This is a genomic window from Bradyrhizobium sp. B025, from assembly GCF_042257955.1.
Lineage (GTDB): Bacteria > Pseudomonadota > Alphaproteobacteria > Rhizobiales > Xanthobacteraceae > Bradyrhizobium > Bradyrhizobium diazoefficiens.
Map to the genome: position 1 here is coordinate 6902694 of NZ_CP170150.1, position 53750 is coordinate 6956443.

Sequence of the window (53750 nt, forward strand, 5' to 3'; positions counted from 1 at the left end):
GAGTTCGTCTCGCGCATGTCGGCCTCGGGCGCGCTGATGGGCAATTTCGACGCCACCGAACGGCTGCTCCAGCAATACCTGCCGCCGGAGCGCGTCAACGGCATCATGGACGAGATCCGCGGCCCCGCCGGGCGCAACATGTGGGAGAAGCTTTCCAACGTGCAGGAAGAGGTTCTCGCCAACTATCTCAAGAACGAATATCCGCAGACCATCGCGGTGGTGCTGTCGAAGCTGAAGCCGGAGCACGCCGCGCGCGTGCTCGGCATCTTCCCCGAGGACCTCGCGCTCGACGTCGTCAACCGCATGCTGAAGATGGAAGCGGTGCAGAAGGAGGTGATCGAGAGCGTGGAGAAGACGCTGCGCACCGAATTCATGTCCAACCTGTCGCAGACCCGCCGCCGCGACGCCCACGAGGTGATGGCCGAAATCTTCAACAATTTCGACCGCCAGACCGAAACCCGCTTCATCACCTCGCTGGAAGAGGACAACCGGGAATCGGCCGAGCGCATCAAGGCGCTGATGTTCACCTTCGACGACCTCGTGAAGCTGGATTCCGGCTCGGCCCAGACCCTGATGCGCAACGTCGACAAGGACAAGCTCGGCGTCGCGCTCAAGAGCGCCAACGAGGACGTCCGCAACTTCTTCTTCGGCAACATGTCCTCGCGCGCGGCCAAGATGCTCCAGGACGACATGGCGGCGATGGGCCCGGTCCGCCTGCGCGACGTCGACGAGGCGCAGGCGCTGCTGGTCAACCTCGCCAAGGATCTCGCCGCCAAGGGCGAGATCATGCTGACCAAGAACCGCGCCGACGACGAACTGGTGTATTGATGGCCGCTCCGGCAAAATTCCTGTTCGACACCGACTTCGCCGCGCCGGACCGGACGCGCGAGAAGGCCGCGACCGCGGCCGAGATCGCCCAGAAGGTCGCGGAAGCGGAGGCGCGGGCCTATCAGGACGGCTTTGCCGCCGGCCAGCGCGAGGCCAAGGCCGAGAGCGACCGCCGCGTCGCGCTCGCCATGGAAGAGATCAACATTGCGATCCGGGGCGTCGCCTCGGGCATGGGCAACATCGAGATCAAGATGGAGACCGAGGCGGTCGAGGTCGCGGTCGCGGTGGCGCGCAAGCTGTGCGCCGACCTGGTCGCCGCCGAGCCGCTCGGCGAGATCGTGGCGCTGGTCAAGGACTGCTTCTCGCATCTGGTCGCGACGCCGCATCTCGTCGTCCGCATCAACGACGCGCTCTACGACAGCGCCCGCGAGAAGATCGAGCGGCTCGCCAAGCAGAGCGGCTTCGAGGGCCGGCTGGTGATCCTGGCCGAGCCGGAGATTGCGACCGGCGACTGCCGGATCGAATGGGCCGATGGCGGCGTCGTGCTGGAGCGCGGCGCCATCGCGGCCAAGATCGACGAAATGGTCGGACGCTATATCGCGTCCCGCAGGGGGAGCTAAGCCATGAGCGACACCGACGGACAGGTCCCGCTGCCCGATCTCAACGGCCCGATGCCGCCAACCGGCACCGATGTCGGCTACAGCGAGGACGAATATGCGGCGCGCGCCGCCGCCGACCTCGAGGCCGTGTTCGACGTGCCGGTGCAGGTCTCGGCCGTGCTCGGCCGCTCCAAGATGGACGTTGGCGAGCTCCTGAAGCTCGGGCCCGGCACCGTGCTCGAGCTCGACCGGCGCGTCGGCGAGGCCATCGACATCTACGTCAACAACAAGCTGGTCGCCCGCGGCGAGGTCGTCCTGGTCGAGGACAAGCTCGGCGTGACCATGACCGAAATCATCAAGACCGAACGCACGTAATTATTGCGCGAACGCAGGGAATGACGCGCGGCAGCGCGACCAGACGGACAGGAGACTGACATGCGGCTTCTCATCGTTGGCACATTGAAGGGCCAGCTCACCACCGCCACCAAGATCGCGATGGAGAACGGCGCCACCGTGACCCACGCCGAGGATCACGAGCAGGCGATGCGCGTGCTGCGCGGCGGCAAGGGCGCCGACCTCCTGCTGGTCGACGTCGCCCTCGACATCCGCGACCTCGTGATGCGGCTGGAGGCCGAGCACATCCACGCCCCGATCGTCGCCTGCGGCATCACCAACGACGCCCGCGCCGCGGTCGCCGCGATCCGCGCCGGCGCCAAGGAATACATCCCGCTGCCGCCGGATCCGGAGCTGATCGCGGCGGTGCTGGCCGCCGTCGCCAACGATTCCCGCGAGCTGGTCTATCGCGACGAGGCGATGGCCAAGGTGATCAAGCTCGCGCAGCAGATCGCAGGCTCGGATGCCTCGGTGATGATCACCGGCGAATCCGGCACCGGCAAGGAAGTGCTGGCCCGCTACGTCCACACCCGCTCGTCGCGCGCCAAGCGCCCGTTCATCTCGATCAACTGCGCCGCGATCCCCGAGCATCTCTTGGAGTCCGAGCTGTTCGGCCACGAGAAGGGCGCCTTCACCGGCGCGATCGCCCGCCGCATCGGCAAGTTCGAGGAAGCGACCGGCGGCACGCTGCTGCTCGACGAAATCTCGGAGATGGACGTCCGCCTGCAATCGAAGCTGCTGCGCGCCATCCAGGAGCGCGTGATCGACCGCGTCGGCGGCACCAAGCCGGTGCCGGTGGACATCCGCATCATCGCGACCTCGAACCGCAATTTGGCCGAGGCCGTGCGCGAAGGCACGTTCCGCGAGGACCTGCTGTTCCGCCTCAACGTGGTCAACCTGAAGATCCCGCCGCTGCGCGAGCGTCCCCTCGACATCCTCGAGCTCGCCCAGCACTTCGTGAAGAAGTACGCCGAAGCCAACGGCGTGCCGATGCGCCCGATCTCGGCGGAAGCGCGCCGCGTGCTCTCGACCAACCGCTGGCAGGGCAACGTCCGCGAGCTCGAAAACACCATGCACCGCTCCGTGCTGATGGCGCAGGGCGACGAGATCGGACCCGACGCGATCCTCACCCCGGACGGCGACCGCCTCGACCTCGCCAAGACGGTACCGGCCGTGGCGCATGCCACGATGGCCGCCGAGCAGGTGACGCGCGCGCTCGTCGGCCGCACCGTGGCCGATGTCGAACGCGACCTGATCCTGGAGACGCTGAAGCACTGCCTCGGCAACCGCACCCACGCCGCCAACATCCTGGGGATTTCGATCCGGACGCTGCGCAACAAGCTCAACGAATACGCCGACGGCGGCATCCCGATCACCCCGGCGGGGACGCCGGGTGAATATCCGCGGATGCCGATGGTGGGGGCGTAGAGCTTCTTTCGAGAGTTGAGAGAATGCGAATGCCCGGGCTTGGCCCGGGCATTTTCTCTTTGAGGAGAACGCAACCAGTCACCACACAATAAGTGTCGTCCCGGCCTAGTGCGAATTGCGCACTAGGCTGGGACGACGTTAGGAGATCTAGCGCGCCCGCGCGAGTCTACTTGCCCGGCGGAACGTAGGTGCTCACGAGTTTGGAAGCCTTCTCCGCGATGCTCTTGAACTCGCTCATCTTCCAAGCGCGTACGGTTTCGATCTTGGAGACGGCGCCAGCCGCAGCGGCCACCATTCCAATCGCAATGGCATCGGAGCCGTCAGGAAACTCCGTGACGAGCACTGCATCGTGTTGACCAGTGGTCATGAAAGCTCCCTGAAGCTTCCCACCGGCCTTCTCGACCAGCGCGCCGATGGCCGATGTGCGATCGGCCGGCTTGTCGACCATTCCCTTGATACCGGCATTTGAGTATGAGACGTACGAGATGAACAACGGCATGTTTCTCTCCGTTGAGGTTACACCGTGACAATGTCGTCCTAGAAAAGACGCCCTCAAACGAGAGCAAGGCACGGCCTGCCGACGGCATGCGAGCTGCCTTGAAAATTGAGCTACGGACTTCGGCACGTCCAACTGGCAGCTTGCGCCGACTATAGCCGACTGCACAATGCGGCGCGAACGGTAAGCCAAGCCTACCCATTCGGGACGCAACTGTTCTGCCCGCCGAGAAAAATCTGCTTCTCGGTTGAACCGCGTGCGGCAAGTGAAGCAGTTCACAATCAAGCCACATCAAGATCGCTAGAGTCCGCGGGCAGCGCGACGCGACGTCGGCCAGAGCCGCCTCGCGAAACGTCCTTCAGATCGAAAGGGCACGCCATGAAATGCTCCTCGTGGACCATCTCCCGCTTATCGCTGATTGTAGCGCTGATCGCGGCCTCGGCGTCGCTGGCACGCGCCGACGTGATCATGGACTGGAATGCAAAGGCCGACGCGATCGCTGCCGAGAAGCAAATTCTTCCAGCGCCCCACAGCCGCGTCTTGTCCATGATGCACGTCGCGATGTTCGAGGCGGTCAACGCGATCGACCGCCGGTACGCGCCCTACAAGCTCTCCTTGCCCGCGGATCGTTCGACGTCGCGGGAAGCTGCGGCGGCAGTTGCCGCTCACGACGTGCTGCTTTCGGTCTATCCGGACCTCAAGCCGGACCTGGATGCGACGCTGACGAATTCTCTGGCGCCGATTGCCGACGGCGCGTCCAAGATCGCTGGCATCAGCCTCGGGAAAGAGGTCGCAATGCAGATCATCGAGCTTCGTGCGAACGATGGCAGCGCCGCTCCGGAGACTTACCGCCCCCTGACGACACCGGGCGCGTACGTTCCGACCACCGTTCCGCTGTTCTCAACCACGGGCGCGACGACGCCCTGGGTCATGGTTTCCGGATCGCAGTTTCGCCCCGGCCCGCCGCCGGCGCTTGGTTCAGAGGTGTGGACCCGGGATGTCAACGAAATCCGCGAGGTCGGCAGCCGAAGCAGTACAACCCGGACGCCGGAGCAAACGACGATCGGCCGATTCTGGTTCTTTGTCGGTGCCCGCACCTACAATCCGATCGTGAGGCAAGCTGCAATGGCCAAGGGCATGGATCTCGTCGACTGCGCCCGGCTGTTCGCGCTGACGTCAATTGCCGGCAACGACGCCCTCGTTGCGGTGTTCGATGCAAAATACCATTACAATCTCTGGCGACCGATCACCGCCATACGCAACGCCGACCTGACGTCGAATCCGGCGACGCCACGCGACCCGTCCTGGCTGCCACTCGGCGAAACGCCGATGCATCCGGAATATCCCTGTGCTCACTGCATCACGTCGGCGGCGATTTCGACCGTGCTCCAGAGCGTCGTTGGAGATTTCGGCGAGTTCTCGCTGACCAGCTCCACGGCACCAGGTGTCACGCGCAAATGGTCGCGGCTCCAGGACTACAGCGACGAAGTCTCCAACGCCCGCATCTGGGCCGGCTTTCACTACCGGTTCTCGACCGAGGTCGGCAAGGACATGGGTCGGAAGATCGGCGCACTGACCGTCGCGACCCAGCTTCGCGGTGTGGAAGCGATGGCGGAGCCGAAGCGTTAAGGCTGGTGCCCACATCCGCAGTGTCGTCCTGGCGAAGATTCGTCGTCCGGTACTCCTACCGCCCTCCATCGGTAGATTCCGCGGTATGGGTCCTGGCTTTCGCCAGGACGACGATGAGGAGACAGTGTGCGTCCAAACCCGCAGACGGCGGCATGGCCGCACCGCGTTCTCCGACTAGGTCGCGCCTGCGCAAGGCCGTATAACCCCCGCGTGAGAACCACACGAGGGTAAACATGTCTGAAGCTCAAATCACGGACTGGCTGGCGTCGCAGCGGCAGGCGATGATCGATCTGTTGCGCGACGTCGTGAACATCGATTCCGGGTCCTATGACAAGGAGGGCGTCGATGCGGTCGGGGCGCGGTTCGAGCGGCACTTCGCCGAGCACGGCATCCCGTTCCGGCGCGAGAGCAACTCCACCTTCGGCGATGCGATCCATGCCGAGGTGGCAAAGCCCGGCAGCAACGAGAAGCCGGTGCTGTTGATGGGCCATCGCGACACCGTGTTCGGCAAGGGCGAGGCCGGACGGCGTCCCTTCACGATCCGCGACAACCGCGCCTATGGCCCCGGCGTCGCCGACATGAAATCCGGCGTCGTGATGAACATCTTCGTGGCGACCGCCTTCCACAAGTTCGGCGGCAGCCCGCACCCGATCAAGGTGCTGATCACCTCCGACGAGGAGATCGGATCGCCCTCGTCGCGACCCGTGATCGAGCGCGAAGGTCGCGCCGCGCGTGCCGTGTTCAACTCCGAGCCGGGCCGCCCCACAGGCAACGTCGTCACCGGCCGCAAGGGCGGCATCTTCATGCATCTGGCCATCACCGGCAAAGCCGCGCATTCCGGCGCCAATTTCGCCGCCGGCGTCAGCGCGATCGGCGAGCTCGCGCACAAGATCGTCCAGGTCCACGCGTTGACCAATCTCGACAAGGGCATCACGCTCAATGTCGGCCTCGTCTCCGGCGGCCAGTCCGTCAATACGACGGCGCCCTATGCCGAGGGCCAGATCGATCTGCGCTATGTCGATCCCGCAGACCGCGCCACGGTGATGGCCGCGATCGAGACAATCGTCGCGACCTCCTATGTGCCGGGCACGAGCGCAACGCTGACGATCAAGGGCGAGTTCGTGCCGGTGGTGCAGAGCGAGGCCTCGAAGACGCTGTTCGAAGGTTATCAAGCTGCGGCAAGGCAGGTCGGCCTCACCACGCTCCAGGGCGAGTTCTCCGGCGGCTGCGCCGATTCCGGTTTCACCGCCGCGGTCGGCACGCCGACCATCTGCGGCCTCGGCCCGGTCGGCGGGCTCGCGCACACGCCGGAGGAATATCTCGAGATCGACAGCATCGTGCCGCGCGCACAGGCGCTGGCGCTGGCGATTCTGAGAGGGTGAATTCGTAACTTCCGTAGGGCGGGCAAAGCGAAGCGTGCCCACCATTTCGTTCGCAGCGAAGATGGTGGGCACGGCGCAAGTGCGCCTTTGCCCACCCTACGAGATCTCGGGCGTCACGAATAACTCGGTGCGTCGGGCTTGCGGAAAATGTGGATGGGGTCGCCGGGAATGATCGGCTGGCCGCTGAACATGGCATAGGCGTAGAGCGCGAGATAAGCGATCGCCAGCGCGCCGATGGCGTAGAAGGCCCAGGTCGCGACGCGTTTCATCGTTCCGCTCCGTTGCCGTCCCGGACGGGAGGCTCAGGGCGCTTCTAGAGCGATGACAGGGAAAAGGCCAGCCTGCGTGCTGCCTCTTTGCGGCGATCAAACGCCGCGCCGGGTGCGCGCGGGAAGGCTGACCTCGGCGAGCCTTGCCGCGTCTTCATCCTGGTCGACCGCGACGTACTGGCCGTGCCAATAGGCGAGCGCCGCGGTCCGCGTCGAACTCCTGACGTCCCTGACACGGCCGATGACGATGCCGTGCGAGTGCCGCTCGACGATCTCCTCGACCTCGCAATCGAAGGCCGACAATGCGCCGACCAGCAGCGGGACTCCCGAGACCGCCGTCACCCACCGGGCGCCGGCGAAGCGGTCTGCGCCCTTGAGCCCGCCCTTGCCGGCGAAGCGTTCGGCGACGTCGAGCTGGTCGGCGTTGAGGATGTTCACGCCGAAGGCGCCGTGACGCCGGATCAGCGGGAAGGACGAGGCATCGCGATTGATGCTGACCAGCAGCGTCGGCGGCTCGACCGACAGCGAGGTGACCGAGGTCACCGTCATGCCGCTGATGTCCTTGCCCCGCCCGGCGGTGATGACGCTGACGCCGCCGGTGAGGTGGCGCATGGCGCCGCGGAAATCGGCGGGCGAGACGGGGATTTCAGTCATGAGATCGCGAGGCACTACATTCATGGCGTGGTCCCCGAAGCGGGGTTCCCTCTATTTAGGTACGATCGTCCGCCGACAAAAGGTGGCTCAGGATCGAGCCTTCGAGGCCCGCAAGCTCGGCCGAGCCGCGCTCCCGCGGCCGGGCTGCGTTAACCACGACGTCATGGGCGATCCGGCCCTCCTCGATCACCAGCACCCGGTCCGCCAGCGCGACCGCCTCGGAAACGTCGTGGGTCACCAGGATCGCGGTAAAGCCCTGGTCGCGCCAGACCCGCTCCAGAAGCCGCTGCATCGAGATGCGGGTCAGCGCATCCAGCGCACCGAGCGGCTCGTCGAAGGCCAGCACGCGCGGACGGGAGACCAGCGCGCGGCCGAGCGCGACGCGCTGCTTCTGGCCGCCCGACAACACCGAGGGCCACTGGTCTCGCTTGTCGGCGAGGCCGACCTCGGTCAGCGCCTTCTCGGCGCGAGCATGCGCATCCTTCGATGCGCGATCGCGGCCGAGACCGACCTCGACATTGGCGAGCACGCGCGCCCAGGGTAATAGCCGCGGCTCCTGGAACATCACGCGGATATCCTCGGGCTGGACGTCACTGCCAAGGCTGATGGTGCCGGCATCGATCTTGTCCAGGCCGGCGATCAGGCGCAGCAGCGTGCTCTTGCCGCAGCCGCTCTTTCCGACGATGGCGACGAACTGGCCGGCCGGGATGTGCAGGTCGATGCCGCGCAGCACCTCATTGTCGCCGAAGGACTTTCGCAGCCCCCGGATGCTGAGCGGCAGGCCGCTGGCCTGCACCACCCGCTCCTCGCGCACCACGCGGGCGTGAGGCGCGAAATTGGCGCGGCTGGCGAACTCGGTTTCGGGAAGGGAGGTCCGAAGGGCTGTCTGCATGTGATTCCCAGTATTGCTGCTCAACGTTTCTGGAAGGCGGGGTGCCAGGAGAGCGTCGCCCGCTCCAGCACGCGGGAGGCGCTGTCGGCGAGCTTGCCGAGCAGGGCGTAGATCAGGATCGAGAGCACGACGACGTCGATCAGCATGAACTCGCGCGCCTGCATCGCCATGTAGCCGAGGCCCGAGGATGCCGCGATGGTCTCGGCCACGATCAGGGTCAGCCACATGATGCCGAGCGCAAAGCGGATGCCGACGAAGATCGAGGGCAGCGCGCCCGGAAAGATCACGCGGCGGAACAATTCGCCGTCGCTCATGCCGTAGATACGGCCCATCTCGATCAGCTGGGGATCGACGGTGCGGATGCCGTGCAGCGTGTTGAGGTAGATCGGAAAGAACACCCCGAGCGCCACCAGGAACAGCTTTGCGCTCTCGTCGATGCCGAACCACAGGATGACCAGCGGGATCAGCGCCAGGTGCGGCACGTTGCGGACCATCTGGAGCGTGGTGTCGGTGAGCTTTGCCGAGAGCTGCGACAGGCCGTTGGCAAGCCCGAAGGCGAAGCCGATGCTGCCGCCGATCAGGAAGCCGATCGAGGCGCGCCAGAACGAGACCCAGATGTTGCGCGCGAGCTCGCCGGAGAGCAGCAGCTTCCAGCCGGCGAACGCGACGTTGCTCGGCGCCGGCAGCACGCGCGTCGGCACGAAGCCGGTGACGCAGGCGAGCTGCCAGATCGCGACGATGGCGAGCGGCACGATCCACTGCACCAGGCCGCCCGCGCGCGGCAGGCGGACCCGGCGCGGAAGAGAAATACTGTCGATGAGGCTCATGATTGCGATGCCAGCCTGGAGGGACGGTAGTCGTTGCCGACGGTCTCGCCGAACGGACCGCTGTTGTGGTGCAGCCGCGTCACGTTGCTGCCGTGATCGAGCGAGAGCAGCGGGAACACCAGCTCGGCAAAGCGATAGGCTTCCTCCAGATGCGGATAGCCCGACATGATGAACGTATCGATGCCGATATCCTGATACTCCTTGATGCGCGCCGCGACGGTCTGGGCGTCGCCGACCAGCGCCGTGCCGGCGCCGCCGCGCACCAGGCCGACGCCGGCCCACAGGTTCGGGCTAATCTCGAGCTTGTCGCGCTTGCCGCCATGGAGCTGCGCCATGCGCTGCTGGCCGACGGAGTCCATCCGGGCAAAGTTCCTCTGCGCCCGCGCGATGGTGTCGTCGCTGACATGCTTGATCAGCTCGTTGGCCGCACTCCAGGCCTCTTCATTGGTCTCACGAACGATCACGTGCAGGCGAATGCCGAAGGACAGCTTTCGGCCCCGCGCGCTCGCGACCTCCCTCACCCTCGCGATCTTCTCGGCAACCTGGGCCGGCGGCTCACCCCAGGTGAGGTATTTGTCGACGGTATCGACCGCGACATCGATGCCGGCGTCCGACGAACCGCCAAAATAGAGCGGCGGCCGCGGCGACTGCACCGGGGGGAACAGCAGCTTGCCGTCCTCGATGCGGATGTGCTTGCCCTCGACATTGACGGCCTTGCCGCCCAGCAGGTCGCTATAGACGTTGAGGAACTCGCGCGTGACCTCGTAGCGCTCGTCATGGCCAAGGAAGATGCCGTCGCCCTTGTTCTCGACGGGATCGCCGCCGGTGACGACGTTGATCAGGAGCCTGCCGTTGGTGATGCGATCGAGCGTCGCGGTCATGCGCGCGGCCACGCTCGGCGATTGCAGGCCGGGCCGGACAGCCACGAGATAGCGCAGCCGCTCGGTGAACGGCGCGACCGAGGAGGCGACGATCCAGGAATCCTCGCAAGACCGCCCGGTCGGCAGCAGCACGCCGAAATAGCCGAGCTGGTCGGCCGCCTGCGCGATCTGGCGCAGATAGTTGAAGTTGACCTCGCGGCCGCCGGTCGCGGTGCCCAAATAGCGGCCGTCACCATGGGTCGGCAGGAACCAGAGGATGTTGCTTTTGGATTGGCTCATGGATGGGCTCCGATGACTAGCCGTAGGTCGTGCCGACGGCGGCCGCGACGATGCCGACCGACATGACGATGGCTGCGATCACGCGTTGAACGATGCGCCTCATGTCTAGACCTTTTGAAACGGGGAGATTGGTCGGCACGATCAGGCTGCCGGGTTGCGCCAGACGATGTCGCGGATCACGATCGGCTTGGGAATCAGGCCGAGCTTATGGAAGCGGTCGGCGACGCCCTGCTGGGTCGCGACGATGTCGTCGGTGACGGGACCGACCACGAAGGCCGAGCGGTTCGCCGCGATGGTCTGGATCTCCAGGGGAATGCCTGTCACCGCCGCCAGCGATTTGGCGACCTCGTCGCGGTGCTGCTCGGCCCATTTGGCCGTCGCGGTCGTCACGTCGACGATCTGTTGCAGGATGGCGCCGTGGTTCTTCGCGAAGTCGCGGTTGGCGATGTAGAAGGAATTGGTCTTGGTAACCTCGCGCGCGTTGATCAGGATGCGGCCGTTCTGCCTGGTCTCGCCGATCGCAAAGTACGGATCCCAGATCGCCCAGGCCTCGATGCTGCCGTTGGCGAAGGCGGGGCCGGCGTCAGGCGGCGTCAGATAGACCGGGGTGATGTCGGCATAGGTGAGGCCCGCCTTCTCCAGCGTCTGCACCACGATGTTGTGGGCGCTGGAGCCCTTGGTGAAACCGACGCGCTTGCCCTTCAGCTCGGCGATGGCGCGGATCGGCGAATCCTTCGGCACCAGAATGCCCTGGCCGTTGGTGATGGGCTGGCCGGCGGCATAGACGATCGCGGCGCCCGCGGCCTGGGCGAACACCGGCGGGGAATCGCCGACCGCGCCGTAATCGACACTGCCGACATTCATGGCCTCCATCATCGGCGGGCCGGAGGAGAACTCAACCCATTTCACCTCGATGCCTAAGGCTGCGAAATGTTTTTCCAGGGCGGCCTGCTGGCGCGTGATGACCAGCACGCCGTTCTTCTGATAGCCGATACGAATTTCCTTCACCGCGCCTTGCGCGCGGACGCGCGAGGCGACCGCAGCCGCGGCTGCCGTTCCAACGGAAAGTCTCAGAAAGTCACGACGCTGCATTCCACACTCCCGGCCGCATGCGGCCGTCATTCATTCACGCCAGGGAATGATGGTGCGGCTTGCCGGAGGTGTCGAGACACGCGGAAAAATAGCGATGCGAGCACTGCGCGCGTGGCAGGGCGCATGATTAATCTTTCAAGCGGCCGCGATGATGCAGGGAGAATTTTTCCGCACGCGAATGTGAGAGCCGCGGGGATTTGGTGCGACGATGCAGGGCCGGAACATAAAACGTCGAAAACAACCCCATGCACAGTAGCCGACCATAGTCGGATCAATAGCTTACGCGGCAGGCCGAGTCGTTTGACCCGTCGGGCAAGACAGGAGCATGATGGCATGATCGGCGAATGGGAGCTGTTGTGGCGCGAAGCTCCCTTCCAGCCGGCCTAGTGTAGCCATCTCACCGGCAAATTCTGCAAGCCGCGGAACGCCCAGCCGCCGATCCGCACCGGCTCGTCATCGGCAATCTCGATCCGGCCGGCACGCGCGAACAATGTCGGCAGCGCGACGTCGGCGATCATGGCGCGCGAGGCCCAGGCACCGGCGCAGAAGTGCGGGCCGGCGCCGAACGCCACGCTCTTGCTGGTGTCGCGCCGCACGTCGAACTGGTCGGCGCGCTCGAAATGCTTCTCGTCGCGGTTGGCGGAACCGAACATCAGGAACACGCGCTCATCGAGCTCGAACGCGACGTCGCGGATCGACCATGGCTTTGCGATGCGCCGCGGCGACATGCCGATCGGCGAGATCCAGCGGGCATATTCCTCGAAGGCCTGGAGCCAGGTGACTTCACCACGCCGGACGAGGTCGAGCTGCTCGGGATGGGTCAGCAGCGCCCACACCGTGCCGGCGATCGCCTTGCGCGGCTCGTTCTGGCCGCCCGATATCGCGAGCTTTACATTTGCGCGCACGCTTTCCATCGGCATGCCCGACGCGAGGAGCACACCGAGGATGCTTTGATCGGGATTTTTGCGCATGACCGGCAGCATGTCGTCGATCGCCGCATCGATGCCCGACGTCGCGGCATGGCAGCGCGCCTCGACGGCGGGATCGCCGACATAGTTGGCGATGCCCTCGATCATGCCTTGCGACCAGGCGTCCATCTCGGCAAAGCCGATATTGGTGAGGCCGGTGATCGACTTCAGGCATTCGCCGGAGAACGGCAGCGCGAAATCGCGCATGAAGTCGATCCGCCCCGGCTCGATCGCATCGATGATGCGGTCGGCATGGGCCTGGAACAGCGCGGTCCAATGCGCCTTGACCGTCTTCGGTGACACCGTCGGAAACATCGCACGGCGCTCGACCTGGTGCGCCTCGCCGTCCTTGCGCATCATGTTGTGGCCCATCAGCCGGTTCATCAGGCCGGCGGGCTGGTGCGAGGAGAACACGTCGATCTGCTTCTCGGAGATCGAGATGTCGTCGCGGCTCGTCAGCAGCGTCGAGCCGAGCTGCGGCACGAAGGCGATCGGCGCCTCCTTGCGCATGTTCGCGAGCATCGGATAGGGGTCGGCCCAGAACGCGGCCGGGTCGATGTCGATGCGCGGCGCGGTGCTCAAGGCGGTCTCCCTGCTGTGTCCCGCCAGACTAGCGCGTTCAGGAGCCGCCGTCTGTCCCCAGCGGTTGGGACAACGTTCGTCAAGGGCCATGAAGCGACAGAGGCGACATTCCAACCGAGCGCCAGACAGCGTGCCTGGTCGCCGCGCCGGTGAAGCGTCCGAGACCGGTCGCGAGCAGCGGCTCGCACAACCGCGGGCCACCGATCATTTCGATCGCCATGGGGTCATCCGCGGTATCCAGCGCGGGACGGCGGCGCGGAACGCCTCGTACTCACTCCCAAACGTCCGCTCGAGCGTAGGTTCTTCGTACGCCACGACGAAGACGTGGAAGAAGAGCCAGAGCAGCGCGCCGTAGACGATGAGGCGCCAATCGCCCATCAGCACCGCTTGACCCAGGATGATGGCAACGACCGCGACGTATATTGGATTACGCACATAACGGTAGAGACCGGTCACCACGAGATTCCGGGTCGGCGCGATGGGCGCGGGGGTGCCGAGCCCTTGCAGCGCGAAACGCGCAAATGCGTCAACGAGCCCAGGCACGCCTGCGAGAATCATTATCGCGCCGATGCCGCGCGTCAGCTCCAGACCAAGGAACGGCGGCCGGAATTGCCAACCCGTGATCGACCATGGAACGAGCCCCACCAGCGTACATGGGGCGACCACGAAGAAAACCGCCGAGCCCAGGACGGCAATGGTTCGTTGCACGGCGGTTCCCGACACTCGCTGCGAGCTCATTCCAAGCTCCCCGTCATGGTTTCCCATCGTCATCCGGGTGCCGACACGCTCGCCATGTTATCCCAAAAGCGGAAACCGCGCACGACTAAAGCCAGAATGCCACGGCGGCAACGAGGCACAGGGCTGAGAAGTAGTTCCGAGCGAGTTTGTCGTAGCGCGTTGCGATGCGCCTGAAGTCCTTGAGCCTGCAGTAGCAGCGCTCGATGACGTTGCGATCCTTATAGGCTTGCTTGTCGTGACGTATGCGTTTCTTCCGATTTGACCGGCCTGGGATTATCGGTTTGATGCCGTCCTTGCGCAGAGACTCGCGGAACGAGTTGCTGTCATAAGCCTTGTCACCGAGCAACTCGGCGATGCCGTCGAGCAGACTGACACATGCCGGCCCGACTGTGCAGTCGGCGGTATTGCCAGGCGTGAGGATCAAGACCCACGGGCGGCACAGCTTATCGACAAGGCCGTGAATCTTGCTGTTGCGCCCGCCCCTGGTGATGCCAATCGCCTGTTCCGACGCCCCCCTTTTCCGCCGCCAGCGCAGCGATGCGCTTTGACATGCGTGCCGTCGAGAGCCATTCGTTCCGGCGGTTCAGCAGGTTCGGCCCGCCACCTCGAAGATACTCTGCCAAATTCCCCGCGTACTGCCCGTCGCTAAACCAAACCAAGTTCGCCCGCATCTGTTGGCCCCCGATTCGGTTGACCAACCCGTTGAATCTCAACATGGATAATTGGGTCTTAACCCTAGGTCAGCCTGCGCATGCCAGTGGAAAGGGTCTCGTGTGAACCCACCGGGGTGCAAGTCGTAAATACGAGGGCAAACCGGCTGCACTGCCAGTCCGCGCCAAGCGCGGCGCTGGTGGGTGATGTCAGGTTGACCGACAGAAATGCCGCTACGCAGGCCAACATCACGTACGCCGCGATCAACATCGCTCTCTTGTGGGTCCTTGGTTGAGAAATCATGGCCTTGGCTCCTGTACGATGGCCGGACGATCAAGGGGCAGGCTCCGCAGTCCCTTGTCGGTCCTTGTGATCTAATCCACATCCTGACCCGCACTTTTCGCTGGTGGCCCGAAGGCGTGCGCGATTGCTGGCACTGGATCCGCGTCGCAGCCGGACTCGCGCACCGGAGCAAACAGCATCTTTAGTCGATCAACCTTGTCGGCACAGGCGAGTACCGCGGGCGGAATGTCAACGCCGAGTGCCCTGGCTGTCATGGGATTGATGACCAGCTCCTCGACGGCCTTCGCATGCGGCTGTTGCCTGGGTTTGATCATGACCAAATGCAGCAGCGCCGCCACCACGATCATCACCAGGACGCCGCCAACACTGAGCGCGATCTGCATCGTCAGCCCCTCCGAGATGTCGAGCAGCGCCAGGTGGCTGGCCAGCGTCAGCAGAACGCCAAGGCAGTAGATTGGCAGCGAATTCCGGCCACAGAGAATGGCGCCACGCATCACCGGCGTCGTCAGCCCTCGCCAATCGCGAGGCATGAGCCATACGGCCAAAACTGCAAGGGCCAGAAAATGCAGCAGTCGCAATGGAGCGAGATTCGATTTGTCCATCGGGTAAAACAGCGTCAGGAGTGCCCGAGGGACCAACGCTTCCAGCGGTTTGACGCTCCAGCTCAATGCGATGATGAGGCTGATCAGCAGATAAAGAACCGCAGGAACAAGCACGGTGCGTGAGGTCACCCACGGTCGAACTCTCTTGCCCTCGATGATCCACCACGCGCCAAGCACAAGCGGCAGCTGCCAGGCCAGCGGATTGAAGAACCAGTGGCCGTTCGGCCATGCCGGGATGGTCCAGCCGAAGACGTGCACCAGTGCGTAAAGCAGCAGCGACGCGCCCAGCGTTGCGTTCGGCGCTCGCAGCAGCAGCCACAGCAGCGGCGCAAACAAAAGGTGATAGAGCACGAAGAGCGGCAAGATGTCGGTATTCACCGGGCGGTATTGCAGGATCGCCGCGTGCGCGAGCGTCACGCCCGGCTGATCCAACAGAATGCGCGTATTGCTCTTATCGGCAAGAGGGCCGCCGCCTGCGAGGTGAACCACGATGGCGCAGGCGAGGGTAAGCAGTAGAAATGCGACATAAATATCCCAGCTTCGCCACAGCGTCCGGCCGATCACGCCGGTCCAGCCCCCGCTCTGCCGTGCCTTGCCGTAGGACAGCGCGCAGGTCAAACCCGAAAGAAACATGAATACTTCCGCCGCATCGCTGAAGCCGTAGTTGCGCAGCGTCAGCCAACTCCCGATGTTGTTGGGGACATGGTCAAGAAAGATCCACCAGAGCGCGATGCCGCGGCAGGCATCAATGCGCAGATCGCGGCCGTAGCCGTTCAGCTCCGGCACCGCGCCTGCGAATGGCTTCGGGGTGGCAGTTCGATCAAGCATCTGGTTCCCCGTCCGGCGTCCGAACACGTTTCAAGAGGGACCGAAACTGACGAAAAGCATCAGCCGCGCCGAACCCGGCCGCGAACTACGGCGACGCCTGGTAGAACCTCCTGGCGTGGGAGCTGTCGGGTAACGATTATCGTTCAACGGCACCGCGCGTAAATCAGCCGGAGGTCCTCACGGAGGGGTTCCTAGGTCCTATGATCAAGGTACTTACAGATATCCGCAGTCTGAATCCGCGACTCTGGCGATCCGCACTCGCTTTTTTGGGCGTCCCGTGAGCTGATTACAATTACAGCATACAACGGCATTCAACTTCTATCTTGAGTGCCTAACCGTGACCCGCTGGCTGGACCAGCGATGAAGAGTGGACGGTTTCGGGGCCGGTCTTCCCGCCAGCCTCTTCCTCGCCAAAGACCCAAGGGCGGGTGTATGATTTCTCAAATTGGATCTCCGTGCCATGGGATGACGGAGAGCTTTTCATGAAAGTCCTTATTGTTGACGATCATGCATTGATACGCGAGGCGTTGTGCGCGGTCCTGAGACAGCTGAAGCGAGAGGCCGTCATATTTGAAGCTTCGAGCAGCCGTCAGGCAATGGACATAGTCGAGGAACATCCCGACATCAGCCTCATCCTGCTTGATATCAATTTGCCTGACAGAGATGGCTTCTCTGTCCTCCGCGAACTGCGAGACAGCTATCCGACCATTGCTATCATCATTCTTTCGTCCTCGAATGATCAAGACACAGTCAAGCGCGCTTTCAAACTTGGCGCGCTGGGTTTCATCCCTAAGACGACCGAACGAGAGGTCATGCTCAACGCAATTGAGTTGGTGTTCTCTGGCGGTATTTACATTCCCTCTGAAATTCTGGAGGAAGCACCGTCTCGGCGGCTTGCAAATAAACCGACGACGCCCGACTTTCTCAGGGGCCTCGGATTGACCGATCGGCAGATCGAAGTGCTTGCGCTTCTGATGAAGGGAAAAAGCAACAAGATCATTGCCAAGACGCTCAACATGGCAGTGCCGACAGTGAAAAATCACATCACGGTCGTTCTCAAGGCGCTCAGCGTAACGAGCCGCACCGAGGCAGTCATCAAAGTGGGAAAAATGGGCTGGGAATCGTCGCCGAAATCCGAGTCATGAAGCCGCCCGGGTATCCCTCCCATCGCCGTGATCCATCAAGAGCTCGTGCATGACAGCGCGGAGCCGCATCGGGTCGACAGGCTTGTGCAGCAAAATGTATCCTCTATCCTTGACCTCACGTGCCGGTTCGGGTGCCGTATCGCCGCTGATGAGAATAGCTGGAATGGATGAACCGAACGCCGCATTGATTTTTTCAATGGCTCGGATCCCGGTCTTTCCATTCGCAAGATGATAATCCGAGATGATGAGATCGGGGCGTTGTTGGCGCTCCGCAAGTCGGATAAGTGCCGCTTCGTCGGATCCGGTGGTAAGGACGGTGTATCCCCATCTGCCAAGCAATCCGCCCGTTCCCTGCTGGACAATCGGAGCATCGGCAATAACAAGAACGAGCTTGCCTTCGACTGCAAAGGCCGCGGGGGGGGGAGAGTCGACGGGCTCGGCGGATGTATCGCATTCATCGGCCATCGGAACCAGGATCGCGAATCGCGAACCTCGGCCCACGGTCGAAGCTAAGTCGATTGGATGGTTGAGAAGCAGGCGAAGCCTGTCGACAATAGCCAAGCCAAGCCCCATGCTGCCGTACCGGTTCCGGTCTCGGGCGGCCAGTTGAAAGAACTCGCCAAAGATATTCTGCTTCTGATCCTCGGGAATGCCGGGACCACTATCCCATACTTCGATGCGCAACATTTGACCGCGCCGGCGACAGCCGACAATGATCCCACCCCGCAACGTATAGCGCACAGCGTTGGATACCAAATTGAGCAGTATGCGTTCGAGGAGCATGGCATCGCTCCGCACCCAGGCGTCACTTCGCCTGACGCGTAGACGCAAGCCTGTTTCTCGCGTTGCCTGATCAAACGTCGTCTCAATTTTTTGCAACAGGCGCGCGATCGGGAATTCAGTAATTGTGGGTATAAGGATTCCGGCATCCAGCTTGGACATATCCAGCAGCGAATTGAGCATTTCATCCATTTCCTTGCGCGTTGCATCGATCAGCTCGATCGTCCTTGTCCGTTCCCCCGATCTGAGCGGCATGCGCAGCTGGGCAATGAACAAGCCCAGTGCATGCAATGGCTGCCGCAAATCGTGGCTTGCCATGGCCAGGAAGCGCGATTTTGCTGCATTGGCGAGCTCAAGCTCCTGCGTACGCTCTGCGACCTTCCGTTCGAGTTCGACCTGCGCACGGCGCAGACGTTTCTCCCCCCTCTTGCGGACCTCGACGTCGGCGCTCAGTAACAAGCTCGGAACCGTAATGCTGATCAGGAACATCAACACCAGCAGGAATGAAACGTTGAGGTCCGTGGTCGTGAAGGGGCCGCCGCCCGTGAGCGTCCCCCAAACCGTGATGCCGGCAAGCACCAGCGCAACCGTTGCGGTGTCACGTGGACCGCGGCGCAGTGCCGCCCACAACATTGGCAGGATCGCGAGAAAACCCAGTGGATCTCTGCTCGGCGTTTGCTCGATCAGGGGACTGAAAGCAAGGAGTCCAACAGCCGCCGCTGTTGCGAGGACGCCGACCGTCTCCAGACAATCATTGCGGTTGAAAGCATGGTCGTAGCTTGATGCCCAAAGCACGACAACGGGGGCAATGACCAGCGCGCCGGTCACATCTCCCAGCCACCATGTAACCCAGGCGTTCGCGAAATTGGTCCGATCGATGTACCCGGCGGTCGCCAGGCTGGTCAGTCCAATGCTGGCGCTGATCGGCGTCGCGATCACGATGCAGATCAGAGCAAACTTCGCGACGGAGTTTGGTCTCGAAAACGTATGACGGCCGCGCGACCATCGATTGACCAGATAAGCGCCAACGACGGCCTCAAGAGTGTTGCCGGAAGCAATCGCAATTGCGGTGGCAACGGAACCGGCGGTGGTCGCATTGGCGATCACTGCTGCAATGAAAATTGCCGGCCAGGTCCGATATCCCCACAACAGCACCGCCGCCAGCGCGAGACCCGTCGGTGGCCAAATTGGCGTTGCACTGGGATGAACAGAGGCGAGAGCGAGGCCGCCTTTTGCCAGGACGAAATAGATCACTCCAATCGCGACCAGGACGCCGGCATATCTGGTGCCTTGGCGGAAATTCATCTCCGGCGTTAGCGATCGTGGATCGGACATCGTCGACGCCTGGACCAGGCAGTTGGATTGTCCATCATGGCTGACCTTTTGATCTCCCTGATAAAGATCGAAGATCGCTACTTTCCCGTTCACCAAGCGGTTGATCGACACCCCTACGTCCGATCGGTGCGACAATGCAGATGCGCTCAGACCGGATTGATCACTGCAGTGCCGACGGACGAAGAGATGGCGCGCGTTTGGTTCACGAGGGCAAACTCTCTGCCGATGCCGATCGGCATCGGCCTGGGGGCTGGAATGGGCGTGGCGGTGAATATAACGAAGACGGAGCCTTCCGGAAGAATGCTTTGGGCCTGGACATTGCCAGCCATGAGAACGGTAGCAACTAAGGACATTGACAGAACTGAATAGACATTTGCCATTGCGGCCTCCTAGAACTGCGAATTGGAGCTACAGCTCGAGGATCTAAAGTCGCACAAACCTATCGGAGCTAAGCGGCCCGTCGCTGACCCTGATAGAAACCAAGGCCGCCCCCCTACAACCGCGGCGGCCACCGCAATTGCCCTGCATCATCGCAAATCGGGTTCATTGAGGAAACTACCCATTTCGAGTTAGCGGACCTGAGAGTACCCCTTAGTTCAGGCCGCTCGGCCCCGCGAGCAGGCGCAGCACGATCGAAAACAATTCATTCTGCGAGGAGATACCCAGCCGCTCATAGGCGCGCTTGCGGTAGGTCAGCGTCGAATGCAGGCTGATGCCGAGCGCCTGCGAGATCGCCTCGGAGCTGAAGCCTTCGAGGATGCGCCGGCAAACCTCCCGCTCGCGCGGCGTGAGATCGGCGAGCGGCGCGTGCGTGGCGAACAGCGCGGCGAGAGACTGATCGGGCGTTGCGCTCCGCTGAAAATGGCGCGCGACGCTCGCCCCGATCGCAGGTGCGATCGCCTGGAGGCGTTCGCGCTGGGCGTCGCTGAAGCGGCCCTGCGTGGCGATGCGATAGAAATTGACGTAGAAGCAGGTGTCCTCGACCCAGATCGCGGTCGCGCATTTGTCGACGATGCCGGAATCGTTGAAGAAGATTTTCCGGTAGCGCGCGCCGTACATGCGCGGGGCGAAAGTCGGAAGCACGATCGACGCGCCGCCCTCGCCTTCGAACAGCGCATCGCGATTGGGATCGGACTCGTGGAACTGCCCGGCATAGGCCGCGCCGAGATCGCCGCCGATCGGGATGTTGCCGGCATCGAGCAGGCAGCGGGCAGCGCCGGCCCGGCTCAGCGCAAACACCATGCAATGGCCGACATCGGCCTGCCGGCGCAGCGTATCGATCAGCACGATCGGAAAATCCGGCCGTCCGATGGCGAGCACCGCGGGCGTGACATCGCCAGCCGCTATATTCGAGGCCATCCCGTGGGGCCGCATCGTTATCCTCCGCCAAACGTCTTCTGGCGGAGAATATCAGCAAGGGCGGCGTGCCGGAAGCTGGCCGTTACCATGCCGCCTCCGGGTCCCGGCCCGGCGCCGTAGCGCTACGCCCCGTCGGCGACGCGCTGCTGCGTCACTCTTCGGGAAGTCCCGACGCACATCCCGATCCAGCTGCTTGTACGTGACCGCACCGCTCGACCAGGTCCATCAGCGAAAGGGATCTTGAAGCCTGATCACCGATCATTGTTGGGGACCCATTCCTCCGCGGCTGTGTCCCAATGATGGGTATCGTCGAAGTATTTCCAGGGCGGCCGCCTCGGCTTGCTTTCGCCCTTCCGTCGATTTGCATTCAGTGCATGGAGTTGGACGGCGAGCGCCCCAACCATCATCCCCCATTCGCGCGCGTTGTATCGGGAGTTCCATTTGATTGCTGCGAGCATTGGATGCCTCCTTCAAAGCAAGAAGCTTCCGCCACGTTAGCCCGGGCCAAGAACACGGTATGTAAGCTACTTCACAGTCGGCCAACATCTTCGACATAGCCGCGGGCGATCTCTGTGTACGGCGACCGGAACCTACGTTCGCTCGATATTCGGGCGCCGGGCATAGGTCATGTTGCCGCGCGATCAAAGCGCGCGCGGCGAAACGTAGCATTGTCCCTGTGCGCGAAGGCACGTCCTTTCGACAGAGCGCATTTTATCGCTGGTGGACGCCCGCTCAGATAGAGGCCAGCTCATGCTTGAGCTTTGGAACAGCTGGTACGACACCCTAGCCTCGGTGGAGGCGCTTGCCACGGTCATCGTCATTGTCCTGGTGGCTAGCGGCGCCATTACGCTGGCGGAAACTCGGCGGCAAAAAACGCGTGCAACAAGGGATTGATCTAGGGGAGTACACGCCCTGCCCCGCCGCCGCCTTCGCCGGGGCGGCGTTGATGGCGAGCTCGCCGTAGCGGTCGGTGTGCGGTCTATTCGCACACCATCACGCGCCGGTAACGTCTGTAAACGTAGTAGCAGTCACTGTCAGAGGAATAGCGCGAGCCGCCATAGGCGTAGCCGGCAGCGGCTCCGGCGTAAGCGCTGGCCGCATACGCGGCGCGATAGCCGTACCGGGCTCCACCGTAGCGGCCGTAGCCTCCGAAGCGGTTGTAGGTGACGGATGTGGCGCGAGCGGCGTTCGCCACCGCCGGGCTGCCGCGCCCGCTTCCAGCGAGAGCCCCGCGCGGTGCAGCTCCAGCACCGAGGCGGGGCGCCGGGCCGCCGAGGCCGGCATGCGGCACACCGCCAGGTCCGATCGGCGGACGAGCCGCGAAGGCCGGAGGACCTCCGGCTGCTATCGGCGGAGGCCCCGCCATGGGCGGCGGCGGCGGGAATTGCGCGGACGCCGGATTTGACGTCAACGTCACCGTTACAAGTGCCGCACCGATGGACAGCATCAGACCTGTGTTGCGAAGCATTGTACTTTCCCTTGTTAAATCTGTGGTTCGAGAACCGGCACCGGCGTGGCCGCGGGGACCGGCTCCGGCGAAATGTCGTGCGCAGGCGCTGCGGGCTCGTGCATGGATGAGTTATCGTTGTGATCGGGGTGAATGCGGAACCAGGCCACATACAGCGCCGGCAGGAACAGCAGCGTCAGCAGCGTGCCGACGATGATGCCGCCCATCATCGCGTAGGCCATCGGCCCCCAGAAAATCTCGCGCGCGATCGGAATCAGCGCGAGGCTTGCCGCGGCCGCCGTCAGCAGAATTGGCCGCATACGATGCTCGGTCGCTTCCACCACCGCGTCCCAGGCCGGCCGCCCCTCCTTCCTGAGATCCTCGATCTGCACGATCAGGATCACCGAATTTCGGACGAGGATGCCGATCAGGGCGAGCACGCCGAGGATGGCGACGAAGCCGAGCGGAGCACCGCTCGGCAGCAGCGCCATGACGACACCGATGACGGCCAGCGGCGCGACCGCGAACACCAGAAACAGGCGATGGAAGCTCTGCAGCTGGATCATCAGCACCGTGGCCATGACGAACAGCATGAGCGGAACGACGGCAACGATCGGCGCCTGGCTCTTGGCGCTCTCCTCGACGGACCCGCCGATGTGCACCGAATAGCCGGCCGGCAGCGTCTTGGTGAACTCCGCGACTTTCGGCGCGAGCTGATCCACGACGGTCTTTGGCTGCGCGTTGCCCACGATGCCGGCCTTCAACGTGATGGTCGGGATCCGCGCGCGCCGCCAGATCGTCGGCTGCTCGAGCTCGTAACGCAAATTGGCCACCGCACCGAGCGGCACGGCCTGGCCGCCGAGCGCGGTCAATTGCAGGTCGCGCAGGGTGTCGATGGAGGCACGTTCAGCCGCCGTCGCACGTCCCGTGACACTGACGAGATAGATGCTGTCGCGCACCTGGGTAATCGGCGTGCCCTCGAGCACGGAGTTCAAGGTGGAGGCAATGTCCTCCGAGGTGACGCCGAGCTGCCGCGCCTTGTCCTGGAGAACGTCCACCTTGACGACGCGGGCCGGCTCCATCCAGTCGAACACGACATTGCCGAGATCGGGGCTGCTCCGCACGATGCCGGCGAGCTTCTGCGCGAGGTCTCGCACCTTCGCGATGTCGGGCCCGCTCAAGCGAAACTGCACGGGACGCCCCACCGGGGGGCCGACCTCGAGCAGCTTGACGTAGGTATCGGTGCCGGGGAACGTCTTCTTCAGGTAATCCTCGAACTGCGCCTTGACTTGGTCGCGCGCCTTGATGCCGCCCCTGGTCACGACCACCATCTGGCCGAACCAGGTGTTGGCGGTCTGCACGTCGAAGGACAGGACGAAGCGCGGCGAGCCGGTGCCGACATAGGACGACCAGTGGTCGACCGAATTGCTGCCCTGGAGCTGTTCGCGCTCGAAGCGGGCCATCTGCGAGTTGGTATCGGCAATGGACGCGTTCTGCGGCAGATTCCAGTCGATCACGAGCTCGGCGCGATCCGAAGACGGGAAGAACTGCTGCTGCACGAAATTCATGCCGAACAGCGCCAGCAGAAAGGCCGCAACCGTAACACCGATCGTCGTCCAGCGGCGATGCATGCAGACGAGCAGGAGACGCGTGAACAACTGCGCTACGCGCCCCTTCTGCTCGTGATGGCCCTTCATCCTGGCGGGCAGGATGGTGACGCCGAGCAACGGCGTGAACAGCACCGCCACGATCCACGAGACGATCAGGGAGACGGCGATGACCACGAACAGCGTGAAGGTGAACTCGCCCGCATTGCTGCTATTGAGCCCGATCGGAATGAAGCCGGCCACGGTCACCAGCGTTCCGGTCAGCATGGGAAAGGCGGTCGAGGTGTAGACATGCGTTGCCGCCTTTTCCAGGGGATCGCCGACCTCGAGCCGCGCGACCATCATCTCGACGGCAATCATGGCGTCATCGACCAGCAGGCCGAGCGCGATGATCAGGGCGCCAAGCGAAATTCGCTGCAACGAAATGCCGGCATAGGCCATCACGACGAAGGTGATGGCGAGAACCAGCGGAATCGCGATCGCGACGACAAGGCCGGCGCGCATGCCCAGGCTGAGAAAGCTGATGCCGAGAACGATGATCACGGCCTCGAACAGCGCCTCGGTGAAGCCGGACACGGCATGCTCGACAACGACGGGCTGATCGGCGACGAGGTGAACGCCGACGCCGACCGGCAAGTCGGCAGTAATTCTCGACATCTCCTCCTGCAGCGCCTCGCCGAAATGCAGCAGATTCGCGCCGGACTTCATGCCGATGGCAAGCGCGATCGCCGGCTCGCCGTTGTACCGGAACAAGGTCCTGGCCGGATCGGCATAACCGCGCGTGATGGTTGCGACGTCGGTCAGGGGAAAGAAGCGATCGTTGATGCGCAGATTGACCGCCTTCAGACTTGCCTCCGACGTGAACTGGCCGTTCACGCGTACGCTGATCCGCTCGGGCCCCTCCTGGAATACGCCGGATGGGGCAACCGCATTCTGGCCCTGCAAGGAGCTCATGATCGCGTGAACGTCGAGGCCAAGGGCCGCGATCTTGCGGGTGGAGAATTCGAGATAGATCACCTCGTCCTGCGCGCCCAGGATGTCCACCTTGCCGACATCGGGCACGGTCAGGACCTTGGCACGGATGCCCTCCACATGATCGCGCAGCTGACGTTGGCTCAGGCCGTCGCTGGTGAAGGCATAGATGTTGCCGAACACGTCGCCGAAGCGATCGTTGAAGCCGGGCCCGATCACCCCTTGCGGGAAGTCGCCCTTGATATCCGCGATCATGTTGCGAACACGAATCCAGGTCGGCTTCACGTCGGCAGCCTTGGTGCTGTCGCGCAGATAGACGAAGACGGTGGTCTGACCCGCAACCGTCACACTCTTGGTGTAATCGAGCGATTCCAGCTCCTCGAGCTTCTTCTCGATCCGGTCGGTGATCTGGCGCGTCATCTCCTCGGGTGACGCACCCGGCCACTGCGCCTGGACGACCATGGTCTTGATGGTGAAGTCGGGGTCTTCCTGCCGTCCCAGCTGAAGATAGGCAAAAAGTCCCGCCGCCATGAAGGCGATCATGAAATACCAGACGAGCGAGCGGTGACCGAGCGCCCAGTCGGAGAGGTTGAACGCCTTCATGGCTGCTGATCCTGTTCGATACGGACGTGCTGTCCTTGCTTGAGACTGTGGACCCCGGCGGTGACGACGCGTGCGCCAGGAGCAAGTCCACCGGTGACGCGCGCCCCGGTTTGGCCAGCCGCCACATCGATCTTTTGCAGCGACACCGTGCTGGCGGGCTGATTGACGATCCAGACGAAATTGGCGCCATCCTTGGCGAGCAGCGCCGACGCAGGCAGCCGGAGAACCGGGCCTTGCTGCCTGCCGAGCTTTGCCGTGACGGTCGCGCCGAGCCGGAAGCTGTCGGGCGGATTGCTGAGTGCGATGCGGACCCGCCGCAGGCGCGTTGCCGGATCGGCCTGCGGCGCAATCTCGCGAACGGTGCCTTCCACTTGAACCGCCGGCAAGAGCTGCAGGCCGACCGTGAACGGCAGACCGACCTCCAGCGGCAGCGGATAGTCCGGTCCGATATCGACGACCGCTTCGCGGATATCGGGCCTTGCGATCGTCACCACGCTTTGGCCGGGGGACACCACCTGGCCGACGTCCGCACCGACTGCGGTGACCACACCGGCGAAGTCGGCCTTGATCTGCGAATAGCCGAGCTGCTCGACCGCCTTGGTCAGATTGGCCTGTTCGCGCGCAACCGTCGCTTCGGCGCCGGCACGCGCCTGCTCGGCGTTATCGAGCATCTGCTTCGTGGTTGCATCGGTGGTGATGAGCGTTCGCTGCCGTTCCTCCGTCGCGCGAGCGGTCGCGAACTGCGCCTCGGCCTTGGCAAGCTGGCCTTTGGCCGCGCGAACGGCGAGCTCAAGGGCGGTCGAGTCGATCGTGCCAACCGTCTGTCCCTCAGTCACGAGGTCACCGACGTAGACGGGACGCGTGATCAGACGTCCCAGCACGCGGAAGCCGACATTGGTTTTGTAGCGCGGCTCGATAACGCCCACCGCAACGGCATCGTCCGCGTGGTCCGCTGCGAGAAGCAGCGACTGGACGGGCCGCACGGCCTCGGGCGCCTTCGTCTCCTGCTGGCATCCGGCAAGCGCGAGCGCGCATGCAAGCGTGCCCGCCACGATCGTTGTGCGGCCCGTCATGAGCGGTCTCCTTCATAGGTCACGGGCTGGCCCACGCTCAAAAGCTTGCCGCCATCGACGACGACGCGCTCGCCCGGATCCAGACCTGCCTTGATCAATACTTCTCCGGCCTCGTAGCCACCGACCGTCACCGGCTTCAGCGAGGCGGTCCGCGTTGCCGGATCGACGGTCCAGACCGCAGGGCTGGTGCCCGCCGCCATCAATGCGCGCCAGGGCAATGCGATCTGCGGCTCGGTCTTCACTCTCACAGTTCCCGCGACGGCGCTTCCAAGCGTCATTGCGGCAGGCGGGTCGTTGATCGCCACCTTGACCCGAATGGTCGCGCTCCTCGCGTCGACCGCCGGCGAGACCTCCCGAACCTGACCGCCTGCGGTCACGGTCGCATCGGAGATCAGCACCAACGAAACGCTGCTTCGGTCGGCAGCACCGAGGAAAATGGACTCATAGACGTCAAAGACGACGTCCCGGTCCCCGTCCTGCGCCAGTGAAAATACCGGTTGGGCAGCCTGTACGACCTGACCGGTCTCCACACTGCGTGCGGTGACGACGCCGTCGGCTTCGGCTCGCAGCGCGGTATAGCCGAGCACGTCCTTCGCGGTTCCGAGCTGCGCTCTTGCCGCTTCAAGCGCACCTTCCGTGGTTCGCAACCCTTCCTGCGCCTGGTCGTAGGCCGTGCGCGTGGTGAAGCCGCTCGCGATCAGCGCCGTCTGCCGATCGAAAGTCGCCTTTGCCACACGCAGCTGGGATTCTGCGGCGAGAACGGCGGCGGTGGCGGCATCGACATCGGCCTCCTGCTCGGCCGGGTCGAGAATGGCCAGCACTTCGCCGGCCTTCACGTGGGTCCCGACATCGACATAGCGCGCGAGGACGCGCCCGCTGACGCGGAACGACAGATCCGCCCGAAAGCGGGCCTGCACCTCACCGGTCAGGGTAAGCGAGGATTGCCGATCTCTCGGCTGCACGATTTCCGTGCGCACGACAGCGGCGCGCGCGGAAGGACTGGCAGCGTGATCGTCGCAGCCGCCAAGCGCGGCAGCAACAAGTGCGAGGGCCAGGCCACCGAGAGGCCTCAGCAAGCGCTCGGTTCGGCCGATTTTGGAGAGGTTCGAATAACGCGGGTTCATAGCGCGTCCGTACGGTGAGAGGGTGACAGTAGATTGCCCAGGACGTCCGGGCCCGTGGTCAGCGTGGCCCGTTCGTTCGGGCGCGCTCGCAGTGAATCTGGATCCGCGCGCATCGCGGCCGGACGCTCGATCTGATCCGGGAGGCCGGCGCCCGAGCCGGGCGTCACGGACGCGTTGGTCTTCAGCCGGCGCGGCCGCCTCATGCGGCGCGCCGCCATCGACCAGCTTGCCTGCCGCTCCCGCTCGCTCAGGTGAAACGCGACCACGACGGATGTGAACTCGGCAGCGAAGCCGTGCTCGATCCGTCCGCCGAGCCCTTTCGCAAGGTCATTGCTGATCTCGAACTCCCGGCCCAAGGCCCGCGCCGGCCGCGAGCCGTTGTCCAGCACCACGCAGTTCGCGACCGAGCCGATGCGCGACAGCTTGACCTTGATCTCGCCGGAGCGCGCGTCGAAGTACGCATGCTTCGCTGCGTTGACGATGAGGTCGTGGACGATCAGGCCAAGCCGTCCGCACCGCTCGGGCTGAAGCGGGAGAGACTCGGTGGTGAGCGTCAGCCGGATCCCCATTCGATCCAGAAAGGATTGGCGCATGGCGCAGCCCAGTCGGCGAATGTAAGTCGCGGCATCGTTGAGGACATCGCCGTCCGGCATGGCCAGCGCCCGATGCAGCTCCGCATGTCCGTGCAGCAGCTCCACGACGTCGCTCAGGGCGGCCTTTGCTTCCGCTCCGTCGGCGCGGATGACCGCCGCCGAGACCAGATCGATCGCCGAGGCGATTCCTTTATCGACCCTGTGATGCAACTCGCGCAGCAGGATGCCGTGTTGTGGGCGGTCCGGGTCGGGGCACGACATATTCGCTCTCTCCTGAGGTCGACCGGACGATCGCAAGGCCAATGCACACAGGTTTGCGGCTTCGACTGTCCGGGAGGTGCCGCCGCGGGTCCTGATGGACATCGCGGCGACTAAATAAACTATACCGTATATTTTCTTTTTGTTGCCTTTTCCGGCCCGCCATGTCAAGTGCGATCTGCGCGCGCACAGACTCGTGACTGGAGGATCGACGGATGACCAAGAAGAGCACCCCGAAACGGGGCAGACCGACCAAAGACCTTGCCGGCGACGTCCAGGTCCGGATCCTTGACGCAGCCCAGCAGCTTTTTCTCGAGAAGGGCTATCGTAGCGCCAGCATCGACGACATCTCCGAGCTGGCGCCGGCGAGCAAGCCGACCATCTACGCGCACTTCCCCGGCAAGGAGGCACTGTTCGCGGCGGTGGTGGCCCGCACCATCAGCAGGCTGACGGATTTCGAAGGCGTCGAGGCCGAGGGCCGCACCCTTCATGACAAGCTCTCGAACCTCGGCACCACCATCGTGGAAAAGCTCATCGAGGAATCGTTGGGCATGGTTCGCGCCACGATCGCTGAAGCGCAGCGTTTTCCCGAGTTGAGCCGCAACGTCCACGACGCCGCGCGCGATCGCTCCGTCAACGCCGTTTCCCAACTCTTGAATGAAGCGACGCAGAAGCTGGCGCGCGCTCCAAAGGGGCCCTTCGGCGGCAAGCGAAGCCTTGCCACCGCTCAGATCTTCCTGGATCTGATCCTGCTGCCGATGCTATTTCGCTCGCTGGTCGGGGAAACACCGAAGGAGCTGAGACGGGAGCTGCCGTCCTTCATGCGCGAACGCGTCGGCTTCTTCCTTGCGGCCTGTGAGGCAGACTGGACGCCGTGAGCCAATCGAGCGTCGGGTTTAACAGGCGGGTTTGTAGCGCATACTGGCCTGAACGTTGATGAGTTGATGGGGCGCCGGGCCAGCGAACGCGGCGCTGCAAAGCGCCCCCGCGCAAAAGCGCATCATCTCGTCGAACGTTGGCCGAAGGGCGGTCGCCTTGACACGGGAGGGGTTGAGGTAAGCATCCATCGCGTCCAGCAGGCAGCAGGCGAGCGCCATCGGGCTCCCGCCGCGGAACTCCCCGCTCACCTGCCCCGCCGCGATGATCGACCGCACGACACCACGAAGCCGATCCGCATGAGACAGGCTGGCCAGCCAGTTCGCCTGTCCTGCGGCCACCACCAGTTCGTGCAAGCGGACATCGTTTGCCAGCCGGTCTTCATGCAGCCGGGAGATCGCGCCAAACGTTGCATTCAGGCGCTCCAGGCCCGAGCGGCCGCTTCGCGCTGCACTTGCGGCCGCCGCCAACACCTCGTCGAGCAGCTCCGTCACGACGGCCTCCTCGAGCGCCCGGCGGGAGGGATAGAACCGGTAGAGATTTGCGGGGGACATTGAAGCGTCGCGAGCGACGTCGGCAACCGTGGTTTTCCGGTACCCGATCTCCCGGTACAAGCGGATTGCAGCCTGCACGATTCGTTCACGCGTGCAGGACAATCCAGTCTGGCGGGTCGTCTGCGCCTTCAGCATGCTCGGCCTCAACGCAACGGAATCGCGTGCATCTCACGCCGGCAGGCTTCGCCGAATTCACGCAACGGATCCATCTCCTCCAGGAAGCCCGGCAGGTCGACGAACGGGGTGTTCGGGGCAAGGTAGGTCTCGATGATCAGCCGGCCAGCCCGCTCTGCGGCATGGACCACCTCATCCTCGGACAGAATCCGCATGCGCCCGATAAGCGCATACAAGTTCACCAATGCCGGGATCTCGGATTTGTCGCTGGTGAGCGCGTCCGCGTAAAGTCGGGACGCCTCCTCAATGAAGCTGCGATAGAGCTTCTCGCGCTTCGACACCGCGTGCGCCTGATGGCGCTCGCGGAGTCTGCGGCGCCGGGACATCCATCCCGTCACGATCGTGGAAATCGCTCCGAAGGCCGAGCCTCCGAACGCGGCGAAAGCAGGCGCATATATCGTATTCATACGATCGTTCCTCATTCCTTGCGCCGCGCTATCGGTGCGACCCGACGGTCCTGACCGAAGCCGCAGCGGCTGCATGGTCGAACACGGCTCTGCAGGCTTCGCTCAGGTCCGACTTTCTTTGCCTGAGACAAGCTTCCACATTGGTGGGATCGGGGATGTAGCCGGCGCACAGGCGAAACGCGTCAGACGTGCACGCCGCTCTCTGCTCAGCCGTGCCGCGGTCCTCCTGCGCGAACGCAGCGGCGCCCGACGCAACGAGCACCAGGAGTGCGAGCACCAACCGGTTCTTGAACATATCGAATCCTTTCTCAAGTTGAGGCATCTGCTTTCAAAGGGAACCTTGGCCTCACTCCGAAGTCCCCTCGCCCGACCAGGACGAACACGGGCTTGTGAGTCTCGGCTCTTGACACATCCCGCGATCCGCGCTGTATATGAAATATACGGTGTAGTTTATTTAGGAGACCGAAGATGTCAAGCCTGTTCCTGGCGCTCGTGCGGGAAAATCCCTGGCCCGGGATTGCCGTCGCCTCGCTCAATCTGATGGTGGCCGTGTCGCTCGTGGGCGTGAGCCTGCTGCTGGGTCTCACCATTTCGGTGCTCGCCTGGGTGCACGCGCTCGCCGTCGGCGAACCCGCGCCGGTGCGGCATGCGGCCAGCCGGAGGGGCCGCGCATGACGTCAGGGCTGTTGCTTGCTCGCGATTGCATCATCTGCTGGGTCACGGTGTGGCTCGCGCCGGTCGAGTCCATCTTCGACGCGATCGAATCCGAACTCGTCCGCAGAGGCGTCGCGCTTGAAGGCGTCGAGCCCCCTTCCCCGCCCGCCGCGTGAGCATCCTGGACGTTCGACATGCTCAACTTCATCGAAGTGTTCGACGTCATGGACGTAGAGCCGGCCACCGGCTCTTCGGTCTGGAGCGGACGCACCGGCACGCGAGCGGCCCTCAAGCGCGACGGGCACGTGATCGACCCGAAGGCGATGGCCTATTGCCCGATCGAATGGCTCGACGAGCGCGGCTATCTCGACGCCGAACGCGCGTGCCGGCACCCGCGGCCCACGAGCTTCTGAAAACGAGACGGAATCATTTCATGTCTGGGAACAGGCCGTGAGCAGGAAGTCTGTCCTGTCGCGACGTGCGAGCGCCGTCGTCGAGCCCGAGATGCCCCTGCGGGCGTATTTTCTCTCCGCTGGAGGGGCGCTGCTCCTGCTGCTTCTGGCGGCCGACTGGGTGTTGCCCGCACCTTCGCCGAGCCGGCTCACGGAGCAGCATTCTGCGTTGCCGCCGATCCGGATCCACTCGGAGCGGAGGGGACCCGAAGCGGCCGTCATCGACACCAACGGGTTCGGACTGCGTCCCGCGCCCGCCGAGCACGATATCGCCCAGGCTCCACCGCAGTTGCCCGAAACTGAAGTCGGCGGCGCCGTTGTGCGCGACGATGACGGTAACGCGGCGGCGGCCGATCTACGCGTTCGCGAGAGCCTGGCCCAGTTACAGCCCGCCCTTCATGACCAAGCAGGGCGGGGGAGCCCGCATCGGATCGCGGCGCGACGGCACAAGCTCGCTCCGGCGCGGCCTCGAAAGTTGTGGCGATCGGCTCGGCATCCGGGCTTCCAGATCAGCCGGTACGCCTTCGTGCCGAACTAGACCACCGATCATGAAGAACACCACAGGATTATGCGCGATGCCAAAGAAGCAGCTGTTTGCCCTCATCGTTTGTTCCGCGGCCCTCGCCGGCACCGGTGCTCTGGCCGGCGTCACGCAGGTCCCTACCGACGCCGAACAGCAAAGCGCGACCGCGCAGGGCAACGTCGAGGAGGCGGCCATTCGCCGCGTGTTGGAGCAGTTCCACACCACGAAGGTCCCGATCGGACAGGCCATGGCGATTGCGGAGGGTCTGCACGATGGGTCGAGGACCGCAGACATCAGCTTCGAGATATCCGGTCCGCCGGTCTACCGCGTGCGCACGATCAAGAACGAGCGGGTCTTTGAGAATGTCATAGATGCGAACACCGGAAGGGTATCGCAAAGGGAGATCGCGTCATCGCTCAAGGAGCTCGATCGCGCGGATCTCGCCAACATCATAGCCCTGAAGTGGATCAAGCAGGAGTTGTCGGACGCGGTGCGGGTCGCGGAAAGCGCGGCGGACGGACAGGCGCTCGCTGGCGGGTTGATGAAACAGGATGGCAAGCTCAACTTCGTGGTCGTCATCGCGACCAGCGATCACCTGAAGGAAGTGATGCTCGAGCCACCCAAGGTCGGACAGCGGTCAACTCAGCGCTAGCCACGAACGTGACAGCGCGCCACTGAAGCACGATCTCGTGAGTTGCACATTAACGCGCAATATATACACTATACCGTATAGTTTGTTTTAGCGAACGGTCATCGCGGCTTCCGCAACGCCGGCTCGATCATCCCACACCCGAGAGCAAGACCAGTCATGAATTTCCAGCCCCGATCACACCTGCCGGCCACCCAACGGCGGCTGCCATTCGATTGCATAGCCCTGCTGTTGCAAGGCGGCGGCGCTCTCGGCGCCTACCAGGCAGGGGTGTACGAGGCGCTGGCGGAAGCTGGCATCCACCCCGATTGGGTTGCCGGCATTTCCATCGGCGCGATCAATGCCGCGATCATCGCGGGCAACCCGGCCGAGTCACGTGTTGATCGGCTGCGCGATTTCTGGACGCAGGTAACTTCGACTGCACCTTGGGACTGGACCGGAAACCCGTTTCTCGATGCGCGCAACGAGAATGCGCGCAATATCCTCAACCAGATGAGCGCGGGCCTTGCCGCGGCATGCGGCGCAAACGGGTTCTTCTCCGCGCGCCCCCTCCTGCCATGGCTCCACGCCGGCGGCACGACCGAAGCAACCAGCTTCTACGACACCGGCGCGTTGAAGAGCACGCTGGAGCGCCTGATTGACTTCGATCGCATCAACGCGGGGATGACGCGGTTCAGTGCAGGAGCAGTCAACGTGAGAACGGGCAATTTCGTCTATTTCGACAACAGCACCCACACGATTCGCCCAGAGCACATCATGGCAAGCGGCGCGCTGCCACCGGGCTTTCCCGCCGTGGAGATCGAGGGCGAGCATTACTGGGACGGCGGCCTTGTCTCCAATACGCCGCTGCAATGGGTGATCGATGGGGGTGTGCCGCAGGACATGTTGGCGTTTCAGGTCGATCTCTGGAGCGCGAAGGGGCAGCTTCCGGGCAATCTGCCCGAGGTCGTCACGCGTCAGAAGGAAATTCAATATTCCAGTCGCACGCGCGCGAGCACCGACCAGTTCAAGCACGTGCAGCGCCTGCGACGTGCGCTCACGACGCTCCTGGACCGGATTCCCGAAGAACTCAGGGAGCACGAGGATGTGAAGCTCCTGAACACCGCGGTGTCTCCCAACGTCTACAACATCGTTCACCTGATCTATCGGGCGCGCAACCACGAAGGCCACTCCAAGGACTACGAGTTCTCCCGCCTTTCGATGCAAGACCATTGGCGCGCCGGCTACCACGATGCGCTTCGCACCTTGCGTCATCCCGAGGTGCTCGCACGCCCGGTCACCCCGGACGGAGTTTTCACATTCGATCTAGAGCACGATGGCCGTGAATAGAGCGCTGATTTGATGCACGGAGAACCCCATGCGTGAGAACGATGTGCGCAAGCGCGCCTTTGCGATGCCGCTCACCAGCCCGGCCTATCCGCCGGGCCCTTACCGGTTTGTGGATCGCGAGTACCTGATCATCACCTATCGCACCGACCCGGCAAGGCTGCGCGCTGTGGTGCCCGAACCGCTGGAACTCGATGACCGCAACCCGCTCGTCAAGTATGAATTCATCCGCATGCCAGATTCGAATGGCTTCGGCGACTACACGGAAAGCGGCCAGGTCATTCCGGTCTCGTTCCGTGGCCACACGGGCGGCTACAACCACTGCATGTTCCTCAACGACGAAGGACCGATTGCCGGGGGACGCGAGCTCTGGGGCTTTCCGAAAAAGCTCGGCCAGCCGACATTGCGGACCGAGATCGACACGCTGATCGGTACGCTCGACTACGGGCCCTTGCGGGTGGCGACGGGCACGATGGGCTACAAGCACCGCGAAGCCGATCTTGGCCAGGTCAAGGCCGCGCTCGAGGAGCCGAATTTTCTGCTCAAGATCATCCCGCATGTCGATGGCAGCCCGCGCATCTGCGAGCTCGTTGAATATCGCCTCGAGCAGATCGCGTTGAAGGGCGCCTGGACCGGACCCGCGGCTCTCTCCCTGACACCGCACGCCTTGGCGCCGGTCGCTGATCTGCCCGTTCTGGAGATCGTCTCGGCGCTTCACATCCGTGCAGACCTCACGCTGGGACTGGGCAGAGTGGCCCATGACTATCTGCAAGAGCCAGCGCGGCGTCCGTTCCGGGCTTCAAAACGAAGTCTGGTCACCTGATCGGAAATCCACAAACCAACTCGCGCCTGAACCGCGAGGCTTCGCCAGCTGGCGCAACACACGGAGCAAAGTGACTGAGATGGTTATTAAGGGCAAAACTGCGATCGTGACCGGCTCGACGAGCGGCATCGGCCTCGCATGTGCGCGTGCCTTCGCAGGTGCCGGCGCAAACATCGTGCTAAACGGAAAGGGCGAGGCGGCCGATGTCGAGAAGGAGCGCTTGGCAATCGAAAGCGAGTTCGCCGTCAAGGCGATCTATTCGCCCGCGGACATGGCGAAGCCAAGCGAAATCGCCGGGCTGATCGCGCTGGGTGAAGCGACGTTCGGGGCCGTGGATATCCTCGTCAACAATGCCGGCGTCCAGCACGTCTCTCCAATCGAAGAGTTTCCGCTCGAGAAATGGGATGCGGTCATCGCCATCAATCTATCCGCCGCATTCCATGCAATCCGTGCGGCGGTGCCGGGCATGAAGAAGCGTGGCTGGGGCCGGATCATCACGACGGCTTCGGCGCATTCGCGTGTAGCTTCGCCGTTCAAGTCAGCCTACGTCGCAGCCAAGCACGGGATCGCCGGCCTGACCAAGACCGTCGCGCTGGAGCTTGCGCGTTCGAAGATCACCTGCAACTGCATCAGCCCCGGGTATGTTTGGACCCCGCTGGTGGAAAAGCAGATCCCGAACTCGATGAATGCACGCAAGATGAGAAGAGATGAGGTCATCAGCGACGTGCTGCTCGCGGCCCAACCCACCAAGGAATTTGTCACTGTCGAACAGGTGGCTTCGCTCGCACTTTTTCTGTGCAGTAACGAGGCCGCGCAGATCACCGGCGCCAATCTCGCGATCGATGGCGGCTGGACGGCGGCGTAGGCCCGCGGCGGTCGCCTCATGGCTGTCCCCACAGTGAGGCGATCCGCGCGCGCAACACGGAAAGTGCACGACATGGCATCAGACGCAATCGACGGTGACATCGACGAATCCAGCGGCCTGGCCGTCCAGCATATCGGCGTGCGCGGACGCACTCTACAGCATGGTATGAGAAATGGCAGGCCACTTGATCTTGGCGGAGACCGGAAAATGTCCGTCGCTCTGCGCAAGTGCGAGCACGCGTTCAACGAGGACGTATTGCCGCCTCATGCCAAGGTGGCAGAGCCACTCGAGTTCTACGCGGCGTCCAAGTTGGATAACCCGTCCCGCAGTCTCAAGGACGCGATAGGCAAGAAATCAGCTTCATCTGGAACGTCAATGCTCCTTCCTCATGTCGCTGCTTGAGATGACGTCGCTTCGGACGCAGACGCAACGAGTCGCTTGACGCAGGTTCAAAGTCGAGAACGATGAAGCCATGTGATGATCGCCAGCGCATGCGCTAATCAATGGAGATAGGTCATGTCAGAGCACAGCAGCATGCATTTTTACCTCAATTCGGCCAAGGAGCGAATCGACGAGATGGATGCTGCATTGGCTTCGTTTGAGGTGAAGGCGACGGAGGCCAAGGCGGAGTCCAAGGTGAAGGCAGAGCAGCTCATCGCCGATCTTAAAAAGAGGCGGGATGAATTTCAGGCGCACCTCAAGACGCAAGCGGAAGCCGGCGAAGCAGCCTGGGCGCGCACCAAACCCGATCTCGAAGAGCACTGGATCGGCTTCGAAGCGCAGATGAAGACCTATTTTGAGAGCGCCGGCAAGCAGATCGAGCAGCAGCAGGCCACGTTCAAAGACATCGCAGCGGCGCAGGGCAAGGCGTGGCACGAGGCCGCGAATCGATTCCGTGAGGCGGCCGGCAAAGTGGCCGGAGCGCGGATCACCGATCTCGATGCCGCGCTCAAGCAGCTGAAGTCTGACGCGTCCCAAGCGGAAGCACGTCTCCAGAAGCTGAAGCAGGCGGGCAGCGAGTCCTGGTCCGTGCTAAGCGCGGCGTTGGCAGAGTCCCGCAAGTCGTTCGATCAAGCAAGTCGGGCCGCGTGGGACACCCTGAGGGGCTCTGGCGCGAAGGGCTGATTCCATCCGGTCACAAGAAACCGCAGAAAGGCGCAGATTGCGTGTAAATCGGCACGGGGTCTGGCCCAGTTGCAGCCCACCGTTCATGATCGAGCAGGGCGGGGAGCCCGCATGAGATCGCGGCGCGACGGCGCAAGCTCGCTCCGGCGTGGTAGACGCCGAACCGTCCAGAGCGTGTCCTCATTGACGGGGCGCAGCGGACCTCATCTGCGCCTTGACTGCCGCGGTTGTTTCCGGGAATGGCGCAAGGGCAGGCTGCGGCGCCGCCAATTCCTGGCAATACATCCGATCGATCTTGTCCTGCATCAGCGCATAACAATCGCATGCAACGCGCTCGAGCCGCGCCCGGTCGATCTCTACAAACCCGCGCCGGTCGGACGGGACGGCGCCGGCCGCGCGCAGCTTGCTCATCGTCAGCGTCGCCGTCGTCCGCCGCACCCCGAGCAACTGCGCGAGCGCCTCCTGCGTCACCGGGAGGAGGTCACTGGGAACGCGATCGTGGAGCTGCAGGAGCCACCGCGCCATGCGGCCATCCACCAGGTGCAGCGCGTTGCAGGCCGCGACGTGCTGAAGCTGCAACAGCAACGCGCGGACGTGGACCTGCACGACATTCCTGATGGCCTCGCTTCGCGCATAGGCGGCCCGAAACCTGGCGGCGGAGATCTGCGATGCCGTGCCGGCCACACGAGCAACCGCGGTCACCGATGACAGCGACGGGCCGAGCGCGGAGAACGAGGCCAGGGCGCCTTCCCGTCCGATCAACGTGGTTGCAACCGTTTGCCCGTCCGGCATGTCGAGCATGAAGGCGATTGCACCGCTATGGGGAAAGAAAACCGGGTCGAGCTCATCGCCCGACCGCACCAGGACGGTATCGGGTTCGAACGAGACCTTCTGGAAGTGGGGCGTGAGCAAGCCGAGATCCGCCGGCGGCAACGCCGCCAGCAACCGATTGCCGACGCCAGCGCGGTGGACGGTCGCGATGCTTTCCGGTGAACGAGCCGTCATGAGCAACGGTATCCATTTCTCAGCTTCACTACGATGACCCGAAATTCGAATTGGCGAACGAAAATATCCAAACAGAGCCCTTGAGCGAGATCAAGCACGGACTATTGCGGTCCCGACCGGCATATCCTCCCGCGCAAACAGGATCTTGAACCCATCATACGGTTAACGATCGTCTGCATCCTAAGGGTTTCGATGAGATGATCGACCAGCAAAGGTTGCGACAGCGCAGGAGTGGGCGCTTGGCCCCATGCGGAGGCCCCGCCCCGCCAATAAGGGCATGGCCGACGTCAAACGTGCCCCCTATCCCGCGGCCGCCGCTCTCGCCGGGGCGACGTTGACGGCGAGCTTGCCGTAGCGGTCGGTGAAGGCCTGGGTGTCGATCTCTTCCAGCTTGATTTCGCCGCTCATGACGCTCCTCTTCCAGGCGGCCTGGGCGGGATCGTTCTGGAACTCCGGCATCACCTCCCGGCCGAACAATTCGAGCGATTCGCAGATGTGCTCGTGGCTGTTCTTGCCGGCCTGGTTGAGCAGGATGACCTGGTCGATATGCGAGCTCTGGAAGCGCCTGAGCTTCTTGCGGATCGTCTCCGGCGAGCCGATCAGGCCGCCGCGCAGCGCCGCCTCCTGGGCCTCTGGATTGTCGCGCTTCCACTTGTTGTACTCGTCCCACATATTGACGGTGTAGGGCGCGGGCCGCTGGCGGTTCTGCGCGGCGCCATAGAAGCGCAGCGCGAACTGGAAGAAGGTGGCGCCGTCGGCGCGGGCGCGCGCCTCCTCGTCGGTCTTCGCGCACATGAAGAACGACACCAGCGCCATGTTCGGGTTGATCTCGTAGTCCGCAAGCTTGTGCAGCCGCTTGGTCATGGCGTTGTAATAGGCGTGCACCCAGGCATGGGCGGCGTCGGCGCTGACGAACTGGAAGCCGAGCGCGCCGAAGCCGTGACGGCCGGCGCGCTCGATGGTCGGAAGCTGCGAGCAGGCCATCCACAGCGGCGGATGCGGCTTCTGCACCGGCTTCGGCACCACGTTGCGCAAGGGGATGTCGAAATATTTGCCGTGATGCTCGCTTCCCGCGTCCCTGAACATCGGGAAGATCGCGGCTACGGCCTCCTCGAACACCTCCTTCTTGGTCTCCATGTCGCGGCCGAATGGCTCCAGCTCGGTGATCGAGGCGCTCTCGCCCATGCCGAATTCGCAGCGGCCGTTGGAGAGCAGGTCGAGCACCGCGACACGCTCGGCGACGCGCGCCGGGTGATTGGTGGTGAGCTGGAGGATGCCGTGGCCGAGCCGGATCTTTTGCGTGCGCTGGCTCGCCGCCGCCAGGAACGATTCCGGTGACGGCGAGTGCGAATATTCCTCGAGGAAGTGATGCTCGACGACCCAGGCATGGTCGTAGCCGAGCTTGTCGGCGAGTTCCATCTGCGAGAGCGCGTTCTGATAGAGCTTCAGCTCGTCCCCGGCGACCCATGGCCGCGGCAGTTGCAGCTCGTAGAAGATGCCGAACTTCATGGCGCCGCTCTCCCGCATTATTCTTTGTTGCGCTCATCTTAGTGAGCGGGGCGGCGCTGTCTACGGAGCAGCAATTCCGCCGTGCGGGAGAACGGTCCCCTCAACGCATCCGGCGTTATTGCGCGGCGGAGCCTTCCACCGCAACGACAGCCGCCGCTTCGCGTGGTGCGCGGCGGCCGTTCAGGACCACACCGATGAAGGTGAAGCGCACCAGCAGATGATAGCTCGCCAGCATCGGAGGAAGCGCGACGGCGAGAATGATGGCGAACTTGATCGGCCCGGACCAGTCGAGCTGCGACACCGCAACTTGTAGCGCCATCACGATCGGCATGTGGATCAGATAGAGCCAGTAGGACGCATCGGCGAGGTAACGCCAAGTCGGGCTGAAGCCGGACATGAAGCGGAGCGCGAGACCGAGGACCGCGAAGGTCGATATCCATATCGCCGGGGCATACAGGGTGGCGGAGACAAGCCTGAGCGTGGCGAAGCTGACCGGCAGTTTCGGCGCACCCGGCGCGGACAGCATCACACCTGAGAGCACGAAGCTGATCAGGATCAGGCCGACCGCGAGCAGGAGGTGCGGGAGCCAGCGCCGCTCGAGAAGCCGCAGCAGATCGACCTGCCGATGCAGCAGCCAGCCGACGCCAAATGCGGTGCCGAAGCCGATCCAGGCCTGCGCGTTGGTGACGAGCGATTGATCCGGCGTCCTCACCCCCATCACATTGATCCATCGTTGGTCGAGGCAGAACGCGATGCCGATCGGGATCGCCAGAACCAGCGGAGCCAGTGGATTTCGCATGATCCTCGCAAAGAGGCGGTCGATGACCGTTCGCAGCGTGCCGGAGGCATCAAGCCGGACAATTGCGCCACGCAGCAGCAGCATGGCGACATACAGCTCCAGCAGCACGTAGAGAAACCAGAGATGGGCCAGGGGGAAATTCGGCAGCACCGGCGGCCAGCCACGCGCGCCGGGAGTCGGACCGCCATTGGGAAAGCCGGAGGCCCAGATGACCACCAGAGCCATCGGCGTAAACACGATCGGCCAGCCGATCACGAGCGGCAGCCCGATCCGCTGCAACCTGTCCCTAACAAAGCCCCAGCTCGCCCGGCGATGGAAACTCATGCGGGCAAAGAAACCGGCCATCAGGAAGAAGGCCGTCATCCGGAAGACGTGGATGGTGAAGGTCAGCAGGCCCAGGAGGAGGCTTGGATGGGTGTCCTGGATGAACCAGAAACGGGGCGTGGCGGGCACGAACGACATTGCCGCGTGCAGGACGATGCCGAGCAGCAAGGCGCCGCCCCTGAGCGCATCGAGAGCGTGGAGCCGTTCCGATGTGGGGGTGGCGGCGGTCGAAGGAGACATGGGTGGGCTCATTCCGGCTGGCGAGAAGCTTCTGCCGGACAGTCTGCCCAATCGGGGCGCGGCCCTCTTGCCCAATCCAAAAATCGGCTAGCCGATTTCTCGACGCAGTTCGCTGATGTCGGCCCTACCCGGCCGGCTCAGCGCCTCGCGCCGGAATTCGGTCGGGGTCACGCCGGTTTCGGCCTTGAAAGCGCGATTGAAAGGTCCGATCGACTGGAAGCCCGCGTCCATGGCGATGGTCAGCACCGGGACTTCCCGCTGCGTCACGTCGGACAGCGCCAGCTTGGCATCCTCGATGCGATAGCGATTCAGGAACGCATTGAAGTTGCGATAGCCCAGCCCTTCGTTGATCGCCTGGCGCAGCCGATGCTCGGGAACGTCGAGCCGCGCCGCGAGCGTCCCGATCGCAAGACCTTCCTGCCGGTAGGTTCGTTCCACGGTCATCAGATGGTCGAGGCGCCGGAGCAGGATGGGATCGACGGCGACCCGGGGGTCGACGATGACCCGCCCCGCGGCGGCGCGATCGGCGACCCGGGCCTGTCTCCCCGCCTCGCCGGATGCGATCGCAGCCGTGGCGTCGTCGACGGCCACCGCCGCCGGTGCGCTGAACAGGCCCAGGCCGGCAAGCATGGCCACCACGAACAGGCTGAGCGCGGTCGGAAGACTGCCGGACGCGCCGGGCGCGGCAACCGGAATATCGGCGAAGCCCGCGACGGCGACGAGCCCGATCATCGCGACATTGATGGCGAGCATTGCCAGCCGCAGCCGGCGCCGCCGCATCACCAGATCCACGCGCCAGGTCTTGACCGTCTGGGCCGCGGCCGCGAGCGCCAGCACCAGGGCCACGATCGCAAGGACCTTGCCGCCGCCCTTGGCCAGAGTCGGCCATCGCGGCCAACCGAGCGACAGCGCAAATCCAAAGGCGACGATGGCCAGCCACAAGGCGCCATGCCACCGCCTGAGCACGAAATCGTCGTCAAACGCCGCGCGGGCCCACAACCAGAACACGGCAGGCATCGCGGACAGGATCGGCAACGTCCACCACCATGACGCCTTGGGAAAGAACGGCGCGGTGACGATCGCATAGAACACGCCCCCGGCGGACATGGCCATGCCCAGCAAAGCGTTCTGATTTGGAATGCGGCGCTGGAGCGCCACGAGGACGATCAACAGGAACACGCCGCTCGCCGCGCCGCGAAACCCGAGATCGATGGCCGTGAGCCCCATCTGGTTCACAACTCGCATTGCCCCGTTCGAGAGCTAAGTTTCGCATCGCGCCGGCCCGGGCACAACCCAAACTTGCGGTTGTGGTCACGGCCCAACCATCCTCGCAAATCGACGGATTGATCCAGATCAACGCGTTGACGCCGCGGTTGCAGCACAAGCAAAGCAAGGTAACGGCCCGGATGCCGTCCCAATTCCCAAAATTTCAGAGAGACCGAATATGTCGGCCCCTGACGACACGACCTCGCGCGTGCGCCGTAGGCGCATGGAGATTTTCGCCTTCCTGTTCCTGACCGCGGTCGTGATGCCCGTCCTCGCCGTCGGAACGGTCGGCTCCTACGGGCTTGGCGTCTGGATCTACCAGATGTTTGCCGGTCCTCCCGGCCCACCAGCCTCCCCGCATTGATCCCCAAGGATCCCCAAGAGCGAAAGACAGGCATCATGGCCCAACCCTCACTCAATAAAGCCACGCTCAACCGCCGCGCCTTGATCACCGGCCGGGTGCTCAGCGCCGACCGCATCGTGCCGCCGCCGGGCGCCGAGATCGCCAGCATCATCGTGCAGGCGCGGCCCGAGCGCCTCGCCGAGGTCGAGGCCGAGATCATTGCGCTTGCCGGCTGCGAGATCCATGGCCGCGATCCGCGCGGCAAGCTCATCGTCGTGACCGAAGCGCCGGATGCCGGCAGCCTCGGCACCATGCTCAACACCATCCAGTCGCTGCCGCACGTCTATTCCGCGGCGCTCGTCTTCCACGCCATCGAAACCGCCTGAGTCAGGAAGAGCCATCATGACATCGCCGAAGCTCGACCGCCGCCAGATGCTGAAGCTCGAGGCCGCCGCGATCGCGGCCGCTGCCGCTGGCCTCCCGGTGCCGGCGCTCGCCGCCAACCTCGCCACCGAGCGCGAGGTGAGCGAACTGAAATGGGACAAGGCCGCCTGCCGCTTCTGCGGCACCGGCTGCTCCGTGATGGTCGCGACCAAGGAGAACCGCGTCGTCGCGACGCACGGCGACATCAAGGCCGAGGTCAATCGCGGCCTCAATTGCGTCAAGGGCTACTTCCTCTCCAAGATCATGTACGGCCACGACCGCCTGACACAGCCGATGCTGCGCAAGGCGAACGGCAAATATGACAAGAATGGCGACTTCACGCCCGTGTCCTGGACCGAAGCTTTCGACATCATGGAGGTGAAGTGGAAGGAGGCGATGAAGAAGCGCGGCCCCAACGGCGTCGCTATGTTCGGCTCCGGCCAGTGGACGATCTGGGAAGGCTATGCCGCCTCGAAGCTGTTCAAGGCCGGCTTCCGCACCAACAACATCGACCCCAACGCGCGGCACTGCATGGCCTCGGCCGTCGCCGGCATGATGCGTACCTTCGGCATCGACGAGCCGCCCGGCTGCTATGACGACATCGAGGCCACCGACGCCTTCGTGCTGTGGGGCTCCAACATGGCGGAGATGCACCCCATCCTGTGGACGCGACTGACCGACCGCCGGCTGTCCGCGCCGCATGTCCGCGTCGCCGTGCTCTCGACCTTCGAGCACCGCTCGTTCGACCTCGCCGACATCGGCATGGTGTTCAAGCCGCAGACCGATCTCTATTTGCTGAACGCCATCGCCAACCACATCATCAAGACCGGCCGCGTCAACAAGGACTTCGTCGCGGCCCACACCGTGTTCAGGCGCGGCCAGACCGATATCGGCTACGGCCTGCGGCCCGAGCATCCGCTGCAGAAGAAGGCGACGGGCGCGGCGAAGGCCAACGACTCCACGGACATGAGCTACGACGAGTACGTCAAGTTCGTGTCGGAGTACACGCTGGAGAAGGCGGCCGAGATGTCCGGCGTGCCGCTCAACCGGCTGGAGGCGCTGGCCGAGCTCTATGCCGATCCCAAGACCAAGGTGGTCTCGTTCTGGACCATGGGCTTCAACCAGCACACCCGCGGCGTCTGGTGCAACAACCTCGTCTACAACATCCATCTTCTGACCGGAAAGATCTCCTCGCCCGGCAACAGCCCGTTCTCGCTGACCGGCCAGCCCTCGGCCTGCGGCACCGCGCGCGAGGTCGGCACCTTCTCGCACCGCCTGCCCGCGGACATGGTCGTCACCAACAAGGAACACCGCACCAAGGCCGAGCACATCTGGCAGCTGCCCGAGGGCACCATTCCCGACAAGCCCGGCGCACATGCCGTGCTGCAAAGCCGGATGCTGAAGGACGGCCTGATCAACGCCTATTGGGTGCAGGTCAACAACAACCTCCAGGCCGGCCCCAACGCCAACGAGGAGACCTATCCGGGCTTCCGCAATCCCGACAATTTCATCGTGGTCTCGGATGCCTATCCGTCAGTCACCGCACTCGCGGCCGACCTGATCCTGCCCACCGCGATGTGGGTCGAGAAGGAAGGCGCCTATGGCAATGCCGAGCGGCGGACGCAGTTCTGGCATCAGCTCGTCCCTGCCCCGGGCGAGTCGAAGTCCGATCTCTGGCAGCTCATGGAATTCTCCAAGCGCTTCAAGATCGAGGAGGTCTGGCCCGAGGAGTTGATCGCCAAGAAGCCGGAGGTGCGCGGCAAGACGCTGTTCGACGTGCTCTACAAGAACGGCCAGGTCGACAAGTTCCCGGTCTCCGACATCGAGCAGGGCTATCTCAACGACGAGTCCAAGGCGTTCGGCTTCTACGTGCACAAGGGCCTGTTCGAGGAATATGCCTCGTTCGGCCGCGGCCACGGCCATGACCTCGCGCCGTTCGACGCCTATCACAAAGAGCGCGGCCTACGCTGGCCTGTCGTCAACGGCCAGGAAACGAGATGGCGTTTCCGCGAGGGCAGCGATCCCTACGTCAAGCAGGGCACCGACGTGCAGTTCTACGGCTATCCGGACGGCAAGGCGCGCATCTTCGCGCTGCCTTACGAGCCGGCGGCGGAATCGCCCGACGGCGAATATCCGTTCTGGCTCTCGACCGGCCGCGTGCTGGAGCACTGGCATTCCGGCACCATGACGCGCCGCGTGCCGGAGCTCTACAAGGCCTTCCCCGAGGCCGTCTGCTTCATGCATCCGGACGATGCGCAGGAGGCGAAGATCCGGCGCGGCGACGAGGTGAAGGTGGTGTCCCGCCGCGGCTTCATCCGCGTCCGCGTCGAGACGCGCGGCCGCGACCGGCCGCCGCGTGGCCTCGTCTTCGTGCCGTGGTTCGACGAATCCAAGCTGATCAACAAGGTGACGCTGGACGCCACCGATCCGATCTCGCTGCAAACCGACTTCAAGAAATGCGCCGTGCGCATCGAGCGGGTGAACGTGTCATGATGAAACGAGTTGGAATCGCATTGCTTGCGGTCGCGATCGCCGCGGGCGCGAGCTCGCTGACCGCGCAGACGGTGACGTCGGGCCTGCGCGGCCCGGCCCCGCTCAATGACGAGGGGCCGGCGCCGCCGATGCTGCCGAACCGCAACACCTCCGAGCGGGAGGTGCGCAATTATCCGGAGCAGCCGCCGGTGATCCCGCACACGATCGACGGCTACCAGGTCGACCTCAACGGCAACAAATGCCTGTCGTGCCACGCGCGGGCGCGCACCGCGGAATCGCAGGCGCCGATGGTCTCGATCACGCATTTCATGGACCGCGACGGCCAGTTCCTGGCCTCGATCTCGCCGCGGCGCTTCTTCTGCACGGAATGCCACGTGCCGCAGAACACCGCGACCCCGCCCGTCAGCAACGATTTCACCGACATCGACACGCTGCTGTCGCGCGCAAGCCCAGGTGGCCGCCGATGACGACGACCGCTGACGAGGCAAAAGCCAAGCGCGGCTTCGTCGCGCGAAGCTGGGATTTCGCGCGCGAGCTCTGGCAGGTGCTGATCCGTCCGAGCTCGGTGTTCGGACTCGGCGTGCTGGTGCTGGCAGGCTTTGCGGCCGGCGTGATCTTCTGGGGCGGCTTCAACACCGCGCTGGAATTGACCAACACCGAGAAGTTCTGCACCGGCTGCCACGAGATGAAGGACAACGTCTTTGCCGAGCTGAAGTCGACCATCCACTTCAGCAACCGCTCCGGCGTGCGCGCGACCTGCCCGGACTGCCACGTGCCGCACAACTGGACCGACAAGATCGCGCGCAAGATGCAGGCCTCCAAGGAGGTCTGGGGCAAGATCTTCGGCACGATCGACACCCGCGAGAAATTCCTGGACCACCGGCTCGAGCTGGCGGCGCATGAATGGGCGCGCTTCAAGGCCAACGATTCGCTCGAGTGCCGCAACTGCCACAGCGCCGATTCCATGGACATCACCAAGCAGTCGCCGCGGGCCTCGGTGGCGCACCAGCGCTTCCTGTTCACGGGGGAAAAGACCTGCATCGACTGCCACAAGGGCATCGCCCACCATCTGCCCGACATGCGCGGCGTTCCCGGCTGGCAATAGGATAGCCCGCCCCGCTTGAACCGGCGGGGCGAATGGTTAGTTTTGGGGGATGGCGAATCGCTTCGGCTCGCCCCTCCTCAAGACAGACATGGCCACTTTCACCCCGCATCAGGATGCCGCTCTCAAGGCCGTCGGCGACTGGCTCAAGGCCAAGCCCGGCCGGGGCGGCACGCCGCCGGTGTTCCGCCTGTTCGGCTTTGCCGGCACCGGCAAGACCACGCTGGCGCGGCACATCGCCGAGGGCGTCGACGGCGAGGTGAAGTTCGCCGCCTTCACCGGCAAGGCCGCGCTGGTGATGCGCAACAAGGGTTGCGACGAGGCCTCCACCATCCACTCGCTGATCTACCGCGCCCGCGAATCCGGCGAGGAGCAGCCGAGCTTCGAATTGTGGGACGACGCGCCCGCGTCCAAGGCCAAGCTGATCGTGATCGACGAATGCTCGATGGTCGATGCCGAACTGGGCCGCGACCTGATGTCGTTCGACTGTCCGCTGCTGGTGCTAGGGGATCCCGCGCAGCTGCCGCCGATCCAGGGCGGCGGCTTCTTCACCAACACCGAGCCCGACGCGATGCTGACCGAGGTGCACCGCCAGGCGCAGGACGATCCGATCGTGCGGATGTCGATGGACGTCCGCGAAGGCCGCGAGCTCGACATCGGCCGCTACGGCGAGAGCGAGGTGGTGTCGCGCAAGGAGCTCGATCCCGATCGCGTCATGGGCGCCGACCAGGTCCTGGTCGGCCGCAACAACACCCGCCGCGCCTACAACATGCGGGTGCGCCAGCGCCAGAACATCGAGGACGCCTTTCCGGTCGCCGGCGACAAGCTGGTGTGCCTGCGCAACAACCGTAAGAAGGGCCTGTTCAACGGCGGCCTGTGGCGCGTGAAGTCGCGCAACACCTCGCGCTCAAAATCGCGCATCCTGTCCATGCGGCTGTCGCCGGACGAGGATCTCGGCCACAAGGTGACGAAGGTCTCGGTGCGCGCCGACTGCTTCGAGGGCGGCGTCGAGCAGATCGCCTGGGAACAGCGCAAGCCCTATGACGAGTTCGACTACGGCTACGTGCTGACCGTGCACAAGTCGCAGGGCTCGCAATGGGACGACGTCGTGCTGTTCGACGAGAGTTTTGCGTTTCAGGACTCGAGGGCCAGGTGGCTGTACACGGGGATCACGCGCGCGGCGAAAAGGTTGAGCATCGTTGTTTAAAACTCCGATGCCATAGGGTGGGCAAAGGCGCAAAGCGCCATGCCCACCGTCTCTCCACACACGAAATAAAAATGGTGGGCACGCTTCGCTTTGCCCACCCTACGACACCTGCCTACCCCGTCATTCCGGGGCGGCTCGAAGAGCCGAACCCGGAATCTCGAGATTCTCAGGTGCGCAATTGCGCACCATAGTTCGATGCTTCGCGTCGCTCCGGAATGACGAATTGAGTTGCTCTGCAACTCAATTCGTCACTTCCCCGCGGCGAAATAGAAATCCTCGCGCCCCGGAGGCGAGCCGTAGGTGAACGGCTGCTGCTCGTGCCTGGTGGCGGACCAGACGTCGTCGCGGACGATGTCGAACAGCTTTCTGATCTCGACGCGCGGCTCCTTGATCTCGCGGGCGAGCGCGGTGGCGAACGGGCTGTCGGTGCCGCCATCGCCGTCCATCGCGGTCTCACCGTGCTTGGCGGCGTAGACCACCATGAAGCCCGCGCCGGGCTCGATGTTGGAAAAGCCCTTGTCGACCAGCTTGAGCGACAGCGTCCGCTGCATGGTCGGCGCGAACGGATTGTCGCGGCATGCATCCAGCATCACCAGACGCACCTTTCGCGCGGCGCCGACGGCGGCGATCACCTGCTCGAGGGCGACGGCCTGGGCCTCGGCATCCCTGTCGGCGGCCAGCTTGGCGTCGACGGGAACGAGGTAGTTCACCCCGCCGATCTCGAATCCGTGGCCGGCGTAATAGACCACCGCCCAGTCGGCCTTCTCCGCTTCGGCGGCGAACGTCTGCAGCGCTTCGAAGAACTTGTCGCGGGTCAGGTCGCTGACCGATATCACGGTCTGGAAGCCGACGTCGCGCAGCGCGTTTGCGATCAACTTCGAGTCGCGCGGCGGGTTGGGCAGGGCGTGCACGTTCTTGTAGGCGCCGTTGCCGATCACCAGCGCGACGCGGCGCCCGGTCGCCCCGGCCGGCGCCTGCGGCGTCAGCGCGGCGAGCCGCTCCTGCGCGACGGCGCGGGCGCGCGCGACGTCGAGTTCGTCGAATTTCGTCAGCGAATAGGCCGCCGCGCGGTAGTCGGCGCGGGCCTGGGCGAGATCTTTCCTGCGCTCGTAGATCTGGCCGCGGCCTGAATGTGCCCGGACATTGTTCGGGTTGATCTGGATGGCCGAGTTGTAGTCCTTCAGCGCGGCGTCGAGGTCGCCCTTCATCATGCTGACATCGGCGCGGTTGTTGATTGCGTAGACGTTCTTCGGCTGCTTCTCGATCAGGCCGTTGCAATCGGCAAAGGCCTGGTCGTACTTGCCCATCATGCCCCAGGTGATGCAGCGGTTGCCTGCGATCTGCGGCGCGGCCGGATCGATCTTCTCGGCCTCCGCGAAATCGGCGATCGCGCCGTCGAAATCCTTCATCAGCGTGCGCACGCGGGCGCGATTGGTCCAGCCGAGCAGGAATTTTGGCGTGTACTTGATCGACAGGTTGAAATCGTCGAGCGCGCTTTGCAGCGCGCCCCTGCGCAGATGGATGACGCCGCGGTTGTTGTAGGGGACGCCGTAGGTCGGGCGCTTCTGGAGCGCGAGGTTGTAGTCCGCCATCGCGAGGTCGTCCTTGCCCGAGCGTTCATAGGCAAGGCCGCGCAGGTTGAGAACGATGACGTTGTCCGGATCGAGATCGACGGCCATGGACAGGGTCTCGATCGCGCGGGCGTAGTCGCGCTTGTTGATCAGGGTGTTGCCGCGCACGGACAGCGCGATCGCCTTGTCCTTGCCGGCGAGGCGGTCGGCGTTGAGCAGATTGTCGCAGGCCTGCGCCCTGGCCTGGAGCTCCGCCTGGCGGTCACGGCAGATGGCGAGATCGTCGCCGGCCTGCGGCTCGGCCGCGGCGGCCGCGGAGATCAGGGTGACGAGGGTCAGGGAAACGACGCGCAGCATGTTGTCAGGCCAGCTCCAGCCACCACTTTTCTAAGTCGATCGTCGATCGCGCGGGTTCATCTAGCGCGGAGTTCCTCACCTCGCCAAGCCGGGCGGTCGCGGGCCGCGTTTTCTCACAGAGTCGTGTCCGCCGCGGCGTAACAATCGGCACCTGTCCCCGTATCTCAGGTGACTGAAATGCCGCCGGGCAGGCTGTTCGCCCGGCGCCAACCGACCTAGAATATCCACCTTCCGGAAAGAGGATCCGCCATGCGCCGTCCCGCCCTCCTGTCCCTGCTGGCTGCTACGACCGCCCTGACGCTGGCCTTTGCCGTGCCGTCCCGGGCCGCCGAGGATGCGGTCGTGATCCCCGCCCCGACCATGGACGCGGCGCCGGCGAGCGGCATCCAGACCGCCGTGATCGCCGGCGGCTGCTTCTGGGGCGTGCAGGGCGTGTTCCAGCACACTGCGGGCGTCGTCAACGCGGTCTCCGGCTATGCCGGCGGCACCAGGGCGACCGCCGACTACCTGACCGTCTCGAGCGGCCGGACCGGCCACGCGGAATCGGTCGAGATCAAGTACGACCCGAAGAAGATCAGTTACGGAAAGATCCTCCAGATCTACTTCTCGGTGGCGCACGACCCGACCCAGCTCAACCGCCAGGGCCCCGACACCGGCACGCAATATCGCTCGGCGATCTTCACCACCTCCGACGAGCAGAAGAAGGTGGCCGAGGCCTATATCGCCCAGCTCAACGGCGCCAAGGTGTTCAGCAAGCCGATCGTGACCAAGGTCGGCGCGCTGGAGGCGTTCTATCCGGCGGAAGCCTATCATCAGGACTATCTGACGCTGCATCCGAACCAGCCCTACATCGCCTATAACGACCTGCCCAAGGTCGAGAACCTGAAAAAGCTGTTCGCGGATAACTACATTGAGAAGCCGACGCTGGTGAATGCCAGCAAGGCCACCAACTGATCGCGAGACCACCAAGAAACGGGAGACCCATGCCCGACGCCAAGACGAAGACCACGGACGACAAAGTCATCAAGAGCGAAGAGCAGTGGCGGCGCGAGCTGTCGCCGATGCAGTACGCGGTGCTGCGCGAGAAGGCGACCGAGCGTCCCTTCTCCGGCGAGTATGAGCACGACCACCGTGCCGGCACCTATGTCTGCGCCGGCTGCGGCAACGTGCTGTTCGAGTCCGACGCCAAGTTCGATTCCGGCTGCGGCTGGCCGAGCTTCACCCAGCCTGCCGTCGAGAGCCATGTCGACGAGGAAAGGGACGTGAGCCACGGCATGATCCGCACCGAAGTGCTCTGCGCCAAGTGCAGCGGCCATCTCGGCCACGTCTTCCCCGACGGCCCCGGGCCGACGGGCCTGCGCTACTGCATCAACTCGGCGGCGCTGAAGCTCGAGCCGAAATAAACGTTGCGGGCCGTTGGGTTCCGCCATGGAACCCGGCGGCGCGATGTGCTTTTCTTCTCTGGCGGTGCGGCCGATCATCGCGATTTGGCGGCCGCCAGGGAGGATGCCATGTCGCTCGGGACCATCCTGATCATCCTGGTGATCATCTACCTGCTCGGCGGCCTGTCCGGCCGCGTCGGCGGTTACGGCTACGGCATGGGCCATTCCGGCATGGGGATCGGTGGCGTCGTGCTCGTGGTACTGGTCGTGCTGTTGCTTCTTGGCAAACTATAAACCATTCAACTAATTGAAATTACTTGATTTATAGCCCTTGCGGGGCTGCCATGCGCGGATTCATCATCTCCCATCGCAGGGGTCGCAATTTTGTCAAAACGGCCTATATTAGAGGGCGAAAATGACATGTGCGGCGGGCCCACGCGATTGGCCTCCGCCCTCCCAAACCCCACGCGCTTAAAGCCCCAGAGAAGATCACGAGGTCTTTGACCATGCGTCCACTGCGTCCGTTCAACTTCAACACCTCCGCCGAGCTCTTCCCCGCCGCGATCCGCAAGAAGAAGCGTGCCGGCTTCACCTATCGCCGGTTCGGCACCGCGGCCGAAGCCGTGCAGTTCGCGATGGAGCAGTTGCCGACGGATTCGCTGAACGGCGCCTATCTCCAGGTCGAGGAAGCGCGCTTCGACCAGAACGGCATCCGCTCGCTCTATGAGAGCGAAGCCTTCCCGCTGCCCCGTCGCCGCAAGCCCGAACCGGCTGCCGAGGCCGACGCCGACGCGGCGTAAGTTTTTTCGCCAAGCCCGATGTGCGCAGAAGGCGCGATGGCCGAAAGGCTATCGCGCTTTTTGCGTTTTTTTAGTTCTCCCTCTCCCGCTTGCGGGAGAGGGCTGGGGTGAGGGTGTCTACACAATCGAGGACCCCCAAGAGGCGAAAGCCCTCACCCGGCGCTACGCGCCGACCTCTCCCGCAAGCGGGAGAGGTGCACCGAGCCTGCCGCTCGCTCACCTCAATCGAGATACTTCCAGCTCCTAAATCCGCGGCTGCTTGTCGAGCCAGCGGCGGAGCAGGCGCATGTTGCGCATGTTGGCGCGGAACATGACGTCGAAGGCGTCGCCCGCAAGCGGCACCATGCCGACCACGCCGTCGACCGCGACATTGCCGAGCATGCGCGCCGTGAGGTACCAGGGCGCGCCCAGCGCGCGCGCCTCGCGCACCAGCCACAGCGAGATCGCGGTGGTGATGATGTCGCCGACGACGGGGATCAGTCCGATCAGGCCGTCGATGCCGTAGCGGATGTTGGTGCCGGGCAGGATGAAGGCGACGTCGAGCAGCCTGGCGATCGCCTCGAGCCGCGCGATGCGCTGCTCGCGCGTCAGGTTGCCGAACGGATTGCCTCCCAAGGGATTGTTTTGGCCGAACTCGAAACGAAACTCGCGAAATCCCTGCTCCAGCGTCTCGGGCCGGATCTCGCGGCCGTCCTGGTCGATGATCGGCCCGCGTGGTTCCGTGCCTGAGAAGGTGGCCCGCGAACGGCTCCCGGAACGGGATTTGCGCGGAGCAAGAATATCGTCGTCGGACATGGTCATGGCCCAGGGGAAACTCGCGAGCGCGGCCGAGGTTGCTGCACCGCGCCCGAACGTCGCGCGGGTCAGGTCGGCGCCGCCGCCGCTTGCGGCTCCTCGACATATCTATGCACGAGCCAGGAGGAAAGCACCGACGGCACGAAGCCGACCAGGCCGTACAGGATGAACTGAACCGCACCCGAATCCGGCCCGCGCGAGCTGTAGGTCAGCGAGGCCAGGACGAAAGCGAACAGGCCGACCAGCAGCATCCGCAGCACCGGGCCGACCCGGCGGATGTGGAGCAGGATGTCATCGACCGCGCCGATCATCAGCGACGGCAGGAAGCCGAACAGATAGCTGTATTGCAGGGTCTTGAAGAACACTGCGAACAGCTTGCCGACCTCGCCAAGATTGGTCTGGGTCCAGTAACCGGACTGGTAGGTCGTCGTCAGCAGCAGCAGGAACCCGCCGACAAACGGCCCGACCAGCGCAAACACCAGATAGCGTTTCATCAAAGACCCTCACACTTTGGCCCTGTTATAGCAGCGCCTCGGGAACCTTGAATAGCGGGCGCCGACTCCTCCCCGGGGGAACAAGTGGCAAGGCGACGAGTTCAGACAGGACCTGAATGACCCCTCTCGGACCGGAGCCGCCGATGTCCCGCAAATTTCTTCTGGCGACGATCACGCTTGCAACCCTCGGTGGCCTGTCGAGCGCGCCGGCTCTCGCGCAAGGCCACATGGGCACACCGCAGGAGCAGAACGCCTGCTCGCGCGATGCCTCGCGGCTGTGCCGCAAGGACCTCGGCAATGACGGCGCGGTGCAGAGCTGCCTGCAGGCCAACCGGGCCAAGCTGTCGAAGTCGTGCAGCAAGGTGTTCGCCAGTCACGGCATGTGAAGATCGGAAACAGTCCCTGCGAACGGAGAGGTGAAGCCATGCTGCGCGACGAACAGCTCTCGATCCTCAGGGACATCAGTCAATCCATTGCCTTTGCCGACGACCGGCAAGGCAAGATGGGACAGTTGATCGCCGACGGCTACGTGATGAAGGACGGCGATCTGTTCGAGCTCACGGCGAAGGGCGTCACCGCAGTCGAGGAACACGCC

Annotated in this window: 62 protein-coding genes (2 of these 62 cut by a window edge); 31 read left to right on the top strand and 31 right to left on the bottom strand. The window is 64.0% G+C overall.

Features of this window, described 5'->3' with window-relative positions; translation table 11 throughout:
* The 4 genes in view from fliG to ACE10W_RS32480 are tightly spaced (at most 60 nt apart) and all read left to right on the top strand, a layout consistent with a single transcriptional unit that may run on beyond the window.
* On the top strand, window positions 1-828 hold the 3' portion of the coding sequence (gene fliG, locus ACE10W_RS32465; protein WP_011089737.1) for a flagellar motor switch protein FliG. The gene continues 264 nt to the left of window position 1, outside the view; 828 of the gene's 1092 nt are visible here — the last part of the coding sequence; its start codon lies beyond the left edge, outside the window; it ends in the stop codon at window positions 826-828.
* Window positions 828-1448 (top strand): FliH/SctL family protein, encoded by a 621-nt coding sequence (locus tag ACE10W_RS32470; protein WP_011089738.1) that lies wholly within the window; start codon window positions 828-830, stop codon window positions 1446-1448. Before fliG ends, ACE10W_RS32470 begins: the two co-directional genes overlap by 1 nt.
* 3 nt (window positions 1449-1451) lie before the next feature.
* On the top strand, window positions 1452-1802 hold the full coding sequence (gene fliN, locus ACE10W_RS32475) for a flagellar motor switch protein FliN (protein ID WP_028173120.1): 351 nt from the start codon (window positions 1452-1454) through the stop codon (window positions 1800-1802).
* Window positions 1803-1862: 60 nt separating this feature from the next.
* On the top strand, window positions 1863-3248 hold the full coding sequence (locus ACE10W_RS32480; RefSeq protein WP_028173119.1) for a sigma-54-dependent Fis family transcriptional regulator: 1386 nt from the start codon (window positions 1863-1865) through the stop codon (window positions 3246-3248).
* Between the two features lie 166 nt (window positions 3249-3414).
* On the opposite strand, the gene ACE10W_RS32485 is transcribed toward ACE10W_RS32480, so the two are convergent.
* Entirely contained in the window at window positions 3415-3747 is a 333-nt protein-coding gene (locus tag ACE10W_RS32485; RefSeq protein WP_028173118.1) for a GYD domain-containing protein, read from the bottom strand.
* Between the two features lie 105 nt (window positions 3748-3852).
* Between ACE10W_RS32485 and ACE10W_RS32490 the strand changes: the two genes are divergently transcribed.
* Window positions 3853-5373: a vanadium-dependent haloperoxidase gene (locus ACE10W_RS32490; protein WP_304548205.1), complete on the top strand. Its 1521-nt coding sequence runs from the start codon at window positions 3853-3855 to the stop codon at window positions 5371-5373.
* 233 nt (window positions 5374-5606) lie between these two features.
* Entirely contained in the window at window positions 5607-6755 is a 1149-nt protein-coding gene (locus ACE10W_RS32495; RefSeq protein ID WP_271554043.1) for a M20 family metallopeptidase, read from the top strand.
* A gap of 113 nt (window positions 6756-6868) precedes the next feature.
* On the opposite strand, the gene ACE10W_RS32500 is transcribed toward ACE10W_RS32495, so the two are convergent.
* The 11 genes from ACE10W_RS32500 to ACE10W_RS32550 all read right to left on the bottom strand — a co-directional run bounded on the left by ACE10W_RS32500 (window position 6869) and on the right by ACE10W_RS32550 (window position 16321).
* The gene (locus tag ACE10W_RS32500) at window positions 6869-7024 is read right to left on the bottom strand and encodes a hypothetical protein (protein WP_027544964.1); all 156 of its coding nucleotides are present in this window, start codon (window positions 7022-7024) and stop codon (window positions 6869-6871) included.
* A gap of 96 nt (window positions 7025-7120) precedes the next feature.
* Entirely contained in the window at window positions 7121-7702 is a 582-nt protein-coding gene (locus ACE10W_RS32505) for a flavin reductase family protein (RefSeq protein ID WP_011089744.1), read from the bottom strand.
* 31 nt (window positions 7703-7733) lie between these two features.
* Window positions 7734-8570, bottom strand: a complete 837-nt coding sequence (locus ACE10W_RS32510) for an ATP-binding cassette domain-containing protein (protein WP_304548206.1) — start codon at window positions 8568-8570, stop codon at window positions 7734-7736.
* A 20-nt stretch (window positions 8571-8590) separates the two neighbouring features.
* Window positions 8591-9397 (bottom strand): aliphatic sulfonate ABC transporter permease SsuC, encoded by an 807-nt coding sequence (ssuC, locus tag ACE10W_RS32515; RefSeq protein WP_304548207.1) that lies wholly within the window; start codon window positions 9395-9397, stop codon window positions 8591-8593.
* The gene (gene ssuD, locus ACE10W_RS32520) at window positions 9394-10557 is read right to left on the bottom strand and encodes an FMNH2-dependent alkanesulfonate monooxygenase (protein ID WP_304548208.1); all 1164 of its coding nucleotides are present in this window, start codon (window positions 10555-10557) and stop codon (window positions 9394-9396) included. The genes ssuC and ssuD overlap by 4 nt, the downstream gene beginning before the upstream one ends.
* 16 nt (window positions 10558-10573) lie before the next feature.
* Entirely contained in the window at window positions 10574-10696 is a 123-nt protein-coding gene (locus ACE10W_RS32525; RefSeq protein WP_257784483.1) for a hypothetical protein, read from the bottom strand.
* 2 nt (window positions 10697-10698) lie between these two features.
* Window positions 10699-11649: a sulfonate ABC transporter substrate-binding protein gene (locus ACE10W_RS32530; protein WP_304548209.1), complete on the bottom strand. Its 951-nt coding sequence runs from the start codon at window positions 11647-11649 to the stop codon at window positions 10699-10701.
* 383 nt (window positions 11650-12032) lie between these two features.
* Window positions 12033-13199: a cytochrome P450 gene (locus ACE10W_RS32535; protein ID WP_304548210.1), complete on the bottom strand. Its 1167-nt coding sequence runs from the start codon at window positions 13197-13199 to the stop codon at window positions 12033-12035.
* Between the two features lie 204 nt (window positions 13200-13403).
* Complete coding sequence (locus tag ACE10W_RS32540; RefSeq protein WP_304548211.1) at window positions 13404-13937, bottom strand: isoprenylcysteine carboxylmethyltransferase family protein; 534 nt, start codon at window positions 13935-13937, stop codon at window positions 13404-13406.
* An 85-nt stretch (window positions 13938-14022) separates the two neighbouring features.
* The gene (locus tag ACE10W_RS32545) at window positions 14023-14472 is read right to left on the bottom strand and encodes an IS5 family transposase (protein WP_369525355.1); all 450 of its coding nucleotides are present in this window, start codon (window positions 14470-14472) and stop codon (window positions 14023-14025) included.
* 490 nt (window positions 14473-14962) lie between these two features.
* On the bottom strand, window positions 14963-16321 hold the full coding sequence (locus ACE10W_RS32550) for an OpgC domain-containing protein (RefSeq protein ID WP_304548212.1): 1359 nt from the start codon (window positions 16319-16321) through the stop codon (window positions 14963-14965).
* Between the two features lie 482 nt (window positions 16322-16803).
* On the opposite strand from ACE10W_RS32550, the gene ACE10W_RS32555 reads away from it, so the two are divergent.
* Window positions 16804-17466 (top strand): response regulator transcription factor, encoded by a 663-nt coding sequence (locus tag ACE10W_RS32555; protein WP_028173105.1) that lies wholly within the window; start codon window positions 16804-16806, stop codon window positions 17464-17466.
* Here ACE10W_RS32555 and ACE10W_RS32560 read toward each other — a convergent pair.
* The 4 genes from ACE10W_RS32560 to ACE10W_RS32575 all read right to left on the bottom strand — a co-directional run bounded on the left by ACE10W_RS32560 (window position 17461) and on the right by ACE10W_RS32575 (window position 21398).
* On the bottom strand, window positions 17461-19692 hold the full coding sequence (locus ACE10W_RS32560; protein WP_304548213.1) for an MASE1 domain-containing protein: 2232 nt from the start codon (window positions 19690-19692) through the stop codon (window positions 17461-17463). The two genes, ACE10W_RS32555 and ACE10W_RS32560, sit on opposite strands and share 6 nt — an antisense overlap.
* Window positions 19693-19727: 35 nt before the next feature.
* Window positions 19728-19961: a hypothetical protein gene (locus tag ACE10W_RS32565; RefSeq protein ID WP_039187257.1), complete on the bottom strand. Its 234-nt coding sequence runs from the start codon at window positions 19959-19961 to the stop codon at window positions 19728-19730.
* A 211-nt stretch (window positions 19962-20172) separates the two neighbouring features.
* Window positions 20173-20955: a LuxR C-terminal-related transcriptional regulator gene (locus ACE10W_RS32570; RefSeq protein WP_028173103.1), complete on the bottom strand. Its 783-nt coding sequence runs from the start codon at window positions 20953-20955 to the stop codon at window positions 20173-20175.
* Between the two features lie 236 nt (window positions 20956-21191).
* Window positions 21192-21398 carry a hypothetical protein gene (locus ACE10W_RS32575; RefSeq protein ID WP_131234202.1) on the bottom strand — a complete coding sequence of 69 codons (207 nt, stop codon included), beginning with the start codon at window positions 21396-21398 and terminating at the stop codon, window positions 21192-21194.
* 292 nt (window positions 21399-21690) lie between these two features.
* On the opposite strand from ACE10W_RS32575, the gene ACE10W_RS32580 reads away from it, so the two are divergent.
* Window positions 21691-21834, top strand: coding sequence for a hypothetical protein (locus tag ACE10W_RS32580; RefSeq protein ID WP_156149870.1), 144 nt, complete (start codon window positions 21691-21693; stop codon window positions 21832-21834).
* 85 nt (window positions 21835-21919) lie between these two features.
* Here ACE10W_RS32580 and ACE10W_RS32585 read toward each other — a convergent pair whose 3' ends face one another.
* Genes ACE10W_RS32585 through ACE10W_RS32605 form a run of 5 tightly spaced genes read right to left on the bottom strand, consistent with a single transcriptional unit; the run spans window position 21920 to window position 28620 of the window.
* Window positions 21920-22408 (bottom strand): hypothetical protein, encoded by a 489-nt coding sequence (locus ACE10W_RS32585; protein WP_053815152.1) that lies wholly within the window; start codon window positions 22406-22408, stop codon window positions 21920-21922.
* Between the two features lie 14 nt (window positions 22409-22422).
* Entirely contained in the window at window positions 22423-25569 is a 3147-nt protein-coding gene (locus tag ACE10W_RS32590) for an efflux RND transporter permease subunit (protein WP_304548214.1), read from the bottom strand.
* Entirely contained in the window at window positions 25566-26642 is a 1077-nt protein-coding gene (locus ACE10W_RS32595; RefSeq protein WP_304548215.1) for an efflux RND transporter periplasmic adaptor subunit, read from the bottom strand. Before ACE10W_RS32595 ends, ACE10W_RS32590 begins: the two co-directional genes overlap by 4 nt.
* A complete protein-coding gene (locus ACE10W_RS32600) occupies window positions 26639-27766 on the bottom strand; it encodes an efflux RND transporter periplasmic adaptor subunit (RefSeq protein WP_304548216.1) in 1128 nt (375 codons plus the stop codon). The genes ACE10W_RS32595 and ACE10W_RS32600 overlap by 4 nt, the downstream gene beginning before the upstream one ends.
* Window positions 27763-28620, bottom strand: a complete 858-nt coding sequence (locus ACE10W_RS32605) for a sensor histidine kinase (RefSeq protein ID WP_304548217.1) — start codon at window positions 28618-28620, stop codon at window positions 27763-27765. Before ACE10W_RS32605 ends, ACE10W_RS32600 begins: the two co-directional genes overlap by 4 nt.
* A 212-nt stretch (window positions 28621-28832) precedes the next feature.
* Between ACE10W_RS32605 and ACE10W_RS32610 the strand changes: the two genes are divergently transcribed.
* On the top strand, window positions 28833-29495 hold the full coding sequence (locus ACE10W_RS32610) for a TetR/AcrR family transcriptional regulator (protein WP_304548218.1): 663 nt from the start codon (window positions 28833-28835) through the stop codon (window positions 29493-29495).
* An 18-nt stretch (window positions 29496-29513) separates the two neighbouring features.
* Here ACE10W_RS32610 and ACE10W_RS32615 read toward each other — a convergent pair whose 3' ends face one another.
* From ACE10W_RS32615 to ACE10W_RS32625, 3 genes are read right to left on the bottom strand one after another with little or no spacing between them, the layout of a single operon-like run.
* Window positions 29514-30182 (bottom strand): TetR/AcrR family transcriptional regulator, encoded by a 669-nt coding sequence (locus ACE10W_RS32615; RefSeq protein ID WP_304548219.1) that lies wholly within the window; start codon window positions 30180-30182, stop codon window positions 29514-29516.
* An 8-nt stretch (window positions 30183-30190) separates the two neighbouring features.
* Window positions 30191-30628, bottom strand: coding sequence for a hypothetical protein (locus ACE10W_RS32620; RefSeq protein WP_049832451.1), 438 nt, complete (start codon window positions 30626-30628; stop codon window positions 30191-30193).
* Between the two features lie 28 nt (window positions 30629-30656).
* Window positions 30657-30923, bottom strand: a complete 267-nt coding sequence (locus tag ACE10W_RS32625) for a hypothetical protein (protein WP_039187265.1) — start codon at window positions 30921-30923, stop codon at window positions 30657-30659.
* A gap of 173 nt (window positions 30924-31096) precedes the next feature.
* On the opposite strand from ACE10W_RS32625, the gene ACE10W_RS32630 reads away from it, so the two are divergent.
* From ACE10W_RS32630 to ACE10W_RS32675, 10 genes are all read left to right on the top strand, one after another.
* Complete coding sequence (locus tag ACE10W_RS32630) at window positions 31097-31303, top strand: hypothetical protein (RefSeq protein WP_028173097.1); 207 nt, start codon at window positions 31097-31099, stop codon at window positions 31301-31303.
* On the top strand, window positions 31300-31458 hold the full coding sequence (locus tag ACE10W_RS32635) for a hypothetical protein (RefSeq protein WP_165448173.1): 159 nt from the start codon (window positions 31300-31302) through the stop codon (window positions 31456-31458). The genes ACE10W_RS32630 and ACE10W_RS32635 overlap by 4 nt, the downstream gene beginning before the upstream one ends.
* 18 nt (window positions 31459-31476) lie before the next feature.
* On the top strand, window positions 31477-31695 hold the full coding sequence (locus tag ACE10W_RS32640) for a hypothetical protein (protein ID WP_028173096.1): 219 nt from the start codon (window positions 31477-31479) through the stop codon (window positions 31693-31695).
* A 37-nt stretch (window positions 31696-31732) separates the two neighbouring features.
* Complete coding sequence (locus ACE10W_RS32645; protein ID WP_304548220.1) at window positions 31733-32272, top strand: hypothetical protein; 540 nt, start codon at window positions 31733-31735, stop codon at window positions 32270-32272.
* 10 nt (window positions 32273-32282) lie between these two features.
* The gene (locus ACE10W_RS32650; protein WP_236842129.1) at window positions 32283-32909 is read left to right on the top strand and encodes a PepSY domain-containing protein; all 627 of its coding nucleotides are present in this window, start codon (window positions 32283-32285) and stop codon (window positions 32907-32909) included.
* A 156-nt stretch (window positions 32910-33065) separates the two neighbouring features.
* Window positions 33066-34235 carry a DUF3734 domain-containing protein gene (locus ACE10W_RS32655; protein ID WP_161536501.1) on the top strand — a complete coding sequence of 390 codons (1170 nt, stop codon included), beginning with the start codon at window positions 33066-33068 and terminating at the stop codon, window positions 34233-34235.
* 28 nt (window positions 34236-34263) lie between these two features.
* The gene (locus ACE10W_RS32660) at window positions 34264-35055 is read left to right on the top strand and encodes an acetoacetate decarboxylase (RefSeq protein ID WP_304548221.1); all 792 of its coding nucleotides are present in this window, start codon (window positions 34264-34266) and stop codon (window positions 35053-35055) included.
* A gap of 79 nt (window positions 35056-35134) precedes the next feature.
* A complete protein-coding gene (locus ACE10W_RS32665; RefSeq protein ID WP_304553901.1) occupies window positions 35135-35920 on the top strand; it encodes a 3-hydroxybutyrate dehydrogenase in 786 nt (261 codons plus the stop codon).
* A gap of 72 nt (window positions 35921-35992) precedes the next feature.
* Window positions 35993-36322, top strand: coding sequence for a hypothetical protein (locus ACE10W_RS32670; RefSeq protein ID WP_028173090.1), 330 nt, complete (start codon window positions 35993-35995; stop codon window positions 36320-36322).
* Window positions 36323-36436: 114 nt separating this feature from the next.
* The gene (locus tag ACE10W_RS32675; protein ID WP_304548223.1) at window positions 36437-37045 is read left to right on the top strand and encodes a hypothetical protein; all 609 of its coding nucleotides are present in this window, start codon (window positions 36437-36439) and stop codon (window positions 37043-37045) included.
* Between the two features lie 180 nt (window positions 37046-37225).
* Here ACE10W_RS32675 and ACE10W_RS32680 read toward each other — a convergent pair whose 3' ends face one another.
* The 4 genes from ACE10W_RS32680 to ACE10W_RS32695 form a co-directional block, all read right to left on the bottom strand.
* On the bottom strand, window positions 37226-38050 hold the full coding sequence (locus tag ACE10W_RS32680; RefSeq protein ID WP_028173088.1) for a Crp/Fnr family transcriptional regulator: 825 nt from the start codon (window positions 38048-38050) through the stop codon (window positions 37226-37228).
* Window positions 38051-38350: 300 nt separating this feature from the next.
* Entirely contained in the window at window positions 38351-39559 is a 1209-nt protein-coding gene (locus tag ACE10W_RS32685; RefSeq protein ID WP_028173087.1) for an LLM class flavin-dependent oxidoreductase, read from the bottom strand.
* 115 nt (window positions 39560-39674) lie between these two features.
* Window positions 39675-40922 (bottom strand): acyltransferase family protein, encoded by a 1248-nt coding sequence (locus tag ACE10W_RS32690; RefSeq protein ID WP_304548224.1) that lies wholly within the window; start codon window positions 40920-40922, stop codon window positions 39675-39677.
* An 87-nt stretch (window positions 40923-41009) separates the two neighbouring features.
* Window positions 41010-42149 (bottom strand): helix-turn-helix domain-containing protein, encoded by a 1140-nt coding sequence (locus ACE10W_RS32695; RefSeq protein ID WP_304548225.1) that lies wholly within the window; start codon window positions 42147-42149, stop codon window positions 41010-41012.
* A 217-nt stretch (window positions 42150-42366) separates the two neighbouring features.
* On the opposite strand from ACE10W_RS32695, the gene napE reads away from it, so the two are divergent.
* From napE to ACE10W_RS32725, 6 genes are all read left to right on the top strand, one after another.
* Window positions 42367-42552, top strand: a complete 186-nt coding sequence (gene napE, locus ACE10W_RS32700; protein ID WP_011089773.1) for a periplasmic nitrate reductase, NapE protein — start codon at window positions 42367-42369, stop codon at window positions 42550-42552.
* Between the two features lie 35 nt (window positions 42553-42587).
* Entirely contained in the window at window positions 42588-42917 is a 330-nt protein-coding gene (locus ACE10W_RS32705) for a chaperone NapD (protein WP_271554081.1), read from the top strand.
* 16 nt (window positions 42918-42933) lie between these two features.
* Entirely contained in the window at window positions 42934-45447 is a 2514-nt protein-coding gene (gene napA, locus ACE10W_RS32710) for a nitrate reductase catalytic subunit NapA (RefSeq protein ID WP_011089775.1), read from the top strand.
* Window positions 45444-45914, top strand: coding sequence for a nitrate reductase cytochrome c-type subunit (locus tag ACE10W_RS32715; RefSeq protein WP_304548226.1), 471 nt, complete (start codon window positions 45444-45446; stop codon window positions 45912-45914). Before napA ends, ACE10W_RS32715 begins: the two co-directional genes overlap by 4 nt.
* Window positions 45911-46552, top strand: coding sequence for a NapC/NirT family cytochrome c (locus ACE10W_RS32720; protein ID WP_028173082.1), 642 nt, complete (start codon window positions 45911-45913; stop codon window positions 46550-46552). Before ACE10W_RS32715 ends, ACE10W_RS32720 begins: the two co-directional genes overlap by 4 nt.
* Window positions 46553-46640: 88 nt before the next feature.
* On the top strand, window positions 46641-47756 hold the full coding sequence (locus ACE10W_RS32725; protein ID WP_028173081.1) for an ATP-dependent RecD-like DNA helicase: 1116 nt from the start codon (window positions 46641-46643) through the stop codon (window positions 47754-47756).
* Between the two features lie 248 nt (window positions 47757-48004).
* Here ACE10W_RS32725 and ACE10W_RS32730 read toward each other — a convergent pair whose 3' ends face one another.
* Window positions 48005-49684 carry a tetratricopeptide repeat protein gene (locus tag ACE10W_RS32730; RefSeq protein ID WP_304548227.1) on the bottom strand — a complete coding sequence of 560 codons (1680 nt, stop codon included), beginning with the start codon at window positions 49682-49684 and terminating at the stop codon, window positions 48005-48007.
* A 249-nt stretch (window positions 49685-49933) separates the two neighbouring features.
* Between ACE10W_RS32730 and msrA the strand changes: the two genes are divergently transcribed.
* The 4 genes from msrA to ACE10W_RS32750 all read left to right on the top strand — a co-directional run bounded on the left by msrA (window position 49934) and on the right by ACE10W_RS32750 (window position 51866).
* Window positions 49934-50638, top strand: coding sequence for a peptide-methionine (S)-S-oxide reductase MsrA (msrA, locus tag ACE10W_RS32735; RefSeq protein ID WP_304548228.1), 705 nt, complete (start codon window positions 49934-49936; stop codon window positions 50636-50638).
* 29 nt (window positions 50639-50667) lie between these two features.
* A complete protein-coding gene (gene msrB / locus ACE10W_RS32740; protein ID WP_028173078.1) occupies window positions 50668-51087 on the top strand; it encodes a peptide-methionine (R)-S-oxide reductase MsrB in 420 nt (139 codons plus the stop codon).
* A gap of 108 nt (window positions 51088-51195) precedes the next feature.
* Window positions 51196-51360, top strand: a complete 165-nt coding sequence (locus ACE10W_RS32745) for a DUF3309 family protein (RefSeq protein ID WP_053815155.1) — start codon at window positions 51196-51198, stop codon at window positions 51358-51360.
* A gap of 212 nt (window positions 51361-51572) precedes the next feature.
* Entirely contained in the window at window positions 51573-51866 is a 294-nt protein-coding gene (locus ACE10W_RS32750; RefSeq protein WP_028173077.1) for a hypothetical protein, read from the top strand.
* A gap of 243 nt (window positions 51867-52109) precedes the next feature.
* On the opposite strand, the gene ACE10W_RS32755 is transcribed toward ACE10W_RS32750, so the two are convergent.
* Window positions 52110-52667 (bottom strand): DUF4112 domain-containing protein, encoded by a 558-nt coding sequence (locus ACE10W_RS32755; RefSeq protein WP_028173076.1) that lies wholly within the window; start codon window positions 52665-52667, stop codon window positions 52110-52112.
* Window positions 52668-52729: 62 nt separating this feature from the next.
* Entirely contained in the window at window positions 52730-53155 is a 426-nt protein-coding gene (locus tag ACE10W_RS32760; protein ID WP_011089784.1) for a DUF5413 family protein, read from the bottom strand.
* 143 nt (window positions 53156-53298) lie between these two features.
* Here ACE10W_RS32760 and ACE10W_RS32765 point away from each other — a divergent pair, with 143 nt between their 5' ends.
* The gene (locus tag ACE10W_RS32765; RefSeq protein ID WP_028173075.1) at window positions 53299-53541 is read left to right on the top strand and encodes a hypothetical protein; all 243 of its coding nucleotides are present in this window, start codon (window positions 53299-53301) and stop codon (window positions 53539-53541) included.
* Between the two features lie 38 nt (window positions 53542-53579).
* Window positions 53580-53750, top strand: the 5' portion of a protein-coding gene (locus tag ACE10W_RS32770; RefSeq protein ID WP_028173074.1) for a hypothetical protein. The gene runs 54 nt beyond the window's last position; only the first 171 of its 225 coding nucleotides appear in the window; it begins with the start codon at window positions 53580-53582; its stop codon lies beyond the right edge, outside the window.

Excerpts from the sequence above, each read along its gene's own strand:
- ACE10W_RS32470 (WP_011089738.1), top strand. The coding sequence starts at position 828 with ATGGCCGCTCCGGCAAAATTCCTGTTCGACACCGACTTCGCCGCGCCG.
- fliN (WP_028173120.1), top strand. The coding sequence starts at position 1,452 with ATGAGCGACACCGACGGACAGGTCCCGCTGCCCGATCTCAACGGCCCG.
- ACE10W_RS32480 (WP_028173119.1), top strand. The coding sequence starts at position 1,863 with ATGCGGCTTCTCATCGTTGGCACATTGAAGGGCCAGCTCACCACCGCC.
- ACE10W_RS32485 (WP_028173118.1), bottom strand. The coding sequence starts at position 3,747 with ATGCCGTTGTTCATCTCGTACGTCTCATACTCAAATGCCGGTATCAAG.
- ACE10W_RS32495 (WP_271554043.1), top strand. The coding sequence starts at position 5,607 with ATGTCTGAAGCTCAAATCACGGACTGGCTGGCGTCGCAGCGGCAGGCG.
- ACE10W_RS32500 (WP_027544964.1), bottom strand. The coding sequence starts at position 7,024 with ATGAAACGCGTCGCGACCTGGGCCTTCTACGCCATCGGCGCGCTGGCG.
- ACE10W_RS32505 (WP_011089744.1), bottom strand. The coding sequence starts at position 7,702 with ATGAATGTAGTGCCTCGCGATCTCATGACTGAAATCCCCGTCTCGCCC.
- ACE10W_RS32510 (WP_304548206.1), bottom strand. The coding sequence starts at position 8,570 with ATGCAGACAGCCCTTCGGACCTCCCTTCCCGAAACCGAGTTCGCCAGC.
- ssuC (WP_304548207.1), bottom strand. The coding sequence starts at position 9,397 with ATGAGCCTCATCGACAGTATTTCTCTTCCGCGCCGGGTCCGCCTGCCG.
- ssuD (WP_304548208.1), bottom strand. The coding sequence starts at position 10,557 with ATGAGCCAATCCAAAAGCAACATCCTCTGGTTCCTGCCGACCCATGGT.
- ACE10W_RS32530 (WP_304548209.1), bottom strand. The coding sequence starts at position 11,649 with ATGCAGCGTCGTGACTTTCTGAGACTTTCCGTTGGAACGGCAGCCGCG.
- ACE10W_RS32540 (WP_304548211.1), bottom strand. The coding sequence starts at position 13,937 with ATGAGCTCGCAGCGAGTGTCGGGAACCGCCGTGCAACGAACCATTGCC.
- ACE10W_RS32550 (WP_304548212.1), bottom strand. The coding sequence starts at position 16,321 with ATGCTTGATCGAACTGCCACCCCGAAGCCATTCGCAGGCGCGGTGCCG.
- ACE10W_RS32555 (WP_028173105.1), top strand. The coding sequence starts at position 16,804 with ATGAAAGTCCTTATTGTTGACGATCATGCATTGATACGCGAGGCGTTG.
- ACE10W_RS32565 (WP_039187257.1), bottom strand. The coding sequence starts at position 19,961 with ATGGCAAATGTCTATTCAGTTCTGTCAATGTCCTTAGTTGCTACCGTT.
- ACE10W_RS32570 (WP_028173103.1), bottom strand. The coding sequence starts at position 20,955 with ATGCGGCCCCACGGGATGGCCTCGAATATAGCGGCTGGCGATGTCACG.
- ACE10W_RS32575 (WP_131234202.1), bottom strand. The coding sequence starts at position 21,398 with ATGCTCGCAGCAATCAAATGGAACTCCCGATACAACGCGCGCGAATGG.
- ACE10W_RS32580 (WP_156149870.1), top strand. The coding sequence starts at position 21,691 with ATGCTTGAGCTTTGGAACAGCTGGTACGACACCCTAGCCTCGGTGGAG.
- ACE10W_RS32585 (WP_053815152.1), bottom strand. The coding sequence starts at position 22,408 with ATGCTTCGCAACACAGGTCTGATGCTGTCCATCGGTGCGGCACTTGTA.
- ACE10W_RS32590 (WP_304548214.1), bottom strand. The coding sequence starts at position 25,569 with ATGAAGGCGTTCAACCTCTCCGACTGGGCGCTCGGTCACCGCTCGCTC.
- ACE10W_RS32595 (WP_304548215.1), bottom strand. The coding sequence starts at position 26,642 with ATGACGGGCCGCACAACGATCGTGGCGGGCACGCTTGCATGCGCGCTC.
- ACE10W_RS32600 (WP_304548216.1), bottom strand. The coding sequence starts at position 27,766 with ATGAACCCGCGTTATTCGAACCTCTCCAAAATCGGCCGAACCGAGCGC.
- ACE10W_RS32605 (WP_304548217.1), bottom strand. The coding sequence starts at position 28,620 with ATGTCGTGCCCCGACCCGGACCGCCCACAACACGGCATCCTGCTGCGC.
- ACE10W_RS32610 (WP_304548218.1), top strand. The coding sequence starts at position 28,833 with ATGACCAAGAAGAGCACCCCGAAACGGGGCAGACCGACCAAAGACCTT.
- ACE10W_RS32615 (WP_304548219.1), bottom strand. The coding sequence starts at position 30,182 with ATGCTGAAGGCGCAGACGACCCGCCAGACTGGATTGTCCTGCACGCGT.
- ACE10W_RS32620 (WP_049832451.1), bottom strand. The coding sequence starts at position 30,628 with ATGAATACGATATATGCGCCTGCTTTCGCCGCGTTCGGAGGCTCGGCC.
- ACE10W_RS32625 (WP_039187265.1), bottom strand. The coding sequence starts at position 30,923 with ATGTTCAAGAACCGGTTGGTGCTCGCACTCCTGGTGCTCGTTGCGTCG.
- ACE10W_RS32630 (WP_028173097.1), top strand. The coding sequence starts at position 31,097 with ATGTCAAGCCTGTTCCTGGCGCTCGTGCGGGAAAATCCCTGGCCCGGG.
- ACE10W_RS32635 (WP_165448173.1), top strand. The coding sequence starts at position 31,300 with ATGACGTCAGGGCTGTTGCTTGCTCGCGATTGCATCATCTGCTGGGTC.
- ACE10W_RS32640 (WP_028173096.1), top strand. The coding sequence starts at position 31,477 with ATGCTCAACTTCATCGAAGTGTTCGACGTCATGGACGTAGAGCCGGCC.
- ACE10W_RS32650 (WP_236842129.1), top strand. The coding sequence starts at position 32,283 with ATGAAGAACACCACAGGATTATGCGCGATGCCAAAGAAGCAGCTGTTT.
- ACE10W_RS32655 (WP_161536501.1), top strand. The coding sequence starts at position 33,066 with ATGAATTTCCAGCCCCGATCACACCTGCCGGCCACCCAACGGCGGCTG.
- ACE10W_RS32660 (WP_304548221.1), top strand. The coding sequence starts at position 34,264 with ATGCGTGAGAACGATGTGCGCAAGCGCGCCTTTGCGATGCCGCTCACC.
- ACE10W_RS32665 (WP_304553901.1), top strand. The coding sequence starts at position 35,135 with ATGGTTATTAAGGGCAAAACTGCGATCGTGACCGGCTCGACGAGCGGC.
- ACE10W_RS32670 (WP_028173090.1), top strand. The coding sequence starts at position 35,993 with ATGGCATCAGACGCAATCGACGGTGACATCGACGAATCCAGCGGCCTG.
- ACE10W_RS32675 (WP_304548223.1), top strand. The coding sequence starts at position 36,437 with ATGTCAGAGCACAGCAGCATGCATTTTTACCTCAATTCGGCCAAGGAG.
- ACE10W_RS32680 (WP_028173088.1), bottom strand. The coding sequence starts at position 38,050 with ATGACGGCTCGTTCACCGGAAAGCATCGCGACCGTCCACCGCGCTGGC.
- ACE10W_RS32685 (WP_028173087.1), bottom strand. The coding sequence starts at position 39,559 with ATGAAGTTCGGCATCTTCTACGAGCTGCAACTGCCGCGGCCATGGGTC.
- ACE10W_RS32690 (WP_304548224.1), bottom strand. The coding sequence starts at position 40,922 with ATGTCTCCTTCGACCGCCGCCACCCCCACATCGGAACGGCTCCACGCT.
- ACE10W_RS32695 (WP_304548225.1), bottom strand. The coding sequence starts at position 42,149 with ATGGGGCTCACGGCCATCGATCTCGGGTTTCGCGGCGCGGCGAGCGGC.
- napE (WP_011089773.1), top strand. The coding sequence starts at position 42,367 with ATGTCGGCCCCTGACGACACGACCTCGCGCGTGCGCCGTAGGCGCATG.
- ACE10W_RS32705 (WP_271554081.1), top strand. The coding sequence starts at position 42,588 with ATGGCCCAACCCTCACTCAATAAAGCCACGCTCAACCGCCGCGCCTTG.
- napA (WP_011089775.1), top strand. The coding sequence starts at position 42,934 with ATGACATCGCCGAAGCTCGACCGCCGCCAGATGCTGAAGCTCGAGGCC.
- ACE10W_RS32715 (WP_304548226.1), top strand. The coding sequence starts at position 45,444 with ATGATGAAACGAGTTGGAATCGCATTGCTTGCGGTCGCGATCGCCGCG.
- ACE10W_RS32720 (WP_028173082.1), top strand. The coding sequence starts at position 45,911 with ATGACGACGACCGCTGACGAGGCAAAAGCCAAGCGCGGCTTCGTCGCG.
- ACE10W_RS32725 (WP_028173081.1), top strand. The coding sequence starts at position 46,641 with ATGGCCACTTTCACCCCGCATCAGGATGCCGCTCTCAAGGCCGTCGGC.
- ACE10W_RS32730 (WP_304548227.1), bottom strand. The coding sequence starts at position 49,684 with ATGCTGCGCGTCGTTTCCCTGACCCTCGTCACCCTGATCTCCGCGGCC.
- msrA (WP_304548228.1), top strand. The coding sequence starts at position 49,934 with ATGCGCCGTCCCGCCCTCCTGTCCCTGCTGGCTGCTACGACCGCCCTG.
- msrB (WP_028173078.1), top strand. The coding sequence starts at position 50,668 with ATGCCCGACGCCAAGACGAAGACCACGGACGACAAAGTCATCAAGAGC.
- ACE10W_RS32745 (WP_053815155.1), top strand. The coding sequence starts at position 51,196 with ATGTCGCTCGGGACCATCCTGATCATCCTGGTGATCATCTACCTGCTC.
- ACE10W_RS32750 (WP_028173077.1), top strand. The coding sequence starts at position 51,573 with ATGCGTCCACTGCGTCCGTTCAACTTCAACACCTCCGCCGAGCTCTTC.
- ACE10W_RS32755 (WP_028173076.1), bottom strand. The coding sequence starts at position 52,667 with ATGACCATGTCCGACGACGATATTCTTGCTCCGCGCAAATCCCGTTCC.
- ACE10W_RS32760 (WP_011089784.1), bottom strand. The coding sequence starts at position 53,155 with ATGAAACGCTATCTGGTGTTTGCGCTGGTCGGGCCGTTTGTCGGCGGG.
- ACE10W_RS32765 (WP_028173075.1), top strand. The coding sequence starts at position 53,299 with ATGTCCCGCAAATTTCTTCTGGCGACGATCACGCTTGCAACCCTCGGT.